Annotated in this window: 38 protein-coding genes and 1 pseudogene (1 of these 39 only partly in view); 15 read left to right on the forward strand and 24 right to left on the reverse strand. The window is 57.8% G+C overall.

Translation table 11 applies throughout. The annotated features are described in order from the left end of the window. Positions 1-789: the 5' portion of a replication protein RepA gene (locus F1542_RS16035; RefSeq protein ID WP_010515665.1), read on the reverse strand. The gene continues 150 nt to the left of window position 1, outside the view; only the first 789 of its 939 coding nucleotides appear in the window; the start codon lies at positions 787-789; its stop codon lies beyond the left edge, outside the window. A gap of 954 nt (positions 790-1,743) precedes the next feature. On the opposite strand from F1542_RS16035, the gene F1542_RS16040 reads away from it, so the two are divergent. Next, on the forward strand, positions 1,744-2,637 hold the full coding sequence (locus F1542_RS16040) for an alpha/beta fold hydrolase (RefSeq protein WP_193733912.1): 894 nt from the start codon (positions 1,744-1,746) through the stop codon (positions 2,635-2,637). A 135-nt stretch (positions 2,638-2,772) separates the two neighbouring features. Here the strand turns inward: F1542_RS16040 and F1542_RS16045 are convergent, their stop codons facing one another. Continuing rightward, a complete protein-coding gene (locus F1542_RS16045; RefSeq protein ID WP_193733913.1) occupies positions 2,773-3,402 on the reverse strand; it encodes a TetR/AcrR family transcriptional regulator in 630 nt (209 codons plus the stop codon). A 116-nt stretch (positions 3,403-3,518) separates the two neighbouring features. On the opposite strand from F1542_RS16045, the gene F1542_RS16050 reads away from it, so the two are divergent. Next, positions 3,519-4,088 carry a hydrolase gene (locus F1542_RS16050; RefSeq protein WP_193733914.1) on the forward strand — a complete coding sequence of 190 codons (570 nt, stop codon included), beginning with the start codon at positions 3,519-3,521 and terminating at the stop codon, positions 4,086-4,088. A 9-nt stretch (positions 4,089-4,097) separates the two neighbouring features. Continuing rightward, complete coding sequence (locus F1542_RS16055) at positions 4,098-5,180, forward strand: AbrB family transcriptional regulator (RefSeq protein ID WP_193733915.1); 1,083 nt, start codon at positions 4,098-4,100, stop codon at positions 5,178-5,180. 206 nt (positions 5,181-5,386) lie between these two features. Here the strand turns inward: F1542_RS16055 and F1542_RS16060 are convergent, their stop codons facing one another. Further along, positions 5,387-6,199, reverse strand: coding sequence for a helix-turn-helix domain-containing protein (locus F1542_RS16060; protein ID WP_227672809.1), 813 nt, complete (start codon positions 6,197-6,199; stop codon positions 5,387-5,389). 322 nt (positions 6,200-6,521) lie between these two features. Then, positions 6,522-7,799, reverse strand: coding sequence for a type II restriction endonuclease (locus F1542_RS16065; RefSeq protein WP_193733916.1), 1,278 nt, complete (start codon positions 7,797-7,799; stop codon positions 6,522-6,524). A gap of 157 nt (positions 7,800-7,956) precedes the next feature. Here F1542_RS16065 and F1542_RS16070 point away from each other — a divergent pair, with 157 nt between their 5' ends. Then, a complete protein-coding gene (locus F1542_RS16070) occupies positions 7,957-9,219 on the forward strand; it encodes a sodium:proton antiporter (protein ID WP_193733917.1) in 1,263 nt (420 codons plus the stop codon). A 45-nt stretch (positions 9,220-9,264) separates the two neighbouring features. Here the strand turns inward: F1542_RS16070 and F1542_RS16075 are convergent, their stop codons facing one another. From F1542_RS16075 to F1542_RS16085, 3 genes are all read right to left on the reverse strand, one after another. Further along, positions 9,265-10,587 (reverse strand): ClC family H(+)/Cl(-) exchange transporter, encoded by a 1,323-nt coding sequence (locus tag F1542_RS16075; protein WP_193733918.1) that lies wholly within the window; start codon positions 10,585-10,587, stop codon positions 9,265-9,267. 66 nt (positions 10,588-10,653) lie between these two features. Continuing rightward, on the reverse strand, positions 10,654-11,937 hold the full coding sequence (locus F1542_RS16080; RefSeq protein ID WP_193733919.1) for a chloride channel protein: 1,284 nt from the start codon (positions 11,935-11,937) through the stop codon (positions 10,654-10,656). A gap of 870 nt (positions 11,938-12,807) precedes the next feature. After that, the gene (locus F1542_RS16085) at positions 12,808-13,968 is read right to left on the reverse strand and encodes a CynX/NimT family MFS transporter (protein ID WP_193733920.1); all 1,161 of its coding nucleotides are present in this window, start codon (positions 13,966-13,968) and stop codon (positions 12,808-12,810) included. A 165-nt stretch (positions 13,969-14,133) separates the two neighbouring features. Here F1542_RS16085 and F1542_RS16090 point away from each other — a divergent pair, with 165 nt between their 5' ends. Continuing rightward, positions 14,134-14,841, forward strand: a complete 708-nt coding sequence (locus F1542_RS16090) for a helix-turn-helix domain-containing protein (protein ID WP_193733921.1) — start codon at positions 14,134-14,136, stop codon at positions 14,839-14,841. A gap of 159 nt (positions 14,842-15,000) precedes the next feature. On the opposite strand, the gene F1542_RS16095 is transcribed toward F1542_RS16090, so the two are convergent. Beyond that, positions 15,001-15,885: a LysR family transcriptional regulator gene (locus F1542_RS16095; RefSeq protein WP_346011988.1), complete on the reverse strand. Its 885-nt coding sequence runs from the start codon at positions 15,883-15,885 to the stop codon at positions 15,001-15,003. Between the two features lie 124 nt (positions 15,886-16,009). Between F1542_RS16095 and F1542_RS16100 the strand changes: the two genes are divergently transcribed. Further along, a complete protein-coding gene (locus F1542_RS16100) occupies positions 16,010-16,951 on the forward strand; it encodes an NADP-dependent oxidoreductase (RefSeq protein WP_193733923.1) in 942 nt (313 codons plus the stop codon). Between the two features lie 307 nt (positions 16,952-17,258). Here the strand turns inward: F1542_RS16100 and F1542_RS16105 are convergent, their stop codons facing one another. Both F1542_RS16105 and F1542_RS16110 read right to left on the reverse strand, forming a co-directional pair. Continuing rightward, positions 17,259-18,095, reverse strand: coding sequence for an SDR family oxidoreductase (locus tag F1542_RS16105; protein ID WP_193733924.1), 837 nt, complete (start codon positions 18,093-18,095; stop codon positions 17,259-17,261). A 51-nt stretch (positions 18,096-18,146) separates the two neighbouring features. Further along, positions 18,147-19,160, reverse strand: a complete 1,014-nt coding sequence (locus F1542_RS16110; protein ID WP_193733925.1) for an SDR family NAD(P)-dependent oxidoreductase — start codon at positions 19,158-19,160, stop codon at positions 18,147-18,149. Positions 19,161-19,254: 94 nt separating this feature from the next. Between F1542_RS16110 and F1542_RS16115 the strand changes: the two genes are divergently transcribed. Next, the gene (locus tag F1542_RS16115) at positions 19,255-20,232 is read left to right on the forward strand and encodes an AraC family transcriptional regulator (RefSeq protein WP_193733926.1); all 978 of its coding nucleotides are present in this window, start codon (positions 19,255-19,257) and stop codon (positions 20,230-20,232) included. Positions 20,233-20,328: 96 nt separating this feature from the next. Here F1542_RS16115 and F1542_RS16120 read toward each other — a convergent pair whose 3' ends face one another. Next, positions 20,329-21,252: a LysR family transcriptional regulator gene (locus tag F1542_RS16120; RefSeq protein ID WP_193733927.1), complete on the reverse strand. Its 924-nt coding sequence runs from the start codon at positions 21,250-21,252 to the stop codon at positions 20,329-20,331. A gap of 144 nt (positions 21,253-21,396) precedes the next feature. Between F1542_RS16120 and mgrA the strand changes: the two genes are divergently transcribed. Together mgrA and F1542_RS16130 are read left to right on the forward strand one after the other, a co-directional pair. After that, positions 21,397-22,419 carry an L-glyceraldehyde 3-phosphate reductase gene (gene mgrA, locus F1542_RS16125; protein ID WP_193733928.1) on the forward strand — a complete coding sequence of 341 codons (1,023 nt, stop codon included), beginning with the start codon at positions 21,397-21,399 and terminating at the stop codon, positions 22,417-22,419. 586 nt (positions 22,420-23,005) lie between these two features. Next, positions 23,006-23,950: pseudogene (locus F1542_RS16130) on the forward strand (PQQ-dependent sugar dehydrogenase); the annotation flags it as partial. 156 nt (positions 23,951-24,106) lie between these two features. Here the strand turns inward: F1542_RS16130 and F1542_RS16135 are convergent. The 8 genes from F1542_RS16135 to F1542_RS16170 form a co-directional block, all read right to left on the reverse strand. Beyond that, positions 24,107-24,610, reverse strand: coding sequence for a heme-degrading domain-containing protein (locus F1542_RS16135; protein WP_193733929.1), 504 nt, complete (start codon positions 24,608-24,610; stop codon positions 24,107-24,109). Then, the gene (locus tag F1542_RS16140; protein ID WP_193733930.1) at positions 24,601-25,671 is read right to left on the reverse strand and encodes an oxidoreductase; all 1,071 of its coding nucleotides are present in this window, start codon (positions 25,669-25,671) and stop codon (positions 24,601-24,603) included. Before F1542_RS16140 ends, F1542_RS16135 begins: the two co-directional genes overlap by 10 nt. A gap of 15 nt (positions 25,672-25,686) precedes the next feature. Continuing rightward, entirely contained in the window at positions 25,687-26,430 is a 744-nt protein-coding gene (locus F1542_RS16145) for a DeoR/GlpR family DNA-binding transcription regulator (protein WP_193733931.1), read from the reverse strand. A 113-nt stretch (positions 26,431-26,543) separates the two neighbouring features. Then, complete coding sequence (locus F1542_RS16150) at positions 26,544-27,509, reverse strand: quinone oxidoreductase (RefSeq protein ID WP_193733932.1); 966 nt, start codon at positions 27,507-27,509, stop codon at positions 26,544-26,546. Positions 27,510-27,553: 44 nt separating this feature from the next. Next, positions 27,554-27,955 carry a nuclear transport factor 2 family protein gene (locus F1542_RS16155; RefSeq protein WP_193733933.1) on the reverse strand — a complete coding sequence of 134 codons (402 nt, stop codon included), beginning with the start codon at positions 27,953-27,955 and terminating at the stop codon, positions 27,554-27,556. A gap of 41 nt (positions 27,956-27,996) precedes the next feature. After that, a complete protein-coding gene (locus tag F1542_RS16160) occupies positions 27,997-28,737 on the reverse strand; it encodes an SDR family NAD(P)-dependent oxidoreductase (protein ID WP_193733934.1) in 741 nt (246 codons plus the stop codon). Between the two features lie 91 nt (positions 28,738-28,828). Further along, the gene (locus tag F1542_RS16165) at positions 28,829-29,401 is read right to left on the reverse strand and encodes a TetR/AcrR family transcriptional regulator (RefSeq protein ID WP_193733935.1); all 573 of its coding nucleotides are present in this window, start codon (positions 29,399-29,401) and stop codon (positions 28,829-28,831) included. A gap of 53 nt (positions 29,402-29,454) precedes the next feature. Then, positions 29,455-30,087: an FMN-binding negative transcriptional regulator gene (locus F1542_RS16170; RefSeq protein WP_193733936.1), complete on the reverse strand. Its 633-nt coding sequence runs from the start codon at positions 30,085-30,087 to the stop codon at positions 29,455-29,457. 71 nt (positions 30,088-30,158) lie between these two features. On the opposite strand from F1542_RS16170, the gene F1542_RS16175 reads away from it, so the two are divergent. Next, a complete protein-coding gene (locus F1542_RS16175) occupies positions 30,159-31,649 on the forward strand; it encodes a PLP-dependent aminotransferase family protein (RefSeq protein WP_193733937.1) in 1,491 nt (496 codons plus the stop codon). A gap of 28 nt (positions 31,650-31,677) precedes the next feature. Here F1542_RS16175 and F1542_RS16180 read toward each other — a convergent pair whose 3' ends face one another. Beyond that, on the reverse strand, positions 31,678-32,970 hold the full coding sequence (locus tag F1542_RS16180) for an MFS transporter (protein ID WP_193733938.1): 1,293 nt from the start codon (positions 32,968-32,970) through the stop codon (positions 31,678-31,680). Positions 32,971-33,047: 77 nt separating this feature from the next. On the opposite strand from F1542_RS16180, the gene F1542_RS16185 reads away from it, so the two are divergent. Further along, on the forward strand, positions 33,048-33,680 hold the full coding sequence (locus F1542_RS16185) for a TetR/AcrR family transcriptional regulator (RefSeq protein WP_193733939.1): 633 nt from the start codon (positions 33,048-33,050) through the stop codon (positions 33,678-33,680). 59 nt (positions 33,681-33,739) lie between these two features. Here F1542_RS16185 and F1542_RS16190 read toward each other — a convergent pair whose 3' ends face one another. Next, on the reverse strand, positions 33,740-34,957 hold the full coding sequence (locus F1542_RS16190; RefSeq protein WP_193733940.1) for a Bcr/CflA family efflux MFS transporter: 1,218 nt from the start codon (positions 34,955-34,957) through the stop codon (positions 33,740-33,742). Positions 34,958-35,113: 156 nt separating this feature from the next. On the opposite strand from F1542_RS16190, the gene F1542_RS16195 reads away from it, so the two are divergent. Next, on the forward strand, positions 35,114-35,722 hold the full coding sequence (locus tag F1542_RS16195; protein ID WP_193733941.1) for a TetR/AcrR family transcriptional regulator: 609 nt from the start codon (positions 35,114-35,116) through the stop codon (positions 35,720-35,722). A 130-nt stretch (positions 35,723-35,852) separates the two neighbouring features. Beyond that, positions 35,853-37,112 carry a beta-ketoacyl-ACP synthase II gene (fabF, locus tag F1542_RS16200; protein WP_193733942.1) on the forward strand — a complete coding sequence of 420 codons (1,260 nt, stop codon included), beginning with the start codon at positions 35,853-35,855 and terminating at the stop codon, positions 37,110-37,112. 56 nt (positions 37,113-37,168) lie between these two features. Here the strand turns inward: fabF and F1542_RS16205 are convergent, their stop codons facing one another. After that, positions 37,169-37,510: a cysteine hydrolase family protein gene (locus tag F1542_RS16205; protein WP_227672810.1), complete on the reverse strand. Its 342-nt coding sequence runs from the start codon at positions 37,508-37,510 to the stop codon at positions 37,169-37,171. Between the two features lie 256 nt (positions 37,511-37,766). On the opposite strand from F1542_RS16205, the gene F1542_RS16210 reads away from it, so the two are divergent. Together F1542_RS16210 and F1542_RS16215 are read left to right on the forward strand one after the other, a co-directional pair. Next, entirely contained in the window at positions 37,767-38,933 is a 1,167-nt protein-coding gene (locus tag F1542_RS16210) for a hypothetical protein (RefSeq protein ID WP_193733943.1), read from the forward strand. A 450-nt stretch (positions 38,934-39,383) separates the two neighbouring features. Next, the gene (locus tag F1542_RS16215) at positions 39,384-40,376 is read left to right on the forward strand and encodes a hypothetical protein (protein ID WP_193733944.1); all 993 of its coding nucleotides are present in this window, start codon (positions 39,384-39,386) and stop codon (positions 40,374-40,376) included. A 356-nt stretch (positions 40,377-40,732) separates the two neighbouring features. On the opposite strand, the gene F1542_RS16220 is transcribed toward F1542_RS16215, so the two are convergent. Together F1542_RS16220 and F1542_RS16225 are read right to left on the reverse strand one after the other, a co-directional pair. Beyond that, a complete protein-coding gene (locus tag F1542_RS16220) occupies positions 40,733-41,659 on the reverse strand; it encodes a ketopantoate reductase family protein (protein WP_007400729.1) in 927 nt (308 codons plus the stop codon). Between the two features lie 85 nt (positions 41,660-41,744). Further along, a partial coding sequence (locus F1542_RS16225; protein ID WP_193733945.1) for a tyrosine-type recombinase/integrase occupies positions 41,745-43,107 on the reverse strand: 1,363 nt, incomplete at its 5' end.

Raw genomic sequence — 43,107 nt, forward strand, 5'->3', positions numbered from 1 at the left:
GAAATGGTCTAGGCGTTTTACGCCAGCGCCGAACTGGGCGTGAAGACCCTTCCAAGTGATTGGCGTGTCCTTCTGGAGGACATGCAGCCGATATGCAAGCCAGCAATATATGTCTAAAGCCATCGAGTGTTTACTGATCGCTCGAATTGCGGATTCCTGGATAGGAACAGGATGTCGACGAAGCTGATCGTAGAATGTTTCACTTAGCTTCGTCCGCGCTAAAAGCTGTCCCCCGCTAGAGTCCTCGCCATCTTCCGTAAACAGTGCTTTATCGACTATAAGTTGTTGGACTAATGCTGACTTTCCTGCTTGTTGGACCTCGAAAGTGAGACGACAGCGCGTGATGCGGAGTGCCTGCTCTCTTACGTCGGCTATCGTTTTGCCGCCAGGAGAGATGTTCATCTTCTTAAGCCAGTCGCGAAGCGACTTTCCGAGCTCAATTTCGCGACTCTGGGTTCTTAGAGCCTCGGTTTGCAGATATAGCAGTATAAGTCTGGCTCGACTTCCGTATGGGACACCAATCCATTGAAGTTCCCCATTCGGAAGCGTTCGTCGACCTGGTTCTACGAGAAGGGTAACTCTGTCGGTGCGAACTTGCCAAGGTGCAGAGTCGGGTTGTTTTTTATGTGGGAGCGGTGCTTGGGCCCAGCCGCTATACATGAAACCTAGTCCGGCATCTTCGTCCGTCAGATATGCGGCGGCCGCATCAACGACGCGGCGGTCCATGTCTAGCTGGAGTACATGCTGTCGACCATGCTCCTGAAGCAAGTCATGCACTTCCGCCATCATGGCTCCCCTAGGCATATGTATGTTGGCTCGATTCTGCGTCCATGATGCACGGATTTGTTCAGAATGTCTCTGAGGACTGTAGCGGGATCTAATACTAGTTAAAACTAATTGTATTCTAATATTAGTTTGTCCCGTTAGTGTCCTCGGGATAACTTATGCGAATCGTGCTTGCTCCGTAAGCACGTGTCGCTAGAGTCCTCAGTTTTTCCGCTACAGTCCTCAGTACCCTGTTGGTCACCTCGCAAAAGGGAGGTGTAGCGAATCGGTATCTCTGAGGGCATCAAGTTTCCCGTCAGAGTCCTCGATTTGCAGATAGCGCTAATTTGGCGCCCCGTCAAAGTCCTCAAAACTGAGAAATTTTCAGGTTAGGAGGCTTCTAACAGCCCGATTTTCCTTGATGTTCGGCGGATAAACCTGTTTTTGGCGCACAAAACCCCGCTAGAGTCCTCACTTCGAGGGCCGTTTTGCGATCTGTTTCGGCTCCAGATTTCTGGCATATCTCAGAAATTAACCTTGCGCGTCGCATGTTCCCGCCAGAGTCCTCAGTTTTTGCCTCTGAAAGAAACTCCATGAGGACTCTGGCGGGAATGTAGGCTGGAACAGGTGTTCAGAACTTTCACTTGGTCGGGTAGCGCGCTGAGATGCTGGCTCCGTCGATGTACGTTTTACGGTCTCTCGGGATAATGTCGTGGCGTGGGCTACGCCCGCCAAAGTCCTCATCTGGATGTTGTGGTTACACTGGGGGCTGACGTCTGTGATCACGCGTGACATAGCCCTGTCTATTTCCGCAGGCTCTGCGAATCGACCCTCTCGGATATCCCAACTGATCTACCCAGTGACGCCGTTGTGAGTCGCGGCAGGGAAATAATCAACAGGTCTTCATCAGGGGAAATACTGGTTTCCTGATATTCTGCTTTTTTGCTGTGTGTCCACTGGACGAATGCAGGTGAAAGCATGATCGCAATCAGGAAATTCCCCGATTTATTGCCGGGCTTTAGCTGGCGGGATATCGAGGTGAATGGCGTGCGGATCCGCACGGCTACCGGCGGAAACGGACCGCCGCTGCTCATGCTGCATGGTCATCCGCAGATGCATCTGACCTGGCACAAGGTTGCGCCCGCACTGGCGAAATGTTTTACCATCGTGGCCCCAGATCTGCGGGGTTATGGTGATAGCGCCAAGCCTGAAGGTGGGATGGATCACGCCAACTATTCCAAGCGGGTCATGGCGGATGATCAGGTTGGCGTCATGCACCAGCTTGGATTTGAACGGTTCATGGTTGTCGGGCATGACCGGGGCGGACGGGTGGCGCACCGCATGGCGCTGGATGCACCGCAGTCGGTGGAAAAACTGGTGCTGATCGATATCGCACCGACAGCAACGATGTATGCCCGGACCAATATGGAATTCGCCCGACGCTATTTCTGGTGGTTTTTTCTGATCCAGGCCGCCCCCCTGCCTGAAAGGCTGATCAGTGGGGATCCAGACTTTTTTCTCGAAAGCCACATTGCAGGACAGATCAAGATACCAGGATCGGTCGATCCGCGTGTCATGGCCGAATATCGTCGATGCTACGCCGACCCGGCAATGCACCATGCAGCGTGCGAAGACTACCGCGCTGCAGCAGGCATCGACCTCGTCCATGATGCAGCTGATGCAGACAAGCGGATTGAGGCCCCATTACTGGCTCTGTGGGGCGCACGTGGCACCGTGGTCGCGCTATATGATGTTGTCGAGACATGGCGCGAAAAAGCCGTGGACGTGCGGGGATACGCGATCGACTGTGGTCATAGTCCGCAGGAGGAAGCTCCGGTAGAACTGTTGCATCGGCTTGATGCGTTTCTCTGACCTTCGCGAAACAGTTGGAGAGTCAAAGCGCGATTTTCACCGCATTACAGTCAGTTATGCTTTGAAAAGCAGACCGATTCGATTCAGATGACGCGATCGCTGGAGATACCGATTGGTTGTGTGCGGATTCAGAGGTTACGGAGCGACTTCTGACCCGGATCGGCGGGAAGCGGCAGCATGCTCCAGATAGAGCCGCAGCATCGTAACGGCTTCCTTATCCTGGGCCGGGCGGGGGAGCGAATGATCCTGTGGCAGGGCAAAGATCGCCTTGACCAGATGCAGCAGCATCACGGCCCGTTCGTCATGTGGTCCCGGAGAACCACCCAGCCGTGACAACAGCTGGCCCATGCGCCCGATCAGCGCCTTGCGGAGCGTTCCTGTCCCATCTGGCAGGGTAACCCCGCTGTCGAGCAGGGAAAGGACGACTGAGCGTTCCGTCCGTAGACGCTGGATGATGTCCAGCAGTCCTTCTGCCGCGTCACGTGGCGACAGCGTCGGATCGCGGTCGACCAACTCATCCAGGGCATGCAGGAGCCGCGCGCCATAGCGTTCGAGCACTGCGGCGGCCAGCACGTCCTTGGTCGGGAAAAAACGGTAGAGCGAACCGATTGCCGTGCTGGCGCGGGCAGCGATCTCGGTCATTGTCGCCGCCTCGTAAGATTTCTCGCCAAAGACCGTTGTCGCGGCCGTAAGGATCGCTTCAACGCGGTCGCGTCCGCGCTGCCGCTTGGGCGCGAGTGGTGATGAACGGGGCGGGCTTGACATAATGCGAGGGTACCCTCAACTTTCTTTTATGCGAGACAGTCCTCGCATAACCGATTTTCCATTGCCGGTCGATGTTTGACCCGACCATGTATCCAGATCCCGGAAGGCGCCGATCCGTGAACAGATTTGACCCGCGAACCACCGCCCTTGTCCTCATTGACCTGCAGAGTGGCATACTTGCCCTGCCAACCGCCCCGCGGCCATCGTCGCAGGTGCTGGAGAACGGTAAATCGCTTGCTGCCCGCTTCCGGGATGCAGGTGCGACGGTCGTACTGGTTCGGGTTGCGTTTGCGCCCGACTTCGCCGACGCGCCGCCCGGTCTGGCCGACCAGCCCTTAAGCCCGCCGGAAGGCGGCCTGCCAACGGACTGGGCGCGCCTGGCCGATGGGCTGGCAGCACCCGGCGATATCGTCATCACCAAACATCAGTGGGGGGCATTTACCGGCACGGAACTTGACCTGCAATTCCGCAGGCGGGGCATCCGGACGGTCGTGCTGGGCGGTATTGCTACGAATTTCGGGGTTGAATCCACCGCACGGCATGGCTGGGAACTTGGCTACCATATTGTCATCGCCGAGGATCTCTGCACTAGCCTGTCAGCAGACCTTCACGATGTCTCCATCCGCTCGATCCTCCCGCGGATCGCACGCGTGCTGCCTTCCGATACAATCGTGTTTGGCGGTTAAGCGGTGAGGGTGGGGCCATCCGCATGGCTGGTGACCGGGCGATGGGGCTTACTGGCGCTGCTTTCGCTGGTTTTCGGTATGCTTCTGGCCGTTTTACGCCTGCCGGCCGCGCCGCTGCTGGGACCACTGGGGACGGCGGTCGTACTGGCCACACGGGGCGACGCGGTCCGTATTCCCCGCTGGGCCTTTCTCGGCGCACAGGGTGTGGTCGGGGTCATGATCGCCAGCTATCTTTCAGCCTCGATCTTTCACGAAATGGCAGCCAGTTGGCCGGTCTTTGTTGCCGGTACGTTTTCTACCCTGTCTGCGGCAGCCCTTCTCGGCTGGCTGCTGACACGTTCGCGCCTGCTACCCGGCAATACCGCGATCTGGGGTTCGTCACCCGGTGCGGCCACGGTCATGACCCTGATGGCGGAATCATACGGGGCAGATATGCGGCTCGTCGCCTTCATGCAATATCTGCGCGTGGCGTGCTGCGCCGTCATTGCGGCTGTTGTTGCGCGCGTAGCCGGAACGCCGTCCGCCCCGCTGGTCGTGGCACAGACCCTCTCATGGCAGGGTGCTTTACTTGCGCTTGTGATCGCGCTGGCAGGCAGCGCCTTGGGCACCCGTCTGCGCGTGCCGGCCGGGGGACTGCTTGTGCCCATGGGGATCGGGATGGCTGCAAGGCTTGGCGCCCACCTGCCGATCGAACAGCCGCATCTTCTGCTGGTCGCGGCCTATGCCCTGGTCGGGTGGGGCATCGGCATGCGGTTTACGCCAGATGTGCTGGCTTATGCCGGACGTGTCTTTCCACGTGTGCTGGGTTCCATCCTCGCGCTGATTGCGGTGTGTGGCGGCTTTGCATTGGTGCTGGCCCGGCTGGCGCATGTGGATCTGCTGACGGCTTATCTTGCAACCAGCCCTGGTGGAGCTGATTCCGTCTCCATTATCGCCTCGACCACAAAAGTGGACATGCCTTTCGTCATTGCCATGCAGGTCGCCCGGTTTTTCTGTGTTCTGGTCACCGGGCCAGCTTTGGCGCGTTTTCTGTCCCGCAGATCGTCGGGAAAAGGGCAGCGCGATGTGTCGCAAGAAATACACGGGAAATAGGCGAAAAGGAGGAGGGGCTTGCTGAAGACCAATGCGACAGATCCCGCCCTTGCAAATCCGCTTGCGCTGAGGCGTGACGACAATTTTGGTTGATGGCGGGAGTAGCGATCTGGCCATCAGGGTGTAGTCATTTACCCCGCTTGTCTGGCGCGCGGCATCTTCTTTCGCCGTATCCCCGTTTGACGGTCATATCCATTCCGATGATGTCATAGCTTCCTGAAGTCGCGTGGAATGATGCCGGTTTTCCTGCGAAACATTTGTGTAAAATGGCTCGCACTCTCGTAGCCACTGGTCAGGGCGATCTCGATGATGGACCTGTTGGTCTGTGATAGAAGGTCCTTCGCATGGTCCACACGCCGCCGGATAAACCAGCGTGACGGGCTTTGCCCCATGGTGTTGTGGAATGACCGGCTGAAATGAAACCGGCTCATCCCGCACAACCCGGCCAGAAAATCGAGATCGAACGGTTCGGCGAGATGGGCCTCCATATGATCAAGCGCCTTGCGCAGCTTCCACGCTGGCAGTTGTGCGGGTCTGGACGTGGGCGAAGGCTGTGTCTGGGCATAATGACGCAGAAGATGGACAGTCAGACTTTCCAGAAGTCCGTTCACAAATAGAGAACTGGCCGAATGAGTCGTCTGGATCTCGGCCGTCAGGCCTGTCAGAACGCCAGAGATAAATGCGTCCTGAACACCGGCAATGTCGCGCATGGAGAGCCGTGATGGAGTAAGCCCCAACGATCGGGCGGCCCGGTTCACCAGAGGACGCCTAAACCCCAGATAAAGATGCAGGACTTCAAACGGACGGTCCGGATCAGCCTGCCAGCGCATGAGGTAAGGCGCATCGGTCTGTGTCAGGAAAAATGATCCGGACCCGGCCTCACTTTTCGTCCATTCACCTGTCAGTTCGCGTTCCTCGACCTGTGCTTCTCCTGAGATGACCCGCACCAGAAAATGTTCGGCCACAGCCGGGACAAGCTCTTCATCTTCGTGTTGCGGCCGATGGAATATCCGCATCATAAAATGTTGGTCTGGAACAGGCTTTCTTTCACGACCCTAAAGTTCCAGATTGGAAAGGCCCGGATCATCATCCCGGCGTCTTCCTGGCCGTATCGGCCAGCGCGGTTTGGAGCAACGTCGTGACTTCGCCAAATGTCAGCCTCCATATCGTGATACCAATCATGATCACTGCAGGCGAGGCTGATTCGATGGCGAAAGCCGCGGTTACGGCCGCGAATAAGGCGAAGCCTAATACGACCGATAAGGGGTCAATGCGAGGGTGGGCTGCAGTCGCTTCAATCTTATCGTAACTTGCGTCAGAACAGGCGATGTAGTGCAGATATCACACTGGGGTCAGAAGATGGGAAATGCTCTGTATCGGTTTCAGACCATGGCCAAAACGCCTAATTGCCTCACGATCCTTCTCCAGTGCTCCATAAGGCAGATACCGGACTTTCAGATCAGCAATCCTGCTGAAAGCCGGTCGCTTCAACTGTTCCCGCACATCAATCTCCCGCTTGTCCGGCGCGACAAGAAACATCCCTTCCAGAGCCTGCGCCGCTGACCCGAGAGCAAGGTCGAGCATCCGCACGATACCGGAATAGATGGTCGTTGAGTGCTCAACCTCGAATGCTGCAACAATCCTATGGCTTTCCCGGTCAAGCCATAAGACGTCGATCAGACGCACGGATTCCGCTCCCTGCGTTTCCGTCGTGAACCCCGGCAATACCGACAGGCAACCATCCCCCAGCTTGCCGTCCTGCCATGGACGGCTGCGATCATTGGCGGCAATCCAGACATCGTAACCCAAAGAGAGCCCGAGATCACGAAGCCATCCCTGAATCTCGGTATGAGTATGATCTGTTTCCCGCTCCGCAGCGAGAGTTCGGGCCTCTTTTGCGCTCTGCTCCCTAACCTGGTGAAGATCGGCTTCCCAGAGTTTTCGTGCTGTTTCGTTATCTTCGAGAGGCGGCGCTGTATAACGTCCGCTTCCGAGATCAAACAGCAGTCCTCCGATAGCACCAAGATCATTGGAAAGCAGCGCACGATAGGTTGCATTCAGCTTTAGTATCCCTTGCCGCATGGCAAGATATTCCTCCCATCGCCCCAGCTTCACCTTTGATCCGGTCAGGGCGTTATAGCCCTTCACGATCGCCGTATTGAAAGGTGGCATGATCGTGGGATGCAGGAAATACAGCAGATTGGCGACAGCTGGCCCCAGCCCTTTTATCTTCCTGGCGTCGATTGCATGAATGGCCGAGACTACATGCTCTTCGGTATTGCAGCACAGACAGGTATCGAGAAGCTGCCCAAATGCTTTCTGATTGGCGGGATTTTCGTAGATGTCGGGAATGCGTAACTTCGGTTTCCACAAGAATGCATGATCCGCACCCTTGAAAATCTGACGCTGCTCAGCAATCGAATGTACAACTGTTTCCAAGGAGGAGCCACGATAGGCAACCCCGAATGTACCAGCGGCTATCTCAGCCACAACCAGCTGCAGACCGCGACGGATAGACCGGAAGTTTTTGAGGCGTTCATCCCACAAGAACCAACTCTGATAGGTCCCTGCCGGATCATCTCGCCAGCGAAGGATAAGGTCTCGAATGAGGTCTGTCATTTACCCGCAAACTAACATTCCGTTCTCCCCAGATACTGATTGTAACAGGGATATAGGTCAATACCTGCCGGGTCTCGCATAGTGGCCGGCATTTCGCTTGGGGTGCCGACGCCGGTTTTCCTTGACGCAAAACATCAGAAGGGCCAGCGATCATATAATGGATACTATCAGCCTTATTGCCCTGCTTTTCGTACTCGCCGCAGCCTTTAGCATTCTCAATCACCACACGTTTCGCGTTCCAGCGACAATCGGTGTCCTGATCTTTTCGCTGCTGGCATCCCTGCTGGTTGTGGTTTTGAACCTGCTGATTCCGGACTATGATCTGCAGGCTCTGTCGCGGTCTATGCTGGGGATCATCAATCTACCCGTAGCGCTTCTGAACGGTGTGCTATCACTTCTTCTCTTTGCGGGAGCCATGCAGGTTGATGTCGGGCACCTGCGTGCCAAATTGATGTCCGTGACAGCCCTCTCTGTCCTTGGAACGGTGTTGGCTGTGGTCCTTCTGGCGGGTGCAGTCTGGAGTATTTTGCCCCTGATGGGCCATGCCGTTCCGTTTTCATGGTGCATCGTGCTCGGTGCGATTCTCGCACCCACAGATCCGGTTTCGGTCGTGGGCATGCTGAAGCGTCTGCGACTTCCGGGACCACTTCAGGCAGTTTTCGCGGGCGAGAGTCTGTTCAATGACGGTGTGGGAGTTGTTATTTTTGGTGTGACGATCGGGTTGGCGACCGGAGACAGTCAGGGTCTGGCCGCTTCTGCGATTGTGCTCAGCTTTTGCCGTGAGGCGCTTGGTGGTGGTCTGTTAGGTGCCATGACCGGATGGATCGCGCTTCGTGTACTCAAGGAGCAACGGGATCCGCATATCGATCTGCTGACGTCATTGGCCCTAGCGACCGGAACCTTCAGTATCGCCAGCCATCTTGGCATGTCAGGCGCGATAGCTGTCGTCGTGGCTGGATTGTGTTTTGGAACCAGCTATAGCGATTCCGTTTTCGATGAAGCATCCCGCCAGAACCTCGATGTCGCGTGGACCCTTATGGACGAAGTGCTGAATGTCCTGCTATTCATGCTTATCGGTTTTGAAATTCTGGAGATCACGCCGCGTCTGTTTACCATGATGGCGACGCTCATGGTGATTCCGCTGTCTATTGTCGTGCGCGCACTGAGCGTGTTGTTCTCCACTCTTCCGATTCATCTCAGACAATGGGAACGGGGCCGTGTTCTTGGTATCCTGACCTGGGGTGGTTTGCGCGGTGGCATCTCGGTCTCACTGGCGCTTGGATTGCCTCCAGGTGAATTGCGCAATCTGTTGCTGCCTGTCTGTTACGGTGTGGTGGTGTTTACCACCATCGTACAGGGACTGACCATGGAATGGGTCGTCCGCAGGCTTTACCCATCATCAACATCCGGGCCAGAATGATTTCTCATGAAACATGCGGCGACAAAATGCCTGTAGGTCAATCAGTCAGCGTCTGCCGACTGCTGCCCTAAGTCGTAAGGCCTCGTAGATCGGGGTATCTCCGCATGCACCTGCCACCACCATTGCTGAGAAGCTTCCGCACAGGAGCGGTAATACAAGATCGGATGATCCGGTCATTTCCATGACGAGGATAATGCCCGTCACGGGTGATCGAACGGATCCTGCGAACATTGAAGCCATGCCAACAATCACGAACGGCGCAGTTGCCAGTGCTGTGTCCGGGCTCAGTATTTGTGCGACAAAGCTGCAGGCCAACCCTGATAGTGCCCCCAAGGCAAGCATAGGCGCGAATAATCCGCCAGGTGTCGCGGCAGCATAGGAAACTGCCCCGAATACCAAGCGGAAAACGAACAGGAGGGGAATAAGATGCCAGTTTATCGTATTACTTATTGCGGCCTGGGTGATCCAGTCGCCTCCACCCGCCAGATGGGGATCAAGCCATACGACAAGTCCGGCCAGTCCGCCGATTAGGGTGGCTCTGGTGTATATGCTGACAGGCAGACGGTCGGCAAGGCGCAGTGCTGCAAGAATTGTTCGGTTGTATCCGACTGCCAGTAGGCCTGTCATGAGACCAGTCATGACAAAGAATAACTGCTTCGCAACTGCTGTAGGTAGAACCGGATAAGATGCGATGAAATCGGGCTGACTGCCTAGAATGCCACGACTGAACATAATGGCTGAGATGGACGCTCCGAGCGCTGCGCAGACCATTCTCGCCTCAAATTGGCCCACCAGTTCTTCCAGGACAAAAACGGCACCTGCGGCTGGCGCATTGAAGGCCGTTGCAAGACCTGCTCCCGCGCCAGCGGCAAGAAGGGCACGGCAGTCTGCACGTCCCAGTGAGAGCCGTCGTGCGATCGCATCGGCTACTGCGGCTCCCATCTGTACGCTAGGCCCTTCGCGTCCCAGGGCCAGACCACTCCCAATCGCCAGTAGACCGCCGACGAATTTGACCGGGATGAGTGGCCATGACGCCGGGCCGGTAATGCCCGATAGCACGGCTTCGACATGAGGAATGCCGCTGCCTGCCGCCAGCGGTGCAAGGCGGCGTACCATTTCTACAGCTGTCAGAGCTGCCAGGGCAACGCCGACGACCAGAAAGGAGCCTCCCCACGGCGAACCATGCAGAAACCAAGGGGCCATCTCCGTTCGCGTGAATTCCAGCCACTCCAGAAACAGGCGAAAGGTTCCGCAGATCGTACCGGTTGCGATGCCGATCAGGATTGACGCTGACGCGAGGAAAACCAGACTGCAGGAACTGTCGGTTCGTTCTGAGTGCGGTGTTCTATCTGGCACCTGCTGTAGCACGGCGTCTTCTTTCGTTGACTGAGGTTCCCCGGCTTCGAATGCGACATCTGCGATCCGGGTCGCTGTTCATGAGGGACCCGTTTCCGGGCTCGGAGCAGTTTTTTTCTGAATCTCCTTCTGCTCGGTCTTTTCCATGAAACCTGTAGCAAGGACGGAATATAGTGGATGGGGGCAGATCATTCGCGACACTCCGAACGCCAGAAATGCGGTTGCCAGAAGCGCCAGCGTGACCTGCTGGTTATCGCATATCTCCATCACGATGATCGTCGCTGTGAGCGGAGATTGGGCAACGCCACAGAAATATGCCGCCATCCCAAGCAGAACGACAGCACCTGGAGAGGTATGGGGTAGGAACTGTCCGATCCACCCGCCCATGCCAGCACCGATAGCTAGGGACGGTGCAAACATGCCGCCAGGTATGCCAGAACAAAAGGTGATTAGTATGGAGAGGTATTTCAGGAAAAAGAAGGAGGCTGGATAATGGAGGGTGCCGTCTATGATTCCTCGCGCCTGGAGATAGCCCGTACCATAGGTCGCCCCGTCAGAGACTAGGCCGATCAGGGCCAGAAGCAGACCACATAAAGCGGCAAAACCGAGAGGGAAACGTGCCGCAAATGGGCGAAGTGATCCTGGCAGTCCCTTGGAGAGGCGAATGACACAACGCGCGAAAAGGCCGCCCGCCAAGCCACCACTCACGCCACATACCAGAACAGCCAGCCACGCGACACCGACGGGGATAGAGGTATTGGCACGACCAAAATATGTATAATTTCCCAGGAGGGCGATTGCGGTAATCCCGGAAAAGATGATGACGGTCAGTGTCCGGCCCGACGATTTCTGTTCAAAGGAGTGGGCAAGTTCCTCAATGGCGAAAACAACGCCTGCGAGAGGTGTATTGAAAGCCGCCGCCATGCCTGCGGCCCCACCTGCCAGGATCATGCCATGCCGGGTGACATCGTTGTGCTGACGCATGGCCCGCGAGAAAGCGTGCATGATGGATGCCCCGATCTGAACGCTGGGTCCTTCGCGACCAATCGATGCACCGCAGATCAGCCCGAGGCAAGTCATCAGGACCTTGCCTAGCGCAATGCGCAATGTCAGAATTTTGTCCACCAGCATGAAATTATGCATGTGCAATGTTGCGATTGTCTGGGGAATGCCGGAGCCTTGGGCACCATTGAACAGTAGGCGCGTCAACCAGGTAATGGTGATCATTCCAAGTGGTGCAATCAGAAGCATAGACCAGGCATTCAGGGCGACAATGCGGTAACGAAGACCGGCTGCCGCATCTCCCAGATGGGCAAAGATCACCGAAATAATACCGATCAGCACTGCCCCAGAGCAGTACATGAATGTTCTCTGCCATTTCAGTGTTCTGATACGAGCCAGGCGACGAAGGCGACGGGTACGTCTGGAGAGATTTCCACGTTCAGTGGACTGGCGGCCAGCCGGAACTGCACCACGATATGACAATGTCGGGAAAACGGCCACGGTAGGGAAGTTCCACACTGTGATGCAGGAAATGAGGCATATACCATATGTTCATATGCGCCCACTCGGAACCCATACCGGGAAGACGGCTGATATTCACCCTTAAAATCTATGGGACTGCTACGTAAATCATTCATGCATCCTGTAGTTCTGGGTCTACGAGAACGCGCGGACCGGAGCAGCTTAGCGGGCCTGAAGGGCGGGCAACAGGCCTCTTTAATTGCCCCTAATGTTTTGCAGCTGAAGGAGTGTTGAGGCGCTCTGGAGGCAGGGGTCAAGATAGGCTCAGAAGTTCGACTTTCCCGGATGCTGGCCTCGTCGATATAGGTCTCGGAGACCTGAAGGCTTTTGTGTCGCGCGAAGCGCTTCAGTTCCAGGAGATCATACCCGTCTTTCGCCCCCGTGGTGATGGCGCCGCAGCGCTGGCTGTGTCCGCCAAAGTCTCCGTCAAGGTGGGTGTCGCCGCATCGTTTGCGGATGATGTCCGTGATCGCCCGATCCGACAGGGCGCTCTGATCGATCCTGGGAGGGCCCCTGGCGGGAGTGACTCCCGTCCTGTAGCCCTCTGCGGACCAGATGCGCCGGAAGGCCAGACCTTCCGTGATCCCGCCCAGCCGGAGCCAGGTCTCTTACGCCAAAACCGGGCAGTTCCGGGTCAGGTCTCGCCTCATATAGGACATTCAGATCACTCCAGACTGGACCGGAAAGCAGACATTCGTGGCGGGCATATCACTTTTGATAAGTGCGCAGGATCGCCACCGTAATCACGGCCAGAAAGCCTGCACTACCAATCAGCAACGTCAGGAGTGCTGGGGCAACGCCGAGCTGATCGATCAGCAGACCTGTAATCCACGGTAGGATACCGCCAAGCAGATAGCCACCCATCTGGGTTAGCCCGGCCAGCCGTGTCGCCTCTGATCTGTCGCGCGCGAAATCCAGAGGCTGGAGGAGCGCTACCGGGAACAGGCCTCCCGTCGCAATCCCGATCATCAAAGGCGCCAGCCATGGCACCGGCTTTGCGAGCAGCAGACTGAGCGTACCCAGAATGGCGAGGCCGGAAAAAGCCAGAGCTGCCTTGATAGTCGTGAGTTTCAGGACGCGCATGATTGCATGCATGCCAAAGCTGACGGCCGTCTGGGACAGCATCATGGTGGCGACAAGAAGCCCTGCCATATGGTCGGAATAACCCAGGGCACCATACAGGGACGGCAGCCACGCTATTGCGACGTAATTGATCCCGGCCTGAAGACCGAAGAACAGCGTCAGTCCCAGAATGCCGCTCCGGCTGATCGTGAGAGAGGGCTGTGACGCGGAGCGCGCAGGCGCAGAGATATCCTCGCGCCATAGTATCCAGCAGAACCCGGCGAGTGCCGTGGGAAGCGCCCAGAAAGCCAGACCCAGTGGCCAGCTCCCGGTGGCGTCACTGATGCGGGGCGTTCCGAAAGCGGCCACGGCTGAACCTAGGCCCATGCTGGCCGCATAGACGCTCATGGCTGCCGGTGCACGGGAGGCAAACTCACCCTTGATGAAACCCGACAGTAGCGGCCGGATGATTGCGTCGGCCACGCCTACCCCGACGGCCGTGAAAAGCAGCACTCCATAGCTGCCACCGTCGAGGCGGAGCAGCAGGACGATCGTCAGAAGCGCCAATGCCATTATCATGGAGCGTTTCAGGCCAAGTCGCCGTTCCAGCATATGCCCGAGCGGGGAGAGGCCGCCCATGCACAGGACTGGAAGTGTGGTCAGCAAGCCCAGTTCGGCGTTGGAGATGGCAAGAGTTCGTTCGATCCGGTCAAGGATGGGAGAAAGGGACGCAATTCCGGTACGCAGGCAGATACCGGCACCGAAGATCATCAGCCAGGGCAGAAGCGTTTTGGCGGAACGTGTCATGCCCTCTGTTATACAGGCTGATTTTTTATCCGGCGCTCGACAGGATGCCACAAACTGTCGAAAATATGCCAGATGAAGCAATCCCGATCCCTACAGGCCAGCAGTCTTGCTGATCGCACGCCTCCTACAGAGTTACGTCCAGTGCGCGTGCATGCGGAGCATCATGTGGAAGCAGCGTATGTTGAACCTCATTGTCACACTGACCTCGGGCAGCTTCTGGCGACCACGCATGGCGTGATCCGCGTCACGACGGAAGATAACCAGTGGCTGGTACCGCCCGGTCGGGCGCTCCTGCTGCCCCCGGGTGTGGTGCATGCCGTTCATAGCCCCAAGGAAAGCAGGCTGCGTGCCGTGCTGATTGCGCCGCAGATGTGCCGTGATTTTCTGCCAGCCTGTCGCATCATCGCCCTTACAACGCTGTTGCAGGAACTGATTGATGCGGTTGCCAGATGTCCGGCAGATTATCCCGTTCCTTCACCGGCGTCGCGCATGGTGGCGGTGCTGCTGGACCAGATCGCATTGGCACACTCCGAACCTCTGGGTGTACCGCGTCCTTCGGATACACGGCTGCGGCGTGTCACGGATGCGCTGATGGCCTCTCCGGCAGATGGCCGGTCACTATCCGAATGGCAGAATGTGGCTGGGGCCAGCAGTCGGACGTTGGCCCGGTTGTTTGAAGTCGAGACCGGCATGAGCTTCAGTCACTATCGTCGGCAGGTGCAGATGCAGGCTGCCATTGGCATGCTGGCATCAGGCCTGCCGGTTGGAGAGGTCGCGCATACTCTTGGTTACTCCACGGCATCTGCGTTTACGTTTGCATTCCGCAAGGCCCTCGGCAGTCCGCCCAGTCGATTTCGCGATCAGGTTGAATGATCTAATTATCAGTCTGTTTAAGAAAGATTGCATTCTTCGTCGAGGACATTTGGCCGCGAGGCGATAAGTCCGACCGGTAGTTCTCGCCTTCATTCCAGTCTTTCCCACGATAAGATCGACCACCCGAAACCGGACATTAGGCGGCAGACCTACAATACGTTATTGTAGGATACGTTTTTCTTTAAACGATCGCACTATACTATCAACAACAGCCCGAACACGTTCTGTTCTGTAAACGTCGGGATGTACAACAAGCCAGATATCCACAGTCTCTGTGCACTCGGGAAGAATGTTGACCAGATCGGGTAAATCCTGGGCAACGAGATCTTTGGACAGAAAGCCTATTCCTGCTCCTGCCCGGATAGCCTGAATGAGCAGCATTTGTGAGTTGGTTTCGAGAGCAATCGTCCCACAGGTGATTGGCTCGCCACAAAGATTCTGCCAGTAACGTGGCGCGGCCTCGCGATGGTACATGACAAGAGAATGACCGGCAAAAGCTGTTCCTCGCTGTGGAGAGCCATACCGGGAAATATAGGCTGATGATGCGTAGAGGCCGACGGATGTCGTATACAGTCGCCTGATCACGAGATCTCCATCGTACGGACGCGAACTCCGAATAGCGATATCGATGCCTTCTTCGCGAAGCACATCCATCACCGTTGTTGATGTCGAAACATTCAGACGGATCTCCGGATATCTGTCGCGGATCTCCCTGAGAACAGGTAACAGGAAATTCTCCGCCAGCATGTCAGTCGTCGTAATATGTACTTTTCCGGACAAGGTTCTTTCCGTGTCTGTTGCCAGATCGACAAGCGCGACCGCCGCAACTTCCATCTCTTCGGCGTGGGCCAGCAACCGCTCCCCCGTTCGCGTAAGATCATAGCCGCCGCGATGACGGCGGAAGAGTGTTGCGTTCATTTCAGCTTCAAGGTCACGCACTCTTCTGGCCACCGTTGCCTGATCGGCATTTAGGGATGCTGCTGCGCTTCTGATGCCCCCAGTACGAGCAAGTGCCAAAAAGAAACGGATATTGTCCCAGTTCACATTCACCCGCGTATGCTTCAGTTATGAAGCATAGACTAGCACAATCGCTGCATCTTCACCGCAGGATTCTCGTATAATCTCTGGACGTTTCGCGTTGGATGGACGGAATGACAAAGGGGGAAAGATGCGAGCGATTGTCCTGGAGCAGTTCGGTTCCGTTGCCAATTTCAGGGAAAGGGATGTCCCGATCGGATGCCCGGGACGCGGGCAGGTGCTGATCGACGTCGCGGCGGGCAGTGTGAACCCCATTGATATAAAAACGCGTGTCGGGAAAGGTGCGGCTAATTGGTTCCAGGTCGTTCCGCCCGTTATCCTGGGGTGGGATAACGCTGGGAAAATCGTGAATTGCGGCACGGATACTGATGGATTTTCCATCGGGGAAGACGTGTTCGGGGCTATTGGTTTTCCCGGACTGGCCCAGGCAAACGCGGATTATGTTATTGCCAATGTCGCCCATATCGCGAAAAAGCCAGCCTCCATCTCATTCGAAGAGAGTGCGGCGGCTGCCATGGCCGGCCTGACGGCCTGGCAGGCATTCAATCAGAACGGCGGCTTGCATCCGGGACAAAAAGTTCTGGTGCATGGGGCCTCAGGGGGTGTCGGTCATCTTGCAGTGCAGATAGCGAAGGCCTGTGGCTGCCACGTCACGGGCACCTCGTCCGGTCGCAACCGGCAGTTTGTCCAGTCTCTGGGAGCAGACGACCACATCGATTACCAGAAAACATCGATCCCGAACTATCCGGGAGATTTTGATTTTATCCTGGATCCAATCGGTGGCGACGTCACTCTTGCCTCCCTCGGTTTACTGAAAAAGGGAGGCCATCTTGTAACCCTCAATCCTCCAGGTGATGATCAGGCCGAAAGGAAAGCCCGCGAACTCGGCGTTTTCTTCCAGTTCATCCTGATGAAATCGTCTTCATCGGACATGGAACGGGTGGCTAACCTGCTGGGCAGTCGTAAAATCTCCGTACACATCTGCGCTTCAATACCATTAAGCAATCTGGCAGACGCCCATTTGCTTATGGAAAGTGGCCGAGTGGTCGGGAAGATCTCCCTCATACGGTAAAATCCACATTGGGCCGGTTTATGAGTCAACTATAGCCCTGATAGACAGAAGAGGCCGTCAATTTTCTCAATGACCGGTTCATTGCTCCCAGCGGTTGCAAACAGACCTTCCGTTTCCCCCCCCTACCTCTTCTCAAGGTTGGCCGATTACCCGCCTGAAAGTCGAGACCTGCAATCGCCAGGACTACGCAATTCTGGCGAAACGGCCGGATTTGATAACCGCCCCAAAAAAAGAAGTTTTGCGAATTGCTCGTTCTCGACCTGTTCGTTCGGTGCGTTTTTTTACCTACTCTTTAATGAGAGGTAATTTATATGCCTTTTGGCATAAAAGTATTACGCATCATTGCCATATATTCGGTTTCTCCCTTTTCCCAGCGTGCGGTAACAAGGGGTTTGATGTCGTCCGTTGGCAGGTAGCGGAGTTGATCTGTCCCGTCGGTTACGGCGGTGAAGATAGTTTCCGTAACCTTGGTAACCGCATCCTCGTCCGCTCCCTTGATAAAGCTAGAGAACAGATCCGCTGTTGCCTTGCAGAAAGCCGCGTAATCTGCCGGAACAGAATTGAAGCCTGTTTCTGCGGCGCTCCGGGCGGGGAAATTCGTCGCGGGCACCGCACCTGGTTCAACGATCTTGACGGTGACGCCGACAGCAGCCAGTTCATACTGGATGGCTTCGGAGAAGCCCTCAAGTGCGAATTTGGAGGCGTTATAAGGCGATCCGGTCGGCAGGCCGAATATCCCCATCCCAGATGAAATGTTGACGATCATGCCCGCCTTTTTTTCCCGGAAATGCGGAAGGATCGCCCGGATAACTTCCATTGGGCCGAAGACATTCACGTCGAACTGTTCCCGCATTTTTTCCAGCGGAACGGCCTCGAAAATATTATAAACACCGAAGCCAGCATTGTTCACGATGGCGTCGATCCCTCCAAAGCGGCCGATACCCTCGGCAATAGACGCAACGATGCTTGCGTGATCCTGAACATCCAGGCGATTGACGAGGACATTGGGCAGTTCTGCCAGTTCCTTCCCCGCTTCCGGATGGCGCATAGTCGCCACCACATTCCAGCCGCGTTTCGCGAACAGGTGAGCCGCGGCTTTTCCAAAGCCGGAAGAGCACCCTGTGATCAGAATAGTCTTGGACATGATTTTTTTCCTATCGTGAAGCAATAATTGACGCGCAGAAGAAGAACCGGCTCAGGCAGGGAACTTCACACTCGTCATCTGTTCGCTGAGGGACCAGAGCTGGGCGGCCGCAGCAGGATCAATCGCATAGGGGGCAACGCCCTTGTCGCGTCCTTCAGTGTGATTTTCGGAAATCGAAAACTGATCTGACTGTTCCTTCATCAACGGTGCGATATCGCAGTCAACGCAGAATACGCCTCCCATCTCGGCAAGGCGGGAACTGGTCGCGCACCAGACCTGCGTCGCACCCCCCATTGGAACGGATTTGACATCCCGCGCGGGATCAATGTTGGGATTGCCATGTTTATCAATCACGCCCACAGCCTTTAATGCTTCGACCGGTACATGCTTTTCGAGGCCTGTCCCCGGTATTCCTCCCGGATGGAGCGAAAAAGCCCGGACATCATCGGTCTTGCCACGAGCATCGAGTTCAACAGCGAACAGAATATTTGCCGTCTTGGATTGCCCGTAAGCGGCCCAGGGATCGTAAGGACGGTCACGGAAATTGATGTCATCGAAGACGAGCGGCGAGAAACGGTGTCCCATGGACGACACGGAGATGACGCGGGCACCGGCCGTCTGCTTCAGGGCAGGCCAGAGACGGGCCGTGAGCTGGAAGTGACCGAGATGATTGGTCGCGAATTGCAGCTCATAGCCCCGTGCATCGAGCGTGAGGTCAGGTAGCGCCATGATGCCGGCGCTGTTGACCAGCATGTCAAGGGGAAGACCGGTTGAGAGGAAACGAGCGGCAAATGCATCGATGGAAGCCGGATCGAGAAGATCCATAGGCTCAATTTCAACACTGCTCAGGCCCTCAAGCGCCAGTTTCGCCCGTTCGACGTCACGTGCCGGGACGATGACGCGGGCTCCTGCGGAGAGCAGAGCCCGCGCGGTCTCTCGGCCGAGGCCAGAATAGCCGCCGGTGACGATCGCGACTTTACCCACGAGATCTGTTCCCCGGATGACATGCGAGGTGGTTGAAGAGGCTGTGAAGCCGGAATGGATCGGGGTCTGTGGCGTGGTCATAAACCTGTCTCCTGCTGACAGCCCTTGACTGTAGAGCGTCATGCCCGAACGCAGAATGCTTGATCGTGCATGATACATGCGTGATAGTTCAGTTATGTCACATGATCCTGTTTCTTCGATCCTTGCGCTTGCCGAAACACGCGCTTCAACAGCGGGCGGATTCGTCACAGGCGGAGCCTGGGCGCTCGCGTTTCCCCCGCCTTCGAAGATCAAGTTTTTTACGATTGTGAGGGGGAAAGCGTTCCTGCGCGTTGAAGGAAGTGAAAAGGTCGTTTCGCTTCAGGCCGGGGACGTTGTTCTCCTGTCAGAGCCGAAATCATTTGTGCTCGGTACAGACCTGACACGACAACCATTGGATGCGCTGGAAGTTTTCCCCATCGGCGCCCCGACCGTGGTTCAGATCGGAGAAGGCGACGACTTCTTTCTCATGGGGGGGCATGTCGATCTTGACGCCGTCAGTGGACGCATTCTTCTGGACAGTCTGCCTTCATTGATCCGTCTTCAGGCAGGCGGCCGGGAAGCAGAAAAACTGCAATGGCTGATCGGCCAGCTCGTAGAGGAATTCCGGGGTCATGAGGCCGGATCTGGCTTTGCGTGTTCTGGCCTTGCCCAACTTATGTTTTTACAGATCCTGCGTGGCTATCTTTCGCGGTCGGAAAACAGCGGTGCCGGATGGCTCCGTGCAATAAGCGATTTGCGTATCGCACGGGCGCTGGCACTTATTCATGACGATCCTGCCCGGGAATGGCACCTGCCGGATCTTGCGAAAGCGGCCGGAATGTCCCGCACGGCCTTTGCAACCCGGTTTCGAGAAATAGCGGGGATCACACCCCTGGCCTACGTGACACAGTGGCGTATGCACCTTGCGGAGCGTGCGCTCCGTGACGGAGAAAAGACGATCGCAATGATTGCACAATCTGTCGGCTACGCATCTGAAGCGGCCTTCAGCAACGCCTTCAAGCGGGTAATGGGTGCCTCTCCGACGCGATTTCGCACCTATCAGAGGCAAGAACTGACAGAGACCCGCAAGGGAGAGCCAGTCGGCAGGGACTACGTTCCCTTGCTGGCATAACAGTCGGAAACGGCAGTCAGGTCACCTCGTATTTATGCCTGCTCCACCGCACTGCCGTCCTCAGGCGCTCAGTGAACCAGATGACGATTTTTTTCCTCAAAGTTTTTCAGCAATGCGAATTGTGTGCGTCAGTTCTCTCAGGCCAGATGGAGGATGCCGCCGACTTGAATAATAGATCGCGAATGGTGCGCCCATTGACGCCCAGTCTGGGAGGACAATTTCCAGCGTGCCTGCTGCGATCTCCGCTTCGATACGCCTCTCCAGGCAATAGACCAGCCCTAGCCCGCGTCGGGCAGCTTCCAAAGCCATCTGTGTATCGTTGAGACGTAACGGGCCAGGGCCCTCGATCCGGATCATCTCGTCACCGTTACCGAATTCCCAGGGGTAGGTGGAATTATCGCCAATCCGCATCTGAATGCACTGATGCTGATATATATCCGAGGGTTTCAGAGGGTGTCCGTGACGGTTCAGATACTCGGGAGCGCCAGCGACGACCCAGCGGAGCGGTTTGGTAAGAGGTATGGCGATCATATCCTGCGGCACACGGTCCAGGAATCTGATGCCGGCGTCATATCCGCTTTCCACGATATCAGTGAGGCGATCATCGACCGTGATGTCGAGATGGATGAGCGGGAAACGAGCAAAAAAATCCTCCCACACAGATGCTAGCAGTAACTGCCCCGCATCTTTCGAAACATTAAGACGAAGGCGCCCTGTTGGCTCTGTACGTTGTCCTTCGAGCGCTGATAATCCGCTGGCAATAGCCTCGAACCCAACGTGCAAGGCTTTCGACAGATCGTCACCTGCTGCCGTAAGCGCTACCGAGCGACTGGTCCGATGCAGGAGCCTCACACCAAGCCGGCTCTCCAGGCGACGCATCGCATGGCTTACCGCGGAAGTCGTCAGGTTCAGGTCAACGGCAGCCAGGCGGAAACTGCCGCAACGCGCAATAGCCAGAAATACATTCAGATCAGCGAGATCGGAGCGATCGACGTGATGCAAAAGATGATCCTGTTTCAATGTTGCGTTGAACCAGGGTCATCGTAAGGCCCTTTCGGCGATCAGGGAAAGTGCCTAATTTTTGTGTGCACCAGTCGGGTGTTGGCGAACGGCTATGCAGATACCTGACAATAATCGGCTGTAAGACAGAAGGAATTTTCAATCATGACATGGACACCGTCATCGCAGCGTTATGAACAGGCAACCTTCCGGCGGTGTGGTCGCTCAGGCTTGGATCTGCCACCGATTTCGCTCGGGCTGTGGCACAATTTCGGGGGGGAGGATGTCTTCGAGACTGGTCGGGCGACGATCAGGCGGGCATTTGATCGTGGGGTGACCCATTTTGACCTGGCTAACAATTACGGTCCCCCTCCTGGTTCTGCTGAGGAAAATTTTGGCCGCATCGTGGAACTGGATTTTCAGAGTCACCGTGACGAAATGATCATCTCATCGAAGGCCGGATGGGATATGTGGCCGGGACCATACGGCAATGGCGGATCACGCAAATATCTTCTGGCCTCACTGGACCAGAGCCTCATGCGTATGAAGCTGGATTACGTTGATATCTTCTATTCACATCGCCCTACTCCGGATGTGCCACTGGAAGAGACGATGGGCGCGTTGATTCACATGCACCGTCAGGGCAAGGCATTATATATCGGTATCTCGTCTTATGGACCGAAAAGAACCCGCGAAGCTGCCCGGATACTTCAGGAGGCCGGTGTCCCTTTGCTGATCCATCAGCCATCCTATTCAATGCTGAACCGGTGGATCGAAACGGAACTTCTGGATACGCTGGATGAACTGGGCACGGGTTGCATCGCTTTTTCACCGTTGGCGCAAGGGTTGTTGACCGGAAAATACCTCAACGGTGTTCCGGAAGCGTCCCGTGCGGCGGCGGGCGGCTCGTTTAGCCGCGATATGCTGAGCGAAGAAAACCTCAACCATATCCGTGCCCTCAACGATATTGCCCGGAGCCGTGGCCAGTCATTGGCGCAGATGGCGATTGCATGGGTCCTACGCGATGCCCGCGTTACGTCTGCGCTGGTCGGCGCGCGAAATACCAAACAGCTTGATGACTCACTTGATGCACTGAAGAATCTTACCTTTGATGCGGAAGAGCTGCACACGATTGATCGTTATGCTCGTGAGGGAAACATTGATCTTTGGCGTGGTCTGTCTGACTGATGTCTTTATAGGCTCTCGCTGCGGATCGCACGATTTGTGATGCTTGGCCCGATAGGAAAGACAACAGGAGGAATAGGCTAAGCGGCGGCACAGGCGCAAAAGTGACCTTCTCGAAGTCCGGGTTACTGTTCGTCTGCTCCGCGTGGGCAAAGCTGCAGCCGGTCGATCAGCTAGCGGCTACCCGAACCGGCGGTTCAGTTGTTAGATAAACTACTGCTACGTGCTATCTGCGCGCCTGTGAGCGATCCCGTCGACGTGGAGTTCGACCAGCCGACCGCTTTTGATATCGGCCCCCATAGCGTGGAATGGCATCTAAGACGGTGATGATGCCCGCATGGTGTAGAGAGCATTGCCTGGCTGCCCCGATCAGTGCCGACTGATGGTTTGCATGAATGTCCGGTATTTCAAATTGCGATCCGCTACTGGACATTCCGCTCTTCCCCATAGCTACCTGTCTGAGATGCGAGGACCTTCCTTTGTAATGGTAAAGCCGAAAATTGGGTACCAGTGCGGCGTCAATCGGCAATCAATTAACGCCGCTCGTCACACGCGGGGTTCCGTAGCTCGGATCTCGTTAGGGCCGCGTCCGAGCCGTGTCATCCTGCTGCGTGACACCACGGGAAAAGGGTCAGCGGATACCCGCACGGTGTTTCTTGACCATCTTTATTCACCATTCGGCATGGCGCTGGTGGGTAATGATCTGTATGTCGCCAATGCCAACGCAATCCTTCGCTTTCCCTATCATGATGGCGACACGCGGATTGATGCGCCGGGGACGAAGGTTGCGGATCTGCCAGAAGGCTACAATCATCACTGGACAAAAAACCTGCTCGCCAGCCCGGACGGGCGTTTCCTGTATGTGACCGTCGGGTCCAACAGCAATGTTGCCGATAACGGGATGGAGGTCGAAGAAGGTCGGGCGCGGATTGACCGGCTGGATCTGAGCACGGGAAAGCTGACGCCCTATGCGACGGGGTTGCGTAACCCGAACGGCCTGGATTTTGAGCCGGAGAGCGGTGCTTTGTGGGTGGTGGTCAACGAGCGTGATGAAATCGGCAGCGACCTCGTCCCCGACTATATCACGTCGGTCAAGGAAGGCGCATTCTATGGCTGGCCTTACAGCTATTATGGCCAGCACGTTGATACCCGGGTCTCGCCGCAGCGACCGGACTTCGTCGCGCAGGCGATCGCGCCGGATTACGCGCTTGGCCCGCATACGGCCTCCCTCGGCATTACCTTCTCCCAAGATGCCACCCAGCTTCCAGACGCCTGGCGCCATGGACTGTTCGTCGCACAGCATGGGTCGTGGAACCGCCGTCCCAAAAGCGGCTACAAGGTCATCTATGTGCCGTTCGCCGATGGGAAGCCGTCCGGACCGCCAGTTGATGTGCTTACGGGTTTCCTGACGGCCGATGAAGCGCATGTGCATGGTCGTCCCGTGGGCCTCGCGATTGACAGGTCGGGCGCGTTGCTGGTGGCAGACGATGTGGGCGGTGTCATATGGCGTGTGTCCGGTAACGCTGCCGAATGAATGGGGTGCAGACTGGCTGCACCCGGCTCATTTTTTTTAGATCCGTCCGGAGATGACATATGCCACGCTTATGACGGGCTGATGCCATCAGGGGAGATGTTGCCTGAATAAAGTGGAACCAGCATCATGGATGCCCGCATTCGGAATGATAATTACTCAGGTCGTGACGGCTTCGAGGCTGTATTTCTTCGCGTCCAGCCCGAGAACCGCGCAGAGCGCCGTGACAACCAGCATATGGTCCTCGCGCTGATCCAGTCCCGAGACGGTTACGGAGCCAATCACGCCGGTTTTGTCCAGCACGAGCGGGAAGGCGCCGCCATATGGAGCATAATCAAGGAGCGGCAGACCATAGCGGTCCTCAAGCGTCGCGCCCTTCGCCTTCAGTTCAAGTCCGATTGCGTAACTGCTCCGCCGATAGCGATCGACCACGTTGCATTTGCGCCGGATCCAGTCGGTATTGTCCGGCGTCGATCCGGGTAGGGCGGAAAAGAACAGGGGGCGGTTGAAGGTCCGGACGTCTATGGCGATCGGTGCCCGGTTCGCCTGTCCCCATGCCCGCAGGAACTGGCCCAGTTGCCACGCATCGGCCTCATCGAATTTCGCAAAGGCGAGTTCGCGTTCCTGCTGCGCGATCATGCGCAGGTCATCTGCTATGGCCATGCGGCGATTTCCTCGTTGGTGAGATCCAGCCCTACGGATGCTCTCTCGCGGGCGGATCGGTTTGCGGCTTCGATCACGGCCATCACGGCCAATGCCTGGATCGGGGGCACCGGGTTCGGGCCAAGACCTGTCAGTGCGTCCGCGATGCCGGCGTAGTAACGTCGCTGATCGCCCATGAGTGCCGGAATCTCCTGTTCCGATCCATTTCCACCGTAGCCAAGAAGCGGGTCGGGATCATCCCCCCAGCCAGCATCGCCGGGTGTCATGCCTGCAAGGAGCTGGGCTTCCTGCCTGTCCGGCCTGTGTTTGAGGATGCTGCCTTTCTCGCCGTGTATGACGAAACGCGGCACCCCGCCTGCAACCAGCATGCTGCCGTGCAGGATCACGCGATGCCGGTCATATTCCAGCACGACATGCGCCCAGTCGTCCGACAGGGCGCCTTCACGCTGCATCATCAGGTCGCCATGCACGGCGCGGGGCAGGCCAAACAGACACAGCGCCTGATCGACCAGATGCGGACCAAGATCGAACCACAGGCCAGCCCCAGGCTCACGGCCTTCGCGCCAGCGTTTGCGGACCACGGGTCGGAAGCGGTCGAAATGAGATTCGAAATGCGTCACCCGACCGATCAGTCCGCCTGAAATCGCATTCTTCACGCTCAGAAAATCACTGTCCCAGCGCCGGTTATGGAAGACGGACAGCAATCTGTCCTGCCGGGCCGCCAGCGCCACCAGTTCGCGCGCCTGCGCCAGAGTCAGCGTGAACGGCTTGTCCACGACGACGTTCCTGCCAGCAAGCAGCGCCTGTTGTGCCAGTGGGGCATGGTATTCGTTCGGCGTTGCGATAACGACAAGATCGACATCCTCACTTGCAATGAGAGTTGCAGGATCTGCGTCCACTGCAACGTCAGGCAGGTCGGCATGCACCTTCTCGCTGTTGCTGGATGCGACACGGGTAATCCGCATGCGCGGTTCCGCCATCAGCAGGGGCTTGTGGAATGTCTTTCCCGCAAATCCATAGCCAATCAGGCCGACGCGGATGACGGGAGGAAACTGGCTCATGATCCGATGCCCCCTTCAGGATGCGATGATGAATTCCGGCCCCGCCTGCTCCATGTCGGTGCTGGCTGGAGAGCGGTCCGAATAGACACGGCAGAATTGCGCAAGGTCTGCGACGTGATGCGGTTCGACACGGCCAAATTTGAGATGATCGGCGAGCAGCCAGGCTTCGCTGGCAGCATCGATCATGCTCCGCTTCATGTCGGCGTCGCGTTCCTCGCCTGCTGTCACCGCTCCGCGAGCGCTGACCGCGCAGGCCCCAAGGACGGCAATGTCGGCGCGATACAGGCCCAGAACGGACTGGGCCGCCGCACCGGAAAATAGCCGTTGCCGCGAATCCCATTCCCCACCTGCCAGGATCAGCCGGAGTGCTGGCCGTCCCTCGATCCGGCTGGCGATATCGAGCGAATTGGTGATGACCGTTGCCGGTACTGCCAGCGCTTCGGCCATCGCAAGCGTTGTGCTACCGGCATCAAGGAACAGCGTGGCCCCGGCCGGAATGGCCGCCGCCGCTGCTTCACCAATCCGTTTTTTCTGCACGGGCAGCAGGCTGGAGCGTGTTGTGCGCGGCATGCCGCCAAGATCAATCGACACGGCCCCACCGTGTGTCTTGTGAAGGCAGCCCTGCTTTTCCAGCTCGCACAGGTCGCGCCGGATGGTGTCATCCGACACGCCCAGAGCCGCCGCTGCCTCAGACACGAGCAGTTCGCCCGTGTCGGTCAGCATCGCGAGCAGGCGATGTTGCCGCGAAATTTTGCTCATATGCGGTTCCTAACAAATACCGCATAAAAACGCAATATAATGCATAAAACCGCAAAACTTGGTTATGAACTGCACGGCTGCGTGCCCCGGATAATCCAGCCTTTCGGGCTTTTTCAGGGAATCAGCAGGAGCTTACCGGTCGTCCTGCGGCTTTCCATGTCGGCATGGGCGCGGGCGGCATCGGCCAGCGGGTAGGTGCCCCCGATGTGGACTTTCAGCCTGCCTTCAATGATCCAGTTGAAAAGCTGCGCCGAATGGGCGCGCAGCAGGTTCGGCGTAGGGATGTGGTCCATGAAGACCGCATAGCCGATCTTGATGCTCTTCGGGATGCTGGTGATCTCAACCGGGCCGGGGCCGCCCAGTACCGGGCCGAACCAGCACAGCGTGCCGCAACGACGCAGCGCATCGAGCGATGCCTTCCACGACACGGGACCCGTGCCATCATAGGCGACATGCACGCCTTCGCCGTCAGCCAGGCGCACGACTTCTTCGGCAAAATTGCTGCCGGCATCCACGATGACATGATCGGCACCGGCCTGACGCGCGATCTCGACCTTCTCCTGCGAGGACACACGGCCGATGACCTTGCCGCCCCGGATCTTGATGATCTGCGTCAGCAGCAGGCCAAGTCCGCCAGCCGCCGCGTGGACGAGGGCAAACTCGCCCGGCTGGACGGGGTAGAAATCCGTCGCGAAATGGCTGGCCGTCAGGCCCTGCATCATGACGGACGCGGCTGTCCGGTCGTCAATCGCATCAGGAACGGGCACGAGTGCCGCCGCCGGAATGACGGCGCGACTGGCATAGCTGCCGGGGGCGTAAACCCAGGCCACGCGCTCGCCCGGCTGGAAGTCCTGGACACCTTCGCCGACGGACAGGACGCGGCCCGCGCCTTCGACACCGAGGATCTTCGGATCGGCTTCCGTCCAGAACATCCCGCGCCGGACGCCGGTATCCATGAAGTTGACGCCGGCCGCGGCCACATCGACCAGAACCTCGCCGGGACCCGGCACCGGGTCGGGCCTTTCGACCAGTTCAAGAACCTCGGGGCCACCGGGCTTGCGCATTACGATAGCGTGCATGTCAGTCTTCCTTGGAATGGTTGGTCAAAGAGGTATGCGTCAGGTCACGACTGCGGAGCCGCAAGCGGCTTCGTGGCGTTCAGGGCCTCGCGGGCGGACTGGCCGTCGCTGTAATCGTGCCAGAGCACGATCCGGCCATTGCGAACCTCATAGGTCGCCATGTTCGGGATGGCGGCGGATTCACGACCGGGCAGGGCCAGGTGATGGATCTGTTCGGCCAGCACGATCGCGCCGTTGACGGCCTGATGGATCGTCTCGAAGCGGACCTGCGCGAATGTCGAGAAGACCCGCTTCCAGACCTTCACGACGTTTTCTTTCCCGCGCACTTCGGGATCGCCGTGGTTGGAAAATACAATGGCGTCGTCAAGGAACGTCCCGAGCAGGTCCGCATCCCTCTTTTCGAAGGATGCGACGAACTGCCGGACTGTTTCTCCTGCATCTGACATCTGGACTGTCCTTTGCTGGGGATGGTGCCGGTCGGCCGGGATCAGGCGGAGTAACCGCCGTCGATCGTCAGCAGGGAGCCCGTGATGAAGCTGGATTCAGGGCTGGCGAGGTAGGCCACGAAGCTCGCGACTTCCGTATCCGACCCCAGGCGACCGAGCGCCATGCGGGGCCGCAGCATGTCGCGCATCGCGTCATTCCTGATGTTGTCGGTTTCGGTCGGGCCGGGCTCGATCGCGTTGATGGTAATTCCGCGCGGGCCGAGATCGCGGGCAATGGCGCGTGTCATGGAACTGACGGCCCCCTTGGTCATCGCGTAGGCGAAGGAGCCCGGGAACGCGGTGTAATGCGCGACCACGCTGCTGTTGTTGATGATCCGGCCGCCTTCCTTCATGTGCGGGACGGCGGCCTGGATCGCGACAAACGTGCCGCGCACATTGACGGCGAACATCTTGTCGAAGGTGTCGAGTGCGAATTCGTCCACCGGGCCGCCGAGCACGATGCCGGCGTTGTTCACCAGAATATCGAGGCCGCCCAGTTCCGCGACCGTGCGGGAGACGGCAGCCTTGATTTCGTCGGCATTGGTGTTGTCCGCCTTGATGGCGAGGGCCTTGCCCCCGCTTGCTACAACTTCGGATGCAACCTTGTCGGCTTCGTCAGCCGAGGCAGCATAGGTGAAGGCCACCGCCGCGCCGTCTGCCGCGAGGCGACGGACAATGGCGGCGCCGATGCCGCGCGATCCGCCAGTTACGAAGGCAACTTTTCCGGTCAGTGAAAGGCTCATTGTTGGACACTCCTGGTCGATCTGCTGGCCGTCCGCCCTAATTTTCTGGAACGAACAGTCAAATTAAGGGCAAAAAAAAGCGGGGTTTCCCCTAGCTCAGACAGCGCAGGGCCATCTGTGCCGTTGCACGCAGTTCGTCGCGTGTCGCTCCCCCGCGTGCCATGACTTTCAGCCCGATGAACGTCGCGTTGATGAACCGTGCGGCGTCCTTCGGGTCGATCTCCGGCGGAATTTCGCCGAGATCCTTGCCGCGCTGGATCGTCGCGGCAAAAATGTTCTGTAAACTGGCAGCAGATGATTTGCCGATTGCGGCCACTTCCCGGTCGCGTCGGCCAAATTCACATATTGATCCCACGCCAAGACACATGCTGTCGTCCTGAATGCGGGCGGCGAACCCCAGCAAGGCGGCTTCGAGTGCGGCCACAGGCGAGCTTGCGCCCTGAAGTGTGGCAGCGATCTGCCCCACACTCTCGAAGCAGTAATGTTGCAGTGCTTCGACATACAGAGCGTGCTTGTCCCCGAAGGTGTCGTACATGCTCTGACGGCCGATCCCCATGCTTTTGACGAGGAATTCGGTCGAAGTCCCTTCGAACCCATAGGTCGCGAAGGTCTTCGTTGCTGCGGCCAGGGCCGCGTCCCGGTCAAATGCCTTGGGTCTTGCCATGCCCTGACATATCTTCGTTATGGAACGATATGTCAAGAACAGGGCAGATAATCTTATTTGTCATCCAGCGGGATCATGTCCGCGACCACGCGATCCAGCGGGTCGCTGCTTTCCGCCAGCCCACGGGCGACGCCGGCGCGGTCCTCGGCCGAGCGGTTCTGACTCATCTTGCGCTTGCCTACCAGACGGGTGATCGGCAGGCGCAGTCCAACGATACCCTTGAGCTGCCCCTGAATGAAGGAGTCCGGCGCATCCGTCACATGCCACGGCGTCTTCTGGTGCGCTTCGTGCCGGTCGGTCAGGCGTGTGATGACATCGAGCAGGCGGCTCGCGTCACTGAAGAACTCCGCCGGCCCGAATGCCTGAACGGCTTCATAATCCCAGGTCGGGACGACCTTGTGGTTCACCTGTTTTGACGGATACCAGCCGGCGCTGACATAGGCGTCAGCACCCATGAAGATCGCCAGTGCTTCGCCCAGCACGGGCTCCTGCCATTGCGGGTTGGGCTTGGCGAGATGTCCGTAAAGCACCCCGAAGGCCCCTTCGTCCGGGTCCAGAAACATCGGTAGCGGCGTCGCGATCGGACCACTGGCTGTTGCAGTGACGAACTGCGCCAGGCGGGCGTTGCGGATGATCGCGCGCAGCGTATCAGGATCGTCTTCTCGAAATGCTGAAGGAACGTGCATGGAATACCTCTTGGCTTTTCCAGAGAGTAGCGCGATACTGGACCATTATTAACGTCCAGTTCCGATAAATAATGACAGTCCAGTATGACGATGCCGACCCGAAGCTATCTCGCACGAGGCGGCTGGGCGGGCGGCGGATCTACGCGGCGCTGAAGGCGCAGATCAGCGAGGGGCTGTATCCGCCCGGTGCGGCCATGCCCTCCACCCGCGCGCTTGCGTCCGAGCTGGGGGTGGCGCGTACGACCGTGACATCGGCCTATGAGCAGCTTCTGGCCGAGGGCTTTCTTGAGAGCCGTCAGGGTGCCCCCACGCGCGTTGCACCGCTTCTGCCGGTTCCGGCCGAAGACGCGGGAATGGTACGTCCCCGGTCCCGGCACCGGCTGTCCGCCTACGGCGAGCGGATGAAAACGCTGGCGGACAGGGCGGCTCCCGTGCCTGTCGCCCGGGAGCCCGTCATCGACTTCCGCTATGGCGACCTCTCTACCGCGGACTTCCCGACCCTGTTGTGGAAACGCGCACTCTCGGCCGCCGCGTCACGTCGGCCCGACCGGCTGACTTATGGCCGCCCGGAAGGCTCCCTGCGCCTGCGCACGGCGCTGCAAGCCTACCTGTGGCGCGCGCGCGGCATCCGCTGCGATGCGGACCAGATCATCATCGTCAGCGGCTCTCAACAGGGCCTCGACCTGTGCGCGCGCATCCTGCTTGATCCTGCGGACAGGTTTGTCGTGGAAAATCCCTGCTACCAGATGGCGCGGCAGGTGTTCGCGGCAACCGGGGCGGTGCCGGTTTCCGTTTCCGCGCGCGAGGACGGCCTTGATACGGCTCGACTGGCCCGGACGAACGCCAGTCTCGCCTATGTGACGCCTTCACACCAATTTCCCCTTGGCGGCGTGATGCCGATCGCCCGACGCCAGCAGTTGCTCGCCTGGGCCAGCGCGACCGGGGCCTACGTGGTGGAGGATGATTATGACGGCGAGTATCGCTACGACATCAAGCCCGTGCCGCCCCTGTATGGGCTGAGGGGAGAAACGAGCCGGGTCATCTATGTCGGGACGGTTTCGAAGATCCTCTCGCCATGCCTGCGCATCGGCTACCTAATCGTGCCGGAAGGGCTGAAGGCGGTTTTTACCACGGCCAAGCAGCTCGCGGACCGGCACACGCCGACCGTTGAACAGGAAGCCCTCGCCTCGCTTCTGGAAGGCGGGCTGTATGAACGGCATATCCGGCGCGTTCGCCGGCGCAACGGCGAGCGTCGCCGCTCCCTGCTCGATGCTCTGGATCAGGCTTTTGGCGCACGGATCGCGATCCAGGGCGCGGATGCCGGGCTGCATGTCGTGGTCTGGCTGTGCGACCTGCCCGCGACAGCAGAAGCCGGACTGGTGGCACGTGCCCGCCAGAGAGGAATCGGCCTCTATCCGGTATCGCCGCTCTATGATCCCGGCCATCCGGAAGAGGCCCCGACCTGCGCGGGGCTGGTCATGGGATACGCGGCGCTGGATGCCCGCCAGATCAGGCAGGGCGTCGGGATGCTGGCCGAGATCGTCCGGGACATGACGGCGTAGAGCCGTCAGCAATCTGCACTCAGCAGGCTTACCGAATATCGGAAACCGGGGTCAGCTTTCTGAGCCTGGTCCTGCCGACATTGAGGGCCATGACACCGGCAACGAGTCCTGCGCTCCCTGCAAGGACAAGCATGTCCTGATAGCTTCCCTGTACCTGCCGCAGCACGCCCGCGATGGAAGCCGCGCTGGCTGCGCCAATCTGATGACCGAATACAATCCAGCCAAAGACGATCGGAGCATTCTGTTCTCCAAAAGCCGTATTGGCGAGACGCAGCGTGGGGGGCACCGTTGCGATCCAGTCGAGGCCGTAGAAAACGCCGAAGATCATCAGGCTCTCGGGAGAGAAGTCGATAAACGGCAGTGCGATCAGGGACAGGCCGCGCAGCCCGTAATAGGAAAAGAGCAGCCAGCGCGAGTCCAGCCGGTCGGTCAGCCATCCTGAAAGTGTCGTGCCTACGAGATCGAACAGGCCCATGACGGCAAGATAGCCCGCTGCCGGCACTTCACCGATGCCATGATCGGCACAGATGGCGATGAAATGGGTGCCGATCAGTCCGTTCGTTGTGAAGCCGCAGACGAAGAAGGTCAGGAACAGAATCCAGAAATCCCGTTTCCGTGTCGCATTTACAAGGGCCATGATCGCCGTATGCAGCGGGTTTCGACCCGAATGCCGGGGCGGTTCGTAATCCTCGCCCGCGCCATGCGGCACCAGTCCCAGATCCGAAGGATGCTCGGGGAAAAAGAATATCACGAGCGGTAGAAGGGTCAGACCGAGAGCGGCAACGGCGATGACAGGCGCGCGCCATCCGAAATGGTGCGCAAGAGACGCAAGAGCGGGCAGGAAAAGCAGCGAACCGGTTGCCGTAATGGCCGCCAGAAGACCGATGATCGTGCCGCGTCGGGTCACGAACCAGCGATTTACGACAGTGGCCCCCAAGACCATAGCGACAGAGCCCGTGCTGACACCCGTCAGAAGTCCCCATGTCAGAAAGAATTGCCAGGGTCGGGTCATGCCGAGCGATAGCAGGGCCGAGAAACTGGTTATCAGCATGGCCCCTATCAGTATGCGTCGCACGCCAAATCTCTGCATCAGCGCGGCGGAAAAAGGTCCCATCAGGCCATACAGGAAGATCCCGACGGCTGCGGAGAAGGAGATGCTGGTGCGGGTCCAGCCCAGCTCATGCTGCAATGGCATCATCAGCACACCCGGAGTGGCCCTGACACCGGCCGAGACGAGCAGCGAGAGGAACGTAAGCGCCACGACCAGCACGAAGACATGCGGACGCTGTGTTCTCTTGTCTGGAAGCGGGGGCGTCTTCATATTACTGACCGGTAAGTTACAGTTCTTTCGAGCTTAGGTACCGATCAGTAACATCGTCAAGGCGCGAGTCCTGCAACATGACCTCTCACAAGCCCGTTTCCCGTCCCTGTGCAGGCGACAAGGTTCGCGAATCAGCGCGCGAGCTATTTTACAAAGAGGGCATTCGCGCGGTCGGGATTGAGGAAATTGTCGAGCGGGCCGGTGTGACCAAACCATCGCTCTATCGGGCTTTCGGATCAAAGGACGGACTCACGACCGCTTACCTGTGCGACTTCCATCAGAGCTTCCAGCAGAAGCTCGACAATATCTGTCATCAGTATCCGGGAGATCCCCGCGCACAGCTTCAGGCTTATTTCGATGACCTGTCCCGGCGCGCTTCCCAGCCGGGTTTCCGGGGCTGCGGCATCACCAATGCGGCTATCGAGTTTCCGGACGCGGATCATCCCGTCCGGCGGGAGGCACAGCGCCTGAAGGAAGAGACGCGAACATGGCTGCGGGAGAAAGTCGCAGGTCTGAATGCGGCGGACCCCGCGTTTCTGACTGACTCCCTGATAGTGCTGATGGAAGGCGCGTACGTGTGCGGTCAGGCTTTCAAATCGCCCGGTCCAGCGGCGCAGGTCGGGAGACTGGCTCACCACCTGCTTGAGACATGCTGTGTAAAAACCTGTCCAGAAGCCGGCACGTCGGTCCCGTCCGCCCGTCCGGTTTGAAGGAACAGCGTGGGCGCGGGATGCTGGCCGATGTGGTCATGCCCCCGCGCCGTTCGCCGTCAGGCGCGCCGATGCAGCGCGACCGGCAGGAAGACAATCAGACCGAAAGCAATGGCCGCTGAAAGCACGAGGCCGAGCGATGTCGTGCTGGTATAGGGCAGCGCGCTTGTCGCGGCCGTCCCGACCGCCGCGAGCGCCATCTGAAGGAAGCCCAGCAGGGCGGACGCCAGCCCCGCGCGGGCGCTGAAGGGATGAAGGGTGACGGCTGTCGCCACCGGGTTCGCAACGCCCAGCCCCAGCAGGAACGTCAGCCATGATACCGTGATGACCGGCAGCGGGCTGGCATAGGGAGCCACGAACAGGATCAGGCTGCCGAGCAGCGCCACCGCAAAACCCAGCAGCACCGTCGTCGTCTGACCGCATCGCTGCGCCAGCCGTGGCGCAAGGAAGCCGGCTGCGAATACCATGAAGACCGTTGCCGCGAAGAAGATGCCAAGCTGGAAAGCATCTAGGCCCGCGCCCCGCATGAGGATCGCCGGAGCCGCCGCGAAGTAGGTGTAGAGACTGCCGATCAGCAGGCTGACCGGCAGGCCCGGCAGGACAAATTGCCGATCGGATGCGAGTTGCATGTAGCCCGACGCGACCTGGCCGAGCGTGTGGGCGCGGCGCCGGTCGGCCGGATGGGTTTCGCCCTGGTTCAGACTAAAGAAGGCGGCGAGAAACAGGCCGCACAGGCCGACGAGGACGAACGTCCAGCGCCATCCCGCGATGCTGTTGAGTAGGCCGCCAAGCAGGGGCGAGAAGCCGGGAGCCGCCGCCATTGCGATCATGGTCATGGCGAGGGCTTTGGCGAGGGCGGGACCATCAAACAGGTCGCGGGCAATCGCGCGGGACAGCACCGATGTTGCGCACGCGCCCAGTGCCTGCACGGTTCGGCCGAGCACGAGGACATGCAGCGAGGGCGCGGCCGCGCACACCAGACTGCCCGCGCAGAACAGGACCAGACCACCGACGACCAGCCAGTGCCGGCCTATACGGTCCGAAAGCGGGCCGACGACGAGCTGGCCGATCGCAAAGGCGATGAAGAAGGCGCTGAGGGTGGCGCTGAGACTCTGTGCCGACGTTCCGAACGATGCGCTGATGGCAGGAAACGCCGGGAGAATGATATTCGTGGACAGCGTGCCAAGGGCCGCAAGGCCCGCGAGAAGGAACAGGGTTGTTCCTGTCAGTTGTCTGTCCTGCGCGGCAGGAGGCGAACCGGATGATATGGCTGTCATGAGAGATTCCGCCGAGCGGTAGGAGGGAGAGAAAAGCCGGGCAGCACCCTGTCAGCCTGCCTGCTTCTTGTGAACGACAACGATACTGGTCACTCGTTGTCAATTTGCCGTCGATGCCCTAACTAAAGGGAAGGACACACTAACCGAGGACACAGGATGCTCACGCCCCAAAGCGGACAACGCGGGCCGGTCGATCATGAACGCCGGGACCAGATCATCGCGGCGGCGAACGAGCACTTTCGCCATTATGGCTACAAGAAAACCACAATGGCCGATCTGGCGGACGCGATCGGGCTGTCGAAAGCCTACATCTACAAGTTCTTTGCCTCGAAACAGGCGATTGGCGAGGCGATCTGCTCCCTTCAGCATGAGCGGATGCGTGTCGATCTTCAGGCGATCATGGATGACGGAAAATCCGCGTCCGAGCGGATGCGACGGATCTTCGTCACCCTTGCGCGTGACGTGGCCTCCCTCTTCTTCGAGGACCGGAAACTGCACGACATCGTTTATTCAGCCGTTCAGGAGCAATGGACGTCCGCCGAGGCGTTCCGCCTGGCGCTGCATGGGATGGTCGAACGGCTGATTCATGAAGGCCGGGAAAGCGGCGAGTTCGAGCGCAAGACGCCTATGGACGAAACCTGTCATGCCATCATGCTTGTCCTTCAGACGATCAATCATCCCCTTTTGCTTGAAACGCATCTGGAAACGCTTGATTCGGATGCCGCGACCCTGGCTAATCTCGTGCTGAGAAGTCTAGCCCCATGAATTCTACGCGCCCGCCATGTGTGACTAATTGACAAATTAGTCATAAGTTCACACGTTAGGTTGATAGCGTGCATCATGGCCGCCCTGCTGTACCGAGGCGGGGCCGGACTTCATCCAGAGAAAAAATCACATGCGAATTGTTATAACCGGAATGGGCATCGTCTCTCCCCTCGGCTGTGGCGTCGATGCCGTCTGGCAGCGTCTGCTGGGGCGGCAGTCCGGCATCCGCCATATCCCCGAAGGCTTCGCGCCTGACGTGCCCTGTCAGATCGCGGGTTTTGTGCCCGAGGCCCCTGAAGAGGCGGGATTCGATCTCGAAGCGGTCGTGGCGGTCAAGGAACGCAAGAAGATGGACCGCTTCATCCAGTTCGCGCTCGGCGCTGCTGCCGAAGCGGTCGGGCAAGCCGGATGGAATCCGCAGACCGAGAACGAGCAAAGCCGCACCGCCACGGTCATCGCATCCGGCATCGGCGGTTTCGGCGCTATCGCCAATGCGGTTCGCACCGTCGAAACCCGTGGGGCCGGGCGTCTCTCGCCCTTCACGGTGCCGTCCTTCCTCGTGAATCTGGCGGCTGGCTGGGTTTCGATCCAGCACGGTTTCAAGGGGCCGATCGGCGCGCCGGCAACTGCCTGCGCCGCCGGCGTTCAGGCACTTGGTGATGCCGCGCGCCTCATTCGTGCGGGCGAGGCGGATATTGCCATTGCGGGCGGCACCGAAGCCGCGATTGATAAGGTCAGTCTCGGCAGCTTTGCTGCTGCCCGCGCGCTTTCCACGGGCTATAACGACACGCCCGAGCGGGCATCGCGTCCCTTCGATCAGGGCCGGGATGGCTTTGTCATGGGAGAAGGGGCGGGCATCCTCGTGGTCGAAAGCCTCGATCATGCCCTTGCTCGTGGTGCCGTCCCGATTGCCGAGCTGGTCGGCTACGGCACCAGTGCGGATGCCTACCACCTGACCGCAGGTCCGGAAGACGGATCGGGCGCGGCACGCGCCATGCGCGCGGCGTTGCATCAGGCGGGCATCGCGCCAGAAGCGGTCGGCCATGTCAACGCGCACGCCACATCGACGCCGGTTGGCGATCGTGGCGAACTGGCGGCCATCCGTTCCGTGTTCGGGGAGCATAATGGCCCGATCATCAGTGCCACCAAATCCGCGACAGGCCATCTCCTGGGGGCTGCGGGCGGGATCGAGGCGATCTTTACCGCGCTCGCGCTGCGCGACCAGATCGCGCCGCCGACCCTGAACCTGCATGATCCGGACCCACTCTCGGCCGGGCTGAACCTGGTTGGCCCCGAGGCCCGGCCAGCGAGCTTCGACTACGCCATCTCGAACGGGTTCGGCTTTGGCGGCGTCAACGCATCCGTCATTCTGCGGCGCTGGCATCCCTGAGCAGCCTTCGCCGGCGCGCTTGCGTTCCGCAGGCCCGCCGGCTTCAGGTCTGCCGTTCAGGCCGTTGCGGCCGATGCCTTGATGGCTTCCACCAGCTCGGCCGTTGTCAGGATCTCGTGGGCGTATGTCGGGCCGTCGATATTGAGGGCCGCGTTATAGGCTTCGGACGTCCGCGCCGCTGTGGCGTCTCGGACCAGTGTGACATGGAAGCCGAGTTCCATTCCGATCCGGGCCGTGGCCTCAAGACAGGTGTTTGTCAGCAGGCCCACGCAGATGATCTTCTCCTTTCCGTACCGCTTGAGCTGATGTTCCAGATCGGTGTTCGGGAAGCCGCTCGATGCCCAATGTTCGGTTGCAACGACATCGCCGGGTTGCACCTGAAAATCATCATGGAACATCGCTCAATTCAATAAATTAATAGGTCCTGAGCCTACCCATTTTCTCCAAGAGTCGACATTCCACATTTCCCCTAATCCGCCTGCCTGCTCGAGGGAACCAGAGCAGACAGGCCGTAGTCGCCTTCAATGCGGTCGCTGGTATCAAATACCTGACTTTTCGAAAGCGGACATCTGCTACTCGCCCTAAAACCGTAATAGGAATTGTGTATGACTCCCGTAGTAGGTAGTCTCAGATGCACATATACGGATTGTTAAGATGGACATGAAGGCAGAGATATTTAAAAAACTTAAATATGCTACATATGACCTGCGGGCATCACGTATCGGCTCAGTGAGTGAGAGTGATAATAATCGCGAAGTAAGAAAATTCATACAGGCAAGAGAGCTGATAACATCAGTACAATCGACAAAATACAATAAAAATGAAATTTTAGAATATATTTTAGAGGCGAAAAAACAAAACTACTATAGCGTATATGAAATAGAAAGTAATGGTGAAATAGTTGGCGCAATTATTGTCCACCCAGTGCATAAAGTTATCGCAAGTGGTGGCGTAATAGATGAAATTGAATACAAATCTCATAAAAAAACGGCTAGAAGTATGCTTGTTGTAACTAAAGAATTTTTAGAAAAAATAAGAATACCCGAAAACCCTACCGCGCCTATATTTCCAGCTCCAGAATGCAATTCTGTATCTTTTGAAGATGATGCCATTAATACTATACGTAATGACTTCCCCGATTTATTTCCCGGGGGACATGATGCTATTGAGATAGAAAAAATATTTAAGAATTCAGCTCGTCATATGTTAACTCATGGACGCCGAGCTGAAGTGATTTGGGGGTATTTTGCAGATTTTATTAATGACGGTGAGAATGATTTTTCAGCAATAAAACCGGAATTTTACCCAAGGAATGGACAAGACGGCGGAATAGACGATTTAAGAACATCAAAGGATGGGATTTTCATAGCCACTCAAGTGAAGGGAGGAACGACATGGGGTGACACAACGGATCCTAGATTAGATGCGCGCAAATTTTTTATTCCTGATGGAGAGTCTCAGACTAGTACAAGAGCAAAAAAACAAAGAGAAAAGCAGTATCCATTTCTGTCGCAGAGATACAATTCAGGCACGCTAGATGATTATCTATCAGTTCATTTTTTAGCTTTCGGCAAAAGGTGCTTTAATGACCATCGGATAATAAAAGGAAAAACATTAATTGGAAAAGAGGTTCTTAATAGAACTATGATCGTTACAGGGTTAGATGTAGTAGTTCTTTCCGATTCTATATTTCATGGAAAAACAAGAATAGATATGTCGACCGCAAGTAACTCATCTCCTCTTGCTGAACATTTGAAAAGAAAAAAAATAATTTCTCTTTTTATGTCATGCGGTAGGCACGACTTACCTTTTATAGATTAGATACGAACTAAAATGTAAGGACTATTTTGCTGCTGTAATTTTTTGCAGCTGACTATCCTTGCCCTGCTCAGCCTGTCTGCTACGCAATTCCAAGTGGGCAGGTAGTAGTCGCCTTCTTCTCACACATACAATTTTCCAATATTTCCTGCCAGGAGCAGACTTATATAACTGCATTGAATTGAACGGCAGGAAACATCGCTCCGCGCTCCGAAGCAGTGTGTCTGCTTACCCTATTAACCGCCGGTCTGCTCAATGAATTTGAAGCAGACCGGCGGCAGTCGCCTTCTTTGTGGACACAAAAGCTGTAATTTTATATTCTTGAAAGCGGACTTAAAAATAGGACGATAAACTCTTGTCTCCAGAGGATTTACCCCTTGGATAATCGATATCTAATCTATAAAATTACGATTTTCCGTCAAAAATACAGAATTTAAATAGGTTAAAGAAATAATGGTTAGCACAATACTAGGTGGTATGCTTGAGTGTTCCTTCATTAGGAAAATTACAGCCGATCTAGATCCGGATCAGCTTCATACCAAACACCCGTATTACCGGAGCCTTCAACGAGAAGGCGAAAAGACTGCCTTCACCAGATCTTCAACAGTTATCGCTCTATCGGAAAACACTTTTCTTCCTGGTGTTGACTGGTCAACCACAATGTTAGGCGAAAATGCCCCGAAGATGGAGGAATATGCGTGGCGGGAAGATTGGAATCAGAAAGGCAAACGTGACGAGTGGGAAAAATTTGCTGAATTAGTTGTAGATGATGACACTTTTGGAGCGTTTTTGCATGCTGTGATTCCATCTGTTCCGCCCGTTGACGACGAGATAGACCCCCCAAAACTAATTCGAAAATTTAAAATCGATTATATCGTTAGAATACTATGTCAGGTGGATTCTGCGGAAAGAAATAGTTCTCTACTATTCATGCCACAACAAGATGAAGAAATTGTTCGGAGAATATCATCGTTTGCGGCCTCCTGCTCTTCTCCGCCACCTTTCGCCTTGCCGATTTTCGACAATAATTATCGAGACTCTGATGCGAGATCAATTACGTTATTAGCGTTCCAGCCTCCGGATGCTCTATCGCTTTTGCCAGTAAGGAGCGATCTTGCTGTTCGTCGTTACGCAGAGCGCGTAATGGAATTGTGGAGCGAAACCGATCCAATCAGACGCGAACGAGCTGCTGTGCAAGCTATGCGAGACGTACTCAGGGCTGATTCGGTGAGAGATCGGGTCGGATACGTATTTGAGGCCTCTGCATGGGTGTTAAAGGGACTTGGTTACTTTGGAGTACCATTAGTGGGAGCAATTGGTGACGCTAGAGATGTGGCTGAATTAGCTCGCGAACGTGAGCAAAGATCTAATAATTGGATGCTCATTCGAACAATGATGAATGATATTTCTTTGCACGACTATTTGGAAAGAACAGGAAACATGTAGGTGAGCTCCGTTTATACCATTTGAAATGGCCTCGGTACTATATGTTGCTGACGATCATCCGCGGAAAGGCCCTTGGGTTTCCCTCGGATGATCTATTTCGGAGTCTAAACCGCGCCGGAATTGGTACAGATATCCGCTTCTGAATTTCATCTTCCCGATACCAAACAGGCCGCGCTCCACCCCTTCAGCAATGTCGGCTGTCGGCATCGCCGATCTCAAACCGGACCGGCCGGTTCCCCCCCAAGTCAGACGTTTCATTCCAGCTGTTCATGCAGGGAGAATTATCGTCGGACAAGGCGGGCATGATCTCCGAAACGGATATGTCTGCCGGTGCCTCGTGCCTGCCCTGCGTGTCTTCACGCATGCCTTTGCTGTTCATACACGCGCAGATTCAGATCGGTGAGATCCAGGATGGGCGTAGGGATCTGAAGCGCGCATGCCCGCCTGACCAGGTCACCAATAATCTGTTGTGCTTCCACAGGAGCATCCTGCAGCAGATCCCGGAACATGGAGGACGTCAGGGTGGAGTCCGTTTTCGTCAGGAGACTGACAGTGCCCTTCAGCGTGGCATCCCGTAGGGGATAACCAGCCGCCGCCGCCGTTGACGCACATTCATGGATGACCGCCTGCGCAAAGGCCTGACCTGCTGGCTGGCTGGCGACATCCCCCACGGTTCCGCGCATCAGGCAGCAGATGCTGCCCAGGGAGGCGAGCAGGACCCATTTGTCCCACATGTCCTGCAGGATGTGGGTGGAACACACCGTTTCAAATCCGGAACCCGACAGGGCTTCCGCAATACTGCGTGTCACTGGCGTATCGCCGCCTACCCGATCTCCAATCGAAAGACGGGGCAGAGAACCCGTCTGGACAATGCGCCCCTGCGCATCAAGCATGCTGACGATAAAGCACGTGCCTCCCATGACCGCGGCAGGGCCAAAGCGGTCTGCCAGAATATCAAGATGCTGCATGCCGTTGAGAAGCGGGACAATCCGTGTCTGCGGTCCCACCGCAGGCGCGAAATCGTTCATTGCCGCCGTCATGGAATAGGCTTTTACGCTGAGCAGGATGATGTCGTAGGGACCCTCAATCCCACCGGCCATCACCATCCGGGGGGCGATGGTGGCGTCGCCCACGGAACTGATCAGGCACAGCCCCTCGGCACGGAGCTGCTGCAGGCGCCTTTCGCGCACCAGAAAGGTCACGTCATGCCCGGCGCTGGCCATGCGCGCGCCAAAATACCCACCCACGGCACCCGCGCCGACAACAAGAATTCTCGAGCCCATGACGCTGTTTCCTCTCTTTGACCCGCCTGATGTGCTGCGGTTGAAGACGAGTTGAAGCGCTCTGGAGGCAGGGGTCAAGACAGGCTCAGAATCTCGATCTTCCCGGGTGCCGGGCCTTGATGCTGGCCGCGTCGATATAGGTCTCGACGACCTGAAGGCTTTTGTGCCGCGAGAAGCGCTTCAGTTCCAGAAGATCATACCCGTCTTTCGCCCCCGTGGTGATGGCGCCGCGGCGCAGACTGTGCCCGCCAAAGTCCCCCTCAAGGTGGGTGTCGCCGCAGCGTTTGCGGATGATGTCCGTGACCGCCCGGTCCGACAGGGCGTACGGCCCGATCCTGGGCGGGGTTCCGACGGGAGTGATTCCCGCTCTGTGGGCCCGTGCGGACCAGATGCGCCGGAAGACCGGACCTTCCGTGATCCCGGCCTGCCGGAGCCAAGTCTCGTATGCCAGAACCGGGCAGTTCCAGGTCAGGCCCCGCGGGATGCCGATCAGCGCGCCTTTGCGCTGGGGATCCCCCTTGGACCGGCCCAGCCGGATCTGCATGCCGTCCTCGTCCACCGTGATGTCGTCCACCTTCAGTGCGGCCAGTTCGGAGCGCCGGAACGCGCCGGCAAAACCGAGCAGAAGAATGGCCCGGTCCCGCGCACCGACCAGATCGTGGGGACTGATGGCCTCGACGACCCGGACCAGCCTGTCCCAGGTTAGCGCGGTTTTCTGGCGGGGCAGGGTCTCCTTTGCCTCCCGACGGATGCCGGCAAGCGTTGCGGTCACCATCGGGTGGGCGGTGGGTACGGCAATCTGCGCCAGATGGTGCAGGTAGCGCAGGGCGGCACGATGCAGGTCGATGGTGCTGGTCCTGCGGCCCTGCAGCGCCATGTCGGCCAGATAGGCGGCAACATCCTCGCCGCGGGCCGGCAGGGCGGGCAGGGCATGACCGGCCGCCCAGTGACACCAGGACCGCACGGCAGCGCGATAGGTGCGCAGTGTGTTCTCGGCCTTGCTGCGGTGCATATAGGCATCGGCCGCCTGACGGGCCGTGGCCAGGCGGCCATCATGTTCGGGGACGGGCTGTGCCGAGACGACGGAAAACCATTGCGCGACAGCAGCGGCTGGCTGGCCGACGGGCGCAGGGGGCGCTGTATCTGCCGTCCTGGGACAGGGCCCTACGGGCTGGAGCGGTCGGAACCAGGCCAGGAAGCTGGGCACGCCATCATCGATTTCCAGTCCGACGGCCAGTTCGAACCCCGATGGGATGTCGGCCACATGGTCCTGAGCCATCTGCTGGGCTGCTGACGCATACGGCACGCCTTGGGCGAGGGGGGTATCCGGGGAATAGCTACCGTCCGGCAATTCGATGCCTGCCAGAAGCAGGGGTAGGGGCGGGGTGAAACGCGCGGTCGAGAGGATTTCGCGCCAGCGCGCCGGGTCCTGTGTCTCGGCCAGACGC

Source organism: Komagataeibacter sp. FXV3 (assembly GCF_015155755.1).
Taxonomy (GTDB): domain Bacteria; phylum Pseudomonadota; class Alphaproteobacteria; order Acetobacterales; family Acetobacteraceae; genus Komagataeibacter.

What these genes read in the sequence shown, in the direction of transcription:
- F1542_RS16040 (WP_193733912.1), top strand. Translation starts at nt 1,744, where the DNA reads ATGATCGCAATCAGGAAATTCCCCGATTTATTGCCGGGCTTTAGCTGG.
- F1542_RS16045 (WP_193733913.1), bottom strand. Translation starts at nt 3,402, where the DNA reads ATGTCAAGCCCGCCCCGTTCATCACCACTCGCGCCCAAGCGGCAGCGC.
- F1542_RS16060 (WP_227672809.1), bottom strand. Translation starts at nt 6,199, where the DNA reads ATGATGCGGATATTCCATCGGCCGCAACACGAAGATGAAGAGCTTGTC.
- F1542_RS16065 (WP_193733916.1), bottom strand. Translation starts at nt 7,799, where the DNA reads ATGACAGACCTCATTCGAGACCTTATCCTTCGCTGGCGAGATGATCCG.
- F1542_RS16070 (WP_193733917.1), top strand. Translation starts at nt 7,957, where the DNA reads ATGGATACTATCAGCCTTATTGCCCTGCTTTTCGTACTCGCCGCAGCC.
- F1542_RS16080 (WP_193733919.1), bottom strand. Translation starts at nt 11,937, where the DNA reads ATGTACTGCTCTGGGGCAGTGCTGATCGGTATTATTTCGGTGATCTTT.
- F1542_RS16085 (WP_193733920.1), bottom strand. Translation starts at nt 13,968, where the DNA reads ATGACACGTTCCGCCAAAACGCTTCTGCCCTGGCTGATGATCTTCGGT.
- F1542_RS16100 (WP_193733923.1), top strand. Translation starts at nt 16,010, where the DNA reads ATGCGAGCGATTGTCCTGGAGCAGTTCGGTTCCGTTGCCAATTTCAGG.
- F1542_RS16105 (WP_193733924.1), bottom strand. Translation starts at nt 18,095, where the DNA reads ATGTCCAAGACTATTCTGATCACAGGGTGCTCTTCCGGCTTTGGAAAA.
- F1542_RS16110 (WP_193733925.1), bottom strand. Translation starts at nt 19,160, where the DNA reads ATGACCACGCCACAGACCCCGATCCATTCCGGCTTCACAGCCTCTTCA.
- F1542_RS16115 (WP_193733926.1), top strand. Translation starts at nt 19,255, where the DNA reads ATGTCACATGATCCTGTTTCTTCGATCCTTGCGCTTGCCGAAACACGC.
- mgrA (WP_193733928.1), top strand. Translation starts at nt 21,397, where the DNA reads ATGACATGGACACCGTCATCGCAGCGTTATGAACAGGCAACCTTCCGG.
- F1542_RS16135 (WP_193733929.1), bottom strand. Translation starts at nt 24,610, where the DNA reads ATGGCCATAGCAGATGACCTGCGCATGATCGCGCAGCAGGAACGCGAA.
- F1542_RS16140 (WP_193733930.1), bottom strand. Translation starts at nt 25,671, where the DNA reads ATGAGCCAGTTTCCTCCCGTCATCCGCGTCGGCCTGATTGGCTATGGA.
- F1542_RS16145 (WP_193733931.1), bottom strand. Translation starts at nt 26,430, where the DNA reads ATGAGCAAAATTTCGCGGCAACATCGCCTGCTCGCGATGCTGACCGAC.
- F1542_RS16150 (WP_193733932.1), bottom strand. Translation starts at nt 27,509, where the DNA reads ATGCACGCTATCGTAATGCGCAAGCCCGGTGGCCCCGAGGTTCTTGAA.
- F1542_RS16155 (WP_193733933.1), bottom strand. Translation starts at nt 27,955, where the DNA reads ATGTCAGATGCAGGAGAAACAGTCCGGCAGTTCGTCGCATCCTTCGAA.
- F1542_RS16160 (WP_193733934.1), bottom strand. Translation starts at nt 28,737, where the DNA reads ATGAGCCTTTCACTGACCGGAAAAGTTGCCTTCGTAACTGGCGGATCG.
- F1542_RS16165 (WP_193733935.1), bottom strand. Translation starts at nt 29,401, where the DNA reads ATGGCAAGACCCAAGGCATTTGACCGGGACGCGGCCCTGGCCGCAGCA.
- F1542_RS16170 (WP_193733936.1), bottom strand. Translation starts at nt 30,087, where the DNA reads ATGCACGTTCCTTCAGCATTTCGAGAAGACGATCCTGATACGCTGCGC.
- F1542_RS16175 (WP_193733937.1), top strand. Translation starts at nt 30,159, where the DNA reads ATGACAGTCCAGTATGACGATGCCGACCCGAAGCTATCTCGCACGAGG.
- F1542_RS16180 (WP_193733938.1), bottom strand. Translation starts at nt 32,970, where the DNA reads ATGAAGACGCCCCCGCTTCCAGACAAGAGAACACAGCGTCCGCATGTC.
- F1542_RS16185 (WP_193733939.1), top strand. Translation starts at nt 33,048, where the DNA reads ATGACCTCTCACAAGCCCGTTTCCCGTCCCTGTGCAGGCGACAAGGTT.
- F1542_RS16190 (WP_193733940.1), bottom strand. Translation starts at nt 34,957, where the DNA reads ATGACAGCCATATCATCCGGTTCGCCTCCTGCCGCGCAGGACAGACAA.
- F1542_RS16195 (WP_193733941.1), top strand. Translation starts at nt 35,114, where the DNA reads ATGCTCACGCCCCAAAGCGGACAACGCGGGCCGGTCGATCATGAACGC.
- fabF (WP_193733942.1), top strand. Translation starts at nt 35,853, where the DNA reads ATGCGAATTGTTATAACCGGAATGGGCATCGTCTCTCCCCTCGGCTGT.
- F1542_RS16205 (WP_227672810.1), bottom strand. Translation starts at nt 37,510, where the DNA reads ATGTTCCATGATGATTTTCAGGTGCAACCCGGCGATGTCGTTGCAACC.
- F1542_RS16210 (WP_193733943.1), top strand. Translation starts at nt 37,767, where the DNA reads ATGGACATGAAGGCAGAGATATTTAAAAAACTTAAATATGCTACATAT.
- F1542_RS16215 (WP_193733944.1), top strand. Translation starts at nt 39,384, where the DNA reads ATGGTTAGCACAATACTAGGTGGTATGCTTGAGTGTTCCTTCATTAGG.
- F1542_RS16220 (WP_007400729.1), bottom strand. Translation starts at nt 41,659, where the DNA reads ATGGGCTCGAGAATTCTTGTTGTCGGCGCGGGTGCCGTGGGTGGGTAT.